Source organism: Streptococcus sp. 22.1 (assembly GCF_016648645.1).
In the GTDB taxonomy this organism is placed as follows: domain Bacteria; phylum Bacillota; class Bacilli; order Lactobacillales; family Streptococcaceae; genus Streptococcus.
In genome coordinates, this window is the sequence record NZ_JACLQK010000011.1 from 1 (window position 1) to 57,671 (window position 57,671).

Sequence of the window (57,671 nt, forward strand, 5' to 3'; positions counted from 1 at the left end):
TATCCGCCATAGCTCAGTTGGTAGTAGCGCATGACTGTTAATCATGATGTCGTAGGTTCGAGTCCTACTGGCGGAGTATAATTCTTATTACTAGACGCAGGTCTAGCTTTTTTTGTTGTCTCACGAAAACCACTAGCTGTGCTAGTGGTTCCGAAAAGCTTTTAGCGATGTATCAAAAAAGTCCCCCTAATTGGTGAGTATACCACCGAAACTAAGTATTTCCTCATTTATAGGATATTTAAAGGGCAAAAGTAGCTTAATGATATTTGATCGACACGCTAATTTAAAGTATAAATATGGAAATCGCAAATTTTGGTGTTGAGGATTTTATGTTGATACGGTTGGACGAAATCAGAAGCGAATTGAAGAATATATTCGTAATCAATTACAAGAAGACGTGATAGCAGATCAGCTAAGTCTATTTGAGGAGTATGATCCGTTTACAGGTGAGAAGAATAAGAGAAAGTAATCTTAAAGAGACCCGCTAGACGGGTCAGCTAGCAAAGGTGGTGCTGAAGGGAAACCATTCGGTAGGCCTTTAGGCCTCGGCCGGTAGCAGAGGCTTTCAGCCGAAGAGCAAGCCACCCGTTCTCATGGGTTGTTTTGACTGATCTGTTTGTCAACCGTAGTGAGTGACGAAAAGCTAATATCTAGAGAGGACATAGTGGTATAGGGTAATCAAGTTTTGCTTGAATCTCGATATGAGTGTTAGTTTCAAAAACAAGTGAAATCTTGATATTTTACTCTTTATTTCCGATTAATTCGGTGGTATTCTTAATAGGTCTTATAAGTTCTTCCTAATGATGGTTTGGTCGCTTTTCATTATAGTTCTTATGGGACTTTTTGTGTATACTCAAAAAGCTCTATAAGAACTACAGTGGTTTTTATCCGCTTCAGAAATTATAGAGCCTATCATTTTTATAGTGACATATATGTCTCTATTTTATTTCTTATGTATCTCTTATAATAGGTTTCGTAATTATTTTAATTGCAAATATTTTATCTATTTATAGGAGGTTTAATGGAACAAGAAGTTTTTGTTCATGCATATGAAGTTGTAAGGCCGATTGTACTTAAGGCTAGTAGACAATATTTCATCCAACTTTGGGACCAAGCTGATATGGAGCAAGAAGCTATGATGACGCTTTATCAGCTTTTAGAAAAGTTTCCTGAATTAAAGTCTGATGATGATAAGTTACGGCGATATTTTAAAACGAAATTTAGGAATAGACTTAATGATGAGGTTAGAAGGCAGGAGTCTGTAAAACGACAAGCTAATCGACAATGTTATATCGAAATTTCAGATATTGCTTTTTGTCTCCCAAATAAAGAGTTAGATGCTGTTGATAGGCTTGTTTATGACGAGCAGCTTAATGCTTTCCGTAATCAGTTGTCTTCGGAAGATTCTACTAAGTTAGACCGTTTGCTAGCTGGGGAGTGTTTTAGAGGTCGAAAAAAGATGATTCGAGAGTTAAAATTTTGGATGGTTGATTTTGATCCTTACAATGAAGATGATTAATTCTTAATATAGAACCTTGACTAGCATTATTGATTAATATGAATAAAAAACACTTCGAAAGTAGATTTATCTTATCTATCTTTTGAAGTGTTTTTAATGTAATGAATTTATTTTACTGATATAGGGTTCCCAATGAATCTTGGAAGTTCAATATTTTCTTTGGTTAGGGCTTCTTGGTAAAGTTTTAAGAAATCAGCATAGATATGAATTTGTTGTCCATTTTGTGTAAAAATATCAATACGAAATACTAGTTGTCCAGAAGGAGTTGTGCTTAATCCAATGATATTTGGAGCTCCACAGATTTGAGGATAGTTTTCAATGTTTTCTCGATTTACTTCTTGTATGATGCTTGTCACCTTATTGATATCGGTTGACGGATAGACTGGGATATCAATTTGAGCTCTCATGTCCCCTCGAGATTTGTTGGATACAATTGTGATATTTCTGTTAGGTATAAAATGGAGGGTTCCATCAAATCCTCGAATTTGAGTAGTTCGAATACCTACGGTTGAAACAAGGCCTGTAACGGCTCCTACTTCAACTGCGTCACCGACTTCAAATTGGTTTTCTAACAATATGAAAAAACCATTAACGACATCAGATAGGAAGCCCTGAGCTCCTAGACCAAGAGCAACCCCAGCAAGTCCTGCCCCAGCAAGGAGGCTAGATACTGGGACCCCAAGGATACTAAGAAGACAGTAAACAAGGAAGAAGTATAGCACGTAGTTCATGCAATTGTGTAGTAATCGTTCAATGGTTTTTTGTCGAGCAGGTGTTTGAATTGTCCAAGCTAGAGAGCGTCCCACTGTATGTTTAAAAAGGAAGTTGATAATCTTCTTACTAAGAAGAAAGATGATGAGGAGAATAAGGAGTTTAATCCCTTTCGTAATGAGTACCATTAGGGTCTCTTCAAAATTAAATTGTTGGATGTATCTTTGTAAAATATTCATAGCTCTAGTTTATCAAAATTTTGAAAAAGTAGCAGTTTCTAACGATTTTCTTGTGATTAAATTGGATAAAAAAACTTTTAAAAGGCTTTGAAATATGGTAAACTAAACTGTATCTATAAAAAATTTTAAGGAGAATGACTACATGTCTGTATCATTTGAAAACACAGCCACTAACCGTGGTGTGGTGACATTCACTATCGGTCAAGATAAAATTCAACCAGCTTTGGATCAAGCATTTAACAAGGTTAAAAAGAATTTGAACGCTCCAGGCTTCCGTAAAGGACACATGCCTCGTGCCGTATTTAACCAAAAATTTGGTGAAGAAGCTCTTTACGACGATGCTTTGAATGCAATTCTTCCAGCAGCTTATGAAGCAGCGATTGCTGAACTTGGTCTTGATGTTGTTGCACAACCAAAAATTGATGTAAAATCAATTGAAAAAGGTCAAGATTGGACACTTACTGCAGAAGTTGTTACAAAACCTGAAGTAAAACTTGGTGCATATAAAGATCTTGAAGTTTCAGTTGAAGCTTCTAAAGAAGTTACTGATGAAGAAGTTGATGCTAAGCTTGAAAACGAACGCAAAAACTTGGCTGAATTGGTTGTTAAAGAAGGTGCAGCCGAAAATGGCGACACTGTTGTTATCGACTTTGTTGGTTCAGTAGACGGTGTTGAATTTGATGGTGGTAAAGGTGAAAACCACTCTCTTGAACTTGGTTCAGGTCAATTTATCCCAGGTTTCGAGGACCAATTGGTTGGAGCAAAAGCTGGTGATGAAGTAGAAGTTAAAGTAACTTTCCCAGAAGACTATCAAGCTGCTGACCTTGCAGGTAAAGCTGCTGTATTTGTTACTAAAGTTAACGAAGTTAAAGCTAAAGAAGTTCCAGCTCTTGATGATGAGTTGGCTAAAGATCTTGACGATGAAGTCGAAACTCTTGACGAGTTGAAAGCTAAATACCGTAAAGAACTTGAAGCAGCTAAAGAAATTGCATTTGATGACGCTGTTGAAGGTGCTGCACTTGATTTGGCTGTTGAAAACGCTGAAATCGTTGAATTGCCAGCAGAAATGGTTGAAGACGAAGTTCACCGTGCTATGAACGAATTCATGGGCAACATGCAACGTCAAGGTATCTCTCCTGAAATGTACTTCCAAATCACTGGTACAACTCAAGAAGATCTTCACAAACAATATGAAGCTGACGCTGACAAACGTGTGAAAACTAACCTTGTTATCGAAGCTGTTGCTGCTGCTGAAGGATTCGACGCTACAGAAGAAGAAATCCAAAAAGAAATTAACGATCTTGCAGCTGAGTACAACATGGAAGTATCACAAGTTTCTGCACTTCTTTCACCTGAAATGCTTAAACACGATATCACTATGAAGAAAGCTGTTGAAGTTATCACAAGCACAGCAAAAGTTAAATAATATGACTAAAATCAAGTTTCTGTTGAGACTTGATTTTTTCTTCTATAAATGCTTTGACTATTGACTCTTTTTAGCGTAAAATAAAAGGTAGCGAAAAATTGATTGCTGAGCTATTTCTGATAGAAACTAGCTTGAGTAAGAATGAAGGAGAACCACTTTGGAACTAGACGTATTTGCTGGACAAGAAAAAAGTGAATTATCAATGATTGAAGTGGCCCGTGCTATCTTAGAAACACGTGGTCGTGATAATGAAATGTATTTCAATGATTTGGTCAATGAAATTCAAAATTACTTAGAAAAATCGGATGCTGATATCCGCAATGCTTTGCCATTCTTTTATTCAGATTTGAATACGGATGGAAGTTTCATTCCACTAGGTGATAACAAATGGGGCTTGCGTTCATGGTATGCAATTGATGAAATCGATGAAGAGGTCATCACATTGGAAGATACTGATGAAAATGCACCAAAACGTAAGAACAAGAAAGTTAATGCCTTCATGGATGGTGATGAAGATGCCATCGATTATAATGACGATGATCCAGAAGACGAGAACTTTACACCTGATTCTGATAGTCTTGAATATGACGACGATAGCGAAGATGATGAGAAAGCCGAAGTGGAATCTTATGACTCTGAGTTGAATGAAATTATTCCAGATGATGATTTGGATGATGTTGAGTTGTCAGAAGAAGATGATGACGATGACTATGAGGACGAGTCAAACGACTAAGTTTTCATTGACAAATGGTCTTGGATAGTTTAGACTATTTATCGGGCACCTCTTTTGAAGAGGTCATGATTAAGGCTCCCAGAGTAAAACTCTTGGGGGTCATTTTTGTTTTTAGTCATTTACTGGACTTGTCTAAGGTGAGGTACTTTGTACGGCACCCATCAGGTACTAGGAAAGGACTATCATGATTATCTGAGTGGGTAACCAATCTGCTATCTGTAGTTGTTTTGAATTATATTATAAGGAGTTAACATGACAAAATATATTTTCGTCACTGGTGGTGTGGTATCTTCAATTGGTAAAGGGATTGTAGCTGCAAGTCTTGGGCGTTTGCTTAAGAACCGTGGTCTTAAGGTTACGATTCAAAAATTTGATCCTTACATCAATATTGACCCAGGAACAATGAGTCCTTACCAACACGGTGAAGTTTATGTCACTGATGATGGTACTGAAACTGACCTTGACCTTGGTCACTACGAACGTTTTATTGATATCAATCTTAATAAATACTCTAACGTGACTACTGGTAAGATTTATAGCGAAGTTTTGCGTAAGGAACGTAAAGGAGAGTATCTTGGTGCGACTGTTCAGGTGATTCCGCATATCACAGATGCTTTGAAAGACAAGATTAAGCGCGCAGCGACAACAACTGATTCAGATGTCATTATCACTGAAGTTGGTGGTACGGTTGGTGATATTGAAAGTCTTCCATTCCTTGAAGCTCTTCGTCAAATGAAGGCTGATGTGGGCTCTGACAACGTTATGTATATCCACACAACGCTTCTTCCTTATTTGAAGGCTGCTGGTGAAATGAAGACAAAACCAACGCAACACTCTGTTAAGGAATTGCGTGGTTTGGGTATCCAACCAAATATGTTGGTTATTCGTACAGAACAACCTGCTGGTCAGGGAATCAAGAATAAATTAGCTCAATTCTGTGATGTTGCACCTGAGGCTGTTATCGAATCACTCGACGTGGAACATATCTATCAAGTGCCACTTAATATGCAGGCTCAAGGTATGGATCAAATCGTTTGTGATCATTTGAAACTGGATGCTCCAGCTGCAGATATGACAGAGTGGTCTGCTATGGTTGATAAGGTGCTTAACCTTAAGAAAACAACTAAAATTGCTCTTGTTGGTAAGTATGTGGAGCTTCACGATGCTTACTTGTCAGTAGTTGAGGCACTTAAACACTCAGGTTTGGCAAATGATACTGCCATTGATATTGACTGGGTCAATGCTAATGATTTGACTGCTGAAAATGTTGCTTCTCGTTTGGCTGATGCTGATGGTATTATTGTTCCTGGTGGTTTCGGTCAACGTGGTACTGAAGGTAAGATTCAAGCTATTCGTTATGCACGTGAAAATGATGTGCCAATGTTAGGTGTCTGTCTCGGTATGCAATTAACATGTATTGAGTTTGCTCGCCACGTTCTTCACTTGGATGGCGCTAATTCAGCTGAGCTTGATCCAAACACAAAATATCCAATTATAGATATTATGCGTGATCAAATTGACATTGAAGACATGGGTGGTACTCTTCGTCTTGGTCTTTACCCATGTAAGTTGAAACCAGGTTCTAAGGCAGCTGCAGCTTATGGCAACCAAGAAGTTGTTCAACGTCGTCACCGTCACCGTTATGAATTCAATACTAAATTCCGTGAACAGTTTGAGGCTGAAGGTTTTGTATTCTCAGGTGTGTCACCGGATAATCGTTTGATGGAAGTTGTAGAACTCCCAGACAAGAAATTCTTTGTGGCAGCGCAATACCACCCAGAATATCATAGCCGTCCAAACCATGCTGAAGAACTTTACAGTGCCTTTGTGACAGCAGCGGTTGAAAATGCTAAATAATTATCTAAGACAGAGTGGGATAGCCTACTCTGTTTTTTATTGGCTCCTTTTATGCTAAAATAAAGGGAATAATAAGAAAGAACGAGGAAAACAAATGGCTAAATTCGGCTTTTTGTCAGTATTAGAAGAAGAACTGGATAAGCACCTGGACTATGATTTTGCGATGGACTGGGATAAAAAGAATCATGCTGTGGAAGTAACGTTTATCTTGGAAGCGCAAAACAGTAGCAATGTGGAGACTATTGATGATAAGGGTGAAGTGTCTGATGAAGATGTCATTTTTGAAGACTACGTGCTCTTTTACAATCCAGCAAAATCACGTTTTGATGAAGAGGACTACCTAGTGACAATCCCATATGAACCTAAGAAAGGTCTATCTCGTGAGTTTTTGGCCTATTTTGCGGAGACCTTGAATGAGGTGGCGACAGAAGGATTGAGTGACTTGATGGATTTTCTATCTGATGATGGACCTGAGGAATTCGGTTTGGTTTGGGACAAAGATGCTTTCGAAAAAGGGAAAGCTCAACTTGAAGAGAAGGAATTTTTTGCTTATCCAAGGTATTAAAGGGAGCGAAAAGGGATGGATGCTTATTTAAAAAATCAGTTTGATTTTACAGGTGTTAAGGCTGCCTTACTCGTAGAGCAAAGTATTTTGGTCATTCTCAGAGATAATAAACCAGATATTCCTTGGCCAAATACATGGGAGTTGCCAGGTGGTGGAAGAGAAGGTCAAGAAACGCCTCTTGAATGTCTTCAACGTGAGGTCTGGGAGGAGCTGGGCTTGACTTTGACAGAGGAATCGATTATTTGGTCGAAAATCTATCCTAGTATGTTGGATAAAGATAGGTCAGCTGTCTTTGTGGTTGGCCGAATTAGCCAAGAGCAGTATCGTGAGATTCGTTTTGGTGACGAGGGGCAGGAATTTAAACTAATGCCTGTAGAGGATTTTATAAAAGCAGAAGGTGTCATTCCCCAGTTGCAGGAACGCTTTAAAGACTATTTATCAGAAAAGGACGAAAATAATATATGGACAAATGGCAAGAATTAACGATTGAGGTTAATCGTGAGGTCGAAGAGGCGGCTTCTAATATTTTAATTGAATCTGGTAGTCAAGGTGTGGCTATTGATGATAGTGCAGATTATTTGGAAAATGCGGACCGTTTTGGTGAGCTTTATCCTGAGGTTGAACAGGTTGAGACGGTTAAAATTACGGCTTATTATCCGGAGTCAGCAGATATCGAAGCTATTACTAAGCAGGTTAATGAGCGTTTGGCTGAGTTGACGGATTTTGGTCTTGAAACTGGAGATATTCACTTGGCTACTCAAGAATTGGTTGAAGAAGACTGGGCTGAGAATTGGAAGAAGTACTATGAACCAGCTCGCATTACCCACGATTTGACTATCGTACCGTCATGGACGGATTATGAGGCATCAGTAGGTGAGAAGATTATCAAGCTAGATCCTGGCATGGCCTTTGGGACAGGAACACACCCGACAACTAAGATGAGTCTTTTTGCACTCGAACAGGTGCTTCGTGGTGGCGAGACGGTGATTGATGTGGGAACTGGTTCGGGTGTCCTCTCGATTGCTAGCTCTCTTCTTGGAGCTAAGGAAATCTATGCCTATGACCTTGACGATGTGGCGGTTCGAGTGGCACAGGAAAACATTGATATGAATCCTGGCATGGAAAATATCCACGTTGCTGCAGGTGATCTTTTGAAGGGAGTAACTCAAGAAGCTGATGTTATCGTGGCTAATATTTTGGCGGATATTCTCATCCATCTGACGGAAGATGCCTACCGTTTGGTTAAAGATGAAGGTTATTTGATTATGTCAGGGATTATCTCTGAAAAATGGGATATGGTGCGTGAATCGGCTGAGAAAGCTGGTTTCTTCCTAGAAACTCACATGGTTCAGGGAGAGTGGAATGCTTGTGTCTTCAAGAAGACAGATGATATTTCAGGTGTGATCGGAGGCTAAATGCAACAGTATTTTATAAAGGGGCAAGTTGAAAATCCAGTAATCATCAAAGATAAGGATACTGTGAAGCATATGTTTAACGTTATGCGTTTAACAGAGGATGATCAGGTTGTCTTGGTTTTTGAAGACGGTATCAAGCGTCTTGCGCGTGTGACTGACCGTGAGAACCATGTCTTTGAAGTGATTGAAGACTTAAATGATAATGTTGAGATGCCTGTATCTGTAACCATTGCCTCTGGCTTTCCCAAGGGAGATAAGCTAGAGTTGGTGACACAAAAGGCAACAGAGCTTGGAGCTCAGGCTATTTGGTCCTTCCCTGCCGACTGGTCTGTGGTCAAGTGGGATGGTAAGAAGCTTGCCAAGAAGGAAGATAAACTTGCCAAGATTGCTCTAGGAGCTGCAGAACAATCCAAGCGTAATCGTGTTCCAGAAGTTAGATTGTTCGAGAAGAAGGGAGAATTTCTATCAGAATTAGATAATTTTGATAAGATTTTTATCGCCTATGAGGAAACCGCCAAAGCGGGCGAGTTGGCTACTCTAGCTCGTGAGTTGGCTCAGGTAGAGAGTGGTCAGAAAATTCTCTTTATCTTTGGACCAGAAGGTGGTATTTCTCCGTCTGAGATTGATGCTTTTGAGGAAGCTGGTGGCCTTAAAATTGGGCTTGGACCGCGTATTATGCGGACGGAAACGGCTCCTCTCTACGCTTTGAGTAGTGTCAGTTATGCCCTAGAATTGAATAAATAAGAGAAAGTTGGCCTTGTTCCAACTTTTTTTGTATTTGACACTTTTAAGCTAAGATTGCATCTTGCCATTGGTTTTGTATGACAAATCGAGTAATTCTAAAAAAGTTGATAATCTTATTTAGTTTTAATATAATTGTATTATCTTTATAAAAGGGGAAGATTTTTAATGAAAACGAATCGTTATGTGACTCAATCCGCTGTGGTTTTGGGCCTTTTTGCTCTCTTGACCGTGCCACAAGTCGTAGGGCAAGCTGATGAAGCAACGGCACCTGTATCAACTACTTCTACGGAAACTGTGGCAGATAGTGGTGCATCAGTAGTATCAGGACAAGGAACTTCTGGGACAGCTGTTCAAGGAGGAACAGAGACTGTCTCTGCTACACCAACAACAGTAGCGACAAATGCGTCTACAGAGACATCAGCTAATACCTCAACGACCCAAGCAAGTCAAGAAGCCAGTGCTGTTTTGACGAATGCCAATCAGGTGACACCAGCAGTGCCAGTACAGGCTGAAACTGTTACAGAGCCTGCTCATGAGGGGCAGACCGTTGATATGCAGATTTTGTCAACAACAGACCTTCATACCAACTTAGTTAACTATGATTATTATCAAGATAAGCCGTCTCAAACAGTTGGTTTGTCTAAAACTGCTGTCCTTATCAAAAAAGCCCGTGAAACCAATCCCAATACGGTTTTAGTGGACAGTGGGGATACGATTCAGGGAACTCCTTTTGGGACTTATAAGGCTTTGATTGATCCTGTTGCCCAAGGTGAGACTCACCCTATGTATAAGGCTTTTGAGATGCTTGGTTACGATGCCGAAACGCTTGGCAACCACGAGTTTAACTATGGCCTAGAATTTTTGGATCGTATGGTTAAGGCTGCTAAGATCAACATTATCAATGCCAATGTGCGTAATGCTCAGACTGGTGATTACTATTACAATCCATATAAGATTGTTAACAAGACCTTTACTGATACGGACGGCAAACAGGTAACACTAAAAATCGGTATTACTGGTGTCCTTCCAACACAGATTTTGGTTTGGGATAAGGCCAACCTTGAAGGTAAGGTAACCGTTGATGATCCAATGGAGGCTGTTAAGGCTATCGTTCCTAAGATGAAGGCTGCAGGAGCTGACTATATTCTTGTTGCTGCTCACTCTGGTATTGGTGATAATGAATACACTAAGAACGAAGAAAATGAAGGTTACCAAATTGCTGGTATCGAAGGCGTTGATGCTGTTGCGACAGGGCATTCTCACGCGGATTTCCCAAATGGAGACGGTACGAGTTTTTATGCGAAATACCCTGGTGTAGATGATGTCAATGGTCTCATCAATGGGAAACCTGTGGTTATGGCTGGTAAATTCGGGGATCATCTAGGTATCATGGATGTTAAATTGACTTACACGGACGGCAAATGGAAAGTTGTCAATAGTAAGGCCAAGCTTGAAAAGATTGATACTAAGTCAGATGTTGCGGACAAGGACTTAATTGACATGGCAGCTCATGACCATAATGGAACAATCAACTATGTTCGTAAGGAAGTTGGTGAGACTACTGCACCAATTACTAGCTACTTTGCTCAGGTTCAGGATGATCCATCTATTCAAATCGTTAATAATGCACAACTATGGTATGCTAAAAAACAAGTAGCGGGAACAGCAGATGAGAATCTTCCACTCCTCTCAGCTGCAGCACCTTTCAAGGCAGGGACTCGTGGGGATGCGACCTACTATACCGATATCCCAGCTGGCCCATTGGCCATTAAGAACGTCGCAGACCTCTACCTCTACGACAATGTTACTGCCCTACTCAAAGTGACTGGGGCACAAATTAAAGAATGGTTGGAAATGTCTGCAGGACAGTTCAATCAAATTGATCCTAACAGCAAAGAACCACAGCAACTCATTAACAGTAGCTATCGCTCATACAATTATGATGTGATTGATGGGTTGACTTATAAGTTTGATTTGACACAACCTAACAAATACGATCGCGAAGGTAAGTTGGTTAACCCAGACGCTAGCCGTGTTCGTGACTTGGCTTATCAAGGTAAACCTATTGATTTGAATCAGACTTTCCTTGTCGTGACTAACAACTATCGTGCGACTGGTAACTTCCCTGGTGTTAAAGATGCTGCCGAAAAACGCCTCCTCAATCTTGAGAATCGTCAGGCCATCATTGATTATATCGTTAGCGAGAAGACAATTAACCCAACTGCCGATGGAAATTGGAGTTTCGTTCCTAATATCACGAATGCAGATATCCGTTTTGCTTCATCTGACAATGCGCGTGCCCACCTTGCAGGTCAGGATGCCATTAGTTATGTAGGACCATCAACACAAGCAGGATTTGCAGAGTACCGCTTGATTGTTAAGGAAAAGGCAAATCAAGTTGAGGATACGACTAAGAAAGAATCTGAGAAGTCACCAAAAGGTTCTGAGACAGCGGATCAAACTAAGCGTGAGACACCAAAAGCTACTGTAGGTGCCAGCGTGGCTAAACCTGCCCCAGCTATCCAATTGTCAAATGCTCAAGTCGTTATCTTGCCTCAAGCTCAAGCACAAGAAGCTCAAGGTTCAAGTTCAGTTAAGGCCTTGCCAAACACTGGTTCAGACGAATCTGTGTCGGCAACTTTAGCTGGTCTGATTCTTATGACCTTGGTTGGATTCTTTGGAATCAAAAAACACGAAAAAAATTAAGCAAAGGAAAAAGCCCCTATCAGGGCTTTTTTGCTCTAGTTTTAGCGTTGGTTAAAGTTCTTTTGGGCTTCTAGGATAATAGGTGCCAGACGTTCGATATCAGACTGTGTGCCGCGTAGCTCGAAGTCTCCCAACATTGGGAAGCCAAAACGTTGACTGTACTGTTTGGCGGTTAGGCAGTACTGGTTATTGAAGTTACGGTTACCAGAACCGATGATACCAAAACAACGTTCGTGATTGCCATGGGCCGCGATAAAGTCACCCAGTGGATTGGTTAGGATCTCAACATCTCCATTGTCAACGCCATTTCCTCCTTCAAGGTAGGTTGGTAAGAGTGCGACAAAGGGTTCATCTACTTGGAAGGTTTCATGATTAAGCTCTTTAATATTGATTTGGCGACATTCAATCCCGTGGTTGAGGGACAGATAGTCAGACATACGTTTGACAAAGCTTTGGGTATTGCCACTTAGACTAATATAAACGAGGGTAAGTTGAGACATAAGCGTCCTCTTTCTATCTATATCTTGTGTTTGTTCAATCATTCTAACACAAGATATTGTGCTTTTCAAGTTAGCTCCTTGTACTTAAGAATTGCCTATCTAGCTCTTTTTCTTTACTTGTAAAAGTGATAAAATAAAGGTTATTAAAAGAAGCGAAGGAAGAAATCATGGCTAAAGATAAAAATGTAACAGGAGAAGAAATTTTAGACATTTGTTCGGCCTACATGTCAGCAAATGATTTGAAATTAGTTGAAAAAGCCTGGCATTATGCGACAGATGCTCATAGTGGGCAATCTCGACAGTCAGGAGAACCTTATATTATTCACCCTATTCAAGTGGCAGGTATCCTGGCAGATCTCCATCTTGATGCAGTGACAGTAGCCTGTGGTTTCTTACACGATGTCGTTGAAGACACCGAAAAAACACTCGATGATTTGGAAGCGGATTTTGGTACAGATGTACGAAATATCGTGGATGGTGTTACTAAGCTTGGTAAGGTTGAGTACAAGTCCCATGAGGAGCAGTTGGCTGAAAACCACCGTAAGATGCTTATGGCCATGTCTAAGGATATCCGTGTCATCTTGGTTAAATTGGCCGACCGTTTGCACAATATGCGTACCCTTAAGCATCTTCGTAAGGATAAGCAAGAGCGCATTTCTCGCGAAACTATGGAAATCTATGCTCCTTTGGCCCACCGTTTAGGTATTAGTCGTATCAAATGGGAATTGGAAGATATGTCCTTCCGTTACCTTAATGAGGTGGAATTTTACAAGATTTCTCACATGATGAAGGAAAAACGTCGTGAGCGTGAGGAACTCGTGGACGAGATTGTCGATAAAATTAAGACTTACACAGCTGAACAAGGACTTGTTGGTGATGTTTATGGTCGTCCAAAGCATATCTACTCTATTTATCGTAAGATGCGCGACAAGAAAAAGCGCTTTGATCAAATCTATGATTTGATTGCCATCCGTTGTGTTATGGAGACGCATAGTGATGTTTACGCCATGTTGGGATACATCCATGAACTCTGGCGTCCGATGCCTGGCCGTTTTAAAGACTATATTGCCAATCCTAAATCCAATGGTTACCAGTCTATCCATACAACGGTTTATGGGCCAAAAGGGCCTATTGAAATTCAAATCCGTACCAAGGAAATGCACCAAGTTGCCGAATACGGGGTTGCAGCTCACTGGGCTTACAAGAAAGGTATCAAGGGCAAGGTAGATTCGAATGAGTCTGCTTTGGGAATGAACTGGATTAAAGATCTTGTTGAACTTCAAGACGCCTCAAATGGTGATGCTATGGGGTTTGTGGACTCTGTTAAAGAGGATATCTTCTCAGAGCGTATTTATGTCTTTACGCCAAATGGTGCTGTTCAGGAATTGCCTAAAGATTCAGGACCTATTGACTTTGCCTATGCCATCCATACCCAAGTTGGTGAGAAGGCCACAGGTGCTAAGGTTAATGGTCGTATGGTGCCCTTGACTGCTAAACTCAAGACAGGTGATGTGGTTGAGATTGTCACCAATGCCAATTCCTTTGGTCCTAGCCGTGACTGGATTAAGATGGTTAAGACCACTAAGGCCAGAAATAAAATTCGTCAATTCTTTAAAAATCAGGACAAGGAAGCTTCCATCACCAAGGGTCGTGAGCTTTTGATTGCCTACTTCCAAGAGCATGGCTATATTGCCAATAAGTACCTAGACAAGAAACATATTGAGGAAATTCTCCCTCGTATGAGTGTGCGTAGTGAAGAAGCTCTCTATGCCGCTGTTGGCTTTGGCGAAATTAGTGCTGCTGCTGTTTTCAATCGTCTGACAGAAAAAGAACGCCGCGAGGAAGAGCGTGCTAAGGCAAAAGCTGAAGCTGAAGAGCTAATGAACGGTGGCGAAGTTAAGACTGAGAAGAAAGAGGTTCTTAAGGTTAAGAGTGAAAATGGCGTCATCATTCAAGGTGCGTCAGGTCTCCTCATGCGTATCGCTAAGTGCTGTAACCCAGTACCTGGAGATGAGATTGAAGGTTATATCACCAAGGGCCGTGGTATCGCTATTCACCGTTCAGATTGTAATAATATCAAGAATCAAGAAGGTTATGAACAACGTTTAATCGAAGTAGAGTGGGATGAACGTAATGCCAATAAATCTTATTTGGCAGAGATTGACATCTATGGCCTTAACCGTTCTGGTCTGTTGAATGATGTTCTTCAAATCTTGTCAAATACGACCAAGAGCATTGCTACGGTCAATGCGCAACCGACTAAGGACATGAAGTTTGCCAATATTCACGTTAGCTTTGAAATTGCAAACCTTATTGAATTGACTGGTCTTGTGGATAAGATTAAAATTATCCCTGATGTTTACAGTGTTAAACGTACGAATGGTTAAGGAGTTACTGCGATGAAGATTGTAATTCAGCGTGTGCAAAGTGCCTCTGTGGTTATTGAGGATTGTACAGTTGGCGCTATTAAGCAGGGACTCTTACTCTTGGTTGGAGTTGGTCCCGAGGACACCAAAGAGGACCTAGAGTATGCAGTTCGTAAGATTGTCAATATGCGCATTTTTTCAGATGAAGATGGCAAGATGAATCTTTCTGTTAAGGATATTGGCGGCCAGATTTTGTCGATTTCTCAGTTTACGCTTTTTGCAGATACGAAAAAGGGGAATCGACCAGCATTTACAGGTGCTGCAAAGCCCGACATGGCTAGCCAGTTATATGACGATTTCAACCATTCCTTGTCAACTCATGTTCCTGTAGAAAGAGGACGCTTTGGCGCAGATATGCAGGTTAGCCTGGTTAATGACGGACCTGTGACCATTATTTTAGATACCAAAAATCGATAAACAAACCATTTCTCGCCTTGTGTGAGAGGTGGTTTTTTTATTCTCTCACATGAACTATTTAGGTGATGGATTTTCATTATTTGGGATTTATTTTTGTCATTTAAAGTAGACTGAATCAAGTGAATATTTAATGAAATTAGAAAATGTTGTTCTCAAATTTCTGAAAAAACCTGACCATTCATGATGAAAAAATTACCGTTTACGAGGATTACCGGAAATTCCCTTGTCTTACAAAAAAGATTAAGTTAACATTAGTTTCATAAGAAACACCAAGCGATTTTTATGAAACTAAAAATAACTCGAGTTTACAGCATGCAAATACAAATAGTGATAATTTGAAACGCCGAGGTGATTTAAACTTTTTTAGAGGGATAGAGAGATATGTCAAAGAAAGTAGCGTCAACTAAATTATTATCAGGTTTGTTTGTAGCCGGTGGTGTCCTAGGGATGAATCAGGTTGCCAAGGCAGATAACGTGGTCAGTTCAGAAGCAACAAAACCAGTTATTACAACTGAAGCAGATAACTTGGTGGTGGTACCAACTGAGGCCGTTGCTCCAGTAGCGACAACAGAAGTAGGTCCATCATCTGCTGCTGTTGCGACAGATACTGCAACAACAGCGACAGCTTCTACAATCTTTTCACAAGCTGTGCCAGCAGAGAGTGCTAGCTCAGAAACGCTTGTAGCCAGTGAAGCACTAGCTCCTGAGTCAGCTGCTGTGGAAACCATCACGTCATCATTTGATAATGCTACTGAAGCAGGACGCCATTCAACTGCTCAAGTAACACCAGTTACAGAAGTGACAGAGCAAAACTTGAATGGTGATGCCTACTTGACAGATCCAGAAACAACAAAAGCAGCCTATAGCAAGACAGATGGTGATATTAATTATTCCGTTGTTGTATCTAATCCAACAGCAGAAACTAAGACGATGACTGTCAACTTGACACTTCAACATGCTTCAGAAATCATTGGTCAAGATAACGTTGACCTCACGCTAGCGGCAGGAGCTTCAGCTAAGGTTTCAAACTTGACAGTAGCGTCAGAGTGGTTGACAAACAATACAGGTTACTTGGTGACAATCAGTGTCAACGATAAATCAGGTAGTACTTTGTCAAGCAAGCGTGCTGGCTTGTCTGTTGAAGATGATTGGACAGTTTTCCCACGTTACGGTATTGTAGCAGGTTCGCCAACTGATCAAAACAGTATTCTTGTTAAAAATCTTGAAGCCTACCGTAAAGAGCTTGAGCTCATGAAATCTATGAATATCAATTCATATTTCTTCTATGATGCTTATAATGAAGCTACAGATCCTTTCCCAGAAGGTATCGATAGCTTTGTTCAAAAATGGAATACCTGGAGTCACACTCAGGTTGATACTAAGGCTGTTAAAGAATTGGTTGACCAAGTTCATAAGTCAGGTGCTGTTGCCATGCTTTATAACATGATTTCAGCAGATTCAAATCCAAAGAATCCAGCACTTCCACTTGTTGCTTTGGCTTATAACTTCTACGATAGCTTTGGTAAAAAGGGTGAACCGATGACTTACACTATCGGTGATAACCCAACTCAAGTTTACTATGATCCAGCGAATCCAGATTGGCAAAAATACATCGCAGGTGTCATGAAATCAGCTATGGATCGTATGGGATTCGATGGTTGGCAAGGTGATACAATTGGTGACAACCGTGTGACTGATTATGAGCACCGTAACAGCACAGACGAGGCTGACTCACACATGATGTCTGATTCATATGCATCATTTATTAATGCCATGAAGGACCTCATCGGTGAAAAGTACTACATCACAATCAATGATGTTAATGGTGGTAATGATGATAAACTAGCCAAGGCACGTCAAGATGTTGTTTATAATGAGCTTTGGACAAATGGTGGTTCAGTTATTCCAGGACGTATGCAGGTTGCCTATGGTGATTTGAAAGCACGTATCGATATGGTACGCAATAAAACTGGTAAATCACTTATCGTTGGTGCCTACATGGAAGAACCAGGTATTGACTATACTGTTCCTGGTGGAAAAGCAACTAACGGTGCAGGTAAAGATGCCCTTGCTGGTAAGCCATTGCAAGCTGATGCGACTCTTCTCGTAGATGCGACAGTAGCTGCAGCCGGTGGTTATCACATGTCCATTGCAGCCCTTGCCAATGCTAATGCAGCCCTTAACGTTCTTCAAAGTGCCTATTACCCAACTCAATACCTCAGTGTGGCTAAGGACACTATTCGTAAGCTTTACAATTACCAACAGTTCATCACTGCTTATGAAAATCTTCTCCGTGGTGAGGGTGTGACTAACAGCACTCAGTCTGTATCTACCAAGAATGCTTCTGGTGAAATCCTTTCTAAAGATGCTCTTGGTGTGACAGGAAATCAAGTTTGGACATTTGCTAAATCAGGAAAAGGTTTCTCAACTGTTCAAATGATTAACATGATGGGCATCAATGCGGGCTGGCATAATGAAGAGGGTTATGCGGACAATAAAACACCGGACGCACAAGAAAATCTCACAGTTCGTCTTAGTCTAGCAGGTAAAACAGCTCAAGAAGCAGCTAAAATTGCTGATCAAGTCTATGTGACATCACCAGATGATTGGGCAACTTCAAGCATGAAGAAGGCACAAGCAAGCCTTGAAACAGATGAAAATGGTCAACCAGTGCTTGTCATTTCAGTTCCTAAACTAACTCTTTGGAACATGCTCTATATCAAGGAAGACACAACAGCAACACCGGTAGAACCAGTTATCTTGAAACCAGTTACTAACCAAGCTGGTAAGAAAGTAGATAATACAGTAACATCTGAAGCAAGCTCAGAAACAGCTAAATCAGAAAATACAACAGTAAATAAAGGTTCAGAGGCTCCAACTGATACGAAACCATCTGTTGAAGCTCCTAAACTAGATGAAACAACTAAACCAGCACCATCAGTTGACGAGTTAGTAAACTCAGCAGCTGTTCCAGTGGCGATAGCTGTGTCAGAGACCGCACATGATAAGAAAGATGACAACTCAGTATCTAATACGGATCAAGGTACAGTAGCATCAGATTCAATCACTACACCAGCTTCAGAGGCTGCAAGCACAGCTGCCTCAACAGTCTCATCAGAAGTATCAGAAAGTGTAACAGTATCATCGGAAGCATCAGAAACTGAAAATAGTTCAGTAGCATCAACTTCAGAGTCAGCAATTTCAACGACGACAGCAATTTCAGAATCACATACAGTAGTTGAACCAGTGGCTTCTTTGACAGAATCAGAGAGTCGGGCAAGCACTAGCCTTGTTTCAGAAACTACTAGCACAATTGTCTCAGTTGCTCCGTCAGAAGTATCAGAAAGCACAACAGTATCATCGAAGGTCTCAGAAACTGATATTATCTCAGCAGCATCAACTTCAGAGACTTCAGCATCTGAATCAGAGAATTCAATCAGCACAGTCGTTTCAGAATCAGAAGTAGTTGAAGAACCAGCTGTTTCATTGACAGAATCAGAAAGTCAAGTGAGCACTTCAGAAGTGACTTCGGCGATTTCAGAAACAGTAAGCACATCAGAGGAAGTCATCCTTGATGGACTATCAGAAAACATCAATAGTTGGAATAGACTCTCTGTAGCTCCTCGCGTCTCAGAAACCTTACCAAGTACTTCTGAAACGATTACAGAAGCAGCATCACTCTTTAGCAACTATGCAAGATATTCAGAAACAGCAAGCTCAGAATCTCACTCTATGGTAGCAGCTTCTTCAGAAGTTTCTATTGAAAAATTAGCAGTATCTATCTTGAAAGATACTGAGGGTGGCTTGTACGATGCTACAACAATCAGAAATATTGTTGAGATGATTGATAGCATTACAACAAATGTCAGCTATACTCGCAGTAGCCGTCAAGACCTTGTCAATACAGCTTCGTCAGATAATACTTACAATGGTAGTCAAGATCTTAACCTTGCAAGTAAGACAACGACGCAAGCAGGTGAAAAAGGAACAACTGAAGATCTTAAGGCTACAATTGCTAAAACAGCAAAATCTCACAAGTGGGGAGAACATGCTGTAGCTATCCTTACAGCTATTGTCCTTGCAGGTGCGGCAACCCTTGCAGCTCTTCGTAACTTCTTGATGTCAAAAAAAGTTGATAAATAATAAGTAGAACTCTTTGTGTAAACAAGGAGTTTTCTTTATACTGGCTGCTATTTTTTCTGAAAATTGTGATACAATAGAAATAGTTTGAATATTGTGTCAAAGGAGAGCCAATGATTACTGCAAATGATATCGTAAAGGCTAATGAAGTCTTAAAAAACGTGGTGGAACGCACACCACTAGATTTTGATCGCTACCTATCTGAAAAATACGGGGCGACCATTTATATTAAAAAAGAAAATATGCAAAAGGTACGCTCTTTCAAATTGCGTGGAGCCTACTATGCTATCCATCAATTGAGTGATGAGGATAAGGCGCGTGGTGTGGTTTGTGCATCAGCCGGAAACCATGCTCAGGGGGTTGCCTACACTTGTAACGAGATGAAGATTCCGGCAACCATCTTTATGCCAGTAACAACACCTCTCCAAAAAATTGGTCAAGTCCGTTTCTTTGGTGGCAAGTTTGTAACAATCAAATTGGTGGGAGATACCTTTGATGCTTCTGCCCAAGCAGCGCAGGAATATACCAAGTCTGAAGGGATGACTTTCATTGATCCATTCGACGATTATAATGTCCAAGCGGGGCAAGGAACTGTTGCTTATGAAATTTATGAGCAGGCTCAAGAGGAAGGTGTTTCCTTCGATAGTATCTTGGTTCCAGTAGGTGGTGGCGGCCTTATCTCTGGTGTAGCTACCTATATCAAGGATGTAGCACCGTCTATGGAGGTTATTGGTGTTGAGGCTAGTGGTGCTCGTAGTATGCGTGCTGCCTTTGACCGTGGTTATCCTGTAAAACTCGAAGAAATTGATAAGTTTGCGGACGGGATTGCTGTTCAAAAGGTAGGTGTCAAGACCTATGAAGTCGCACGTAAATATGTTGACCGCCTCTTGGGAGTTGATGAAGGATTGATTTCAGAAACCCTAATTGATATGTACTCTAAGGTTGGTACCATTGCAGAACCCGCAGGTGCGGCATCAGTGGCAGCTTTGGAAGTGATCAAAGATGAGATTAAAGGAAAAACCATCGTCTGCATCATTTCAGGTGGTAACAATGACATCAACCGTATGCCAGAGATGGAAGAACGTGCGCTTATCTACGATGGTATCAAGCATTACTTTGTGGTTAACTTCCCACAACGTCCTGGTGCCCTTCGTGAATTTGTAAATGATATCTTGGGACCAAATGATGATATCACTCGTTTTGAGTACATCAAACGTGCTAATAAAGGAAAAGGTCCGGTTCTCATTGGTATAGCTCTTAGTGATAAGAACGACTATGATGGACTTCTCGAGCGTCTTTCGGCCTTTGACCCAAGTTATATCAACCTTCACGGTAACGAAACACTATACAATATGCTTGTCTGAGGACAGGTTCAGACAATGAAAAAAGAATCGACGAAGTCGGTTCTTTTCTACTTTGACTTAGCTATAAAGTGGTACTAATGCCTTATCTTCAAACTAAAACCCCAGTATTTCTACTGAGGTTTTCTTTATTCGATAATTAAGAGTCCATCTTTAATAGCGAATGGATTGTCTTTATTGATGCGGTCGTAGAACATGATACCGTTAGTATGGTCGATTTCATGTTGAACAACGATTGAGTTGTAACCACGGAGTTTAACACGTTGCTTTTCGCCCTCTTTGTTGAAGTATTCAACAGTTACACGAGCATGACGAACCACGTAACCAGGAACGTCGCGGTCAACTGAGAGGCATCCTTCGCCATCGCCCAAAGCAGCATCCTGAACAGAATGGGCAACTACTTTAGGGTTGTACATGATTTCTTGAAGGCTATATGCTTCTTTTGGTGGATTACCTTCAGCGTCTTCAGGGTTTGGAACGAGAACAGCGATAATGCGTTTTGAAATATCTAATTGAGGGGCTGCAAGACCGACTCCCCCACGAAGCCCCATTTTTTCGGCAATAACAGGATCTTGTGAGTTACGAAGAAACTGCATCATTTTTTCACCTAGGATAATGTCTTCGTCTGATAGTGGGAAGGTTACATCTTCAGCGACAGCACGCAAGGTTGGATTTCCTTCGCGAATGATATCATTCATATCAATCATATGGCTGGCGCGGATAATTTTGGTTTGAGCGTCCATTTGTTTACCTCTATTTTCTTTGATTTACTTGTTTATAACTATAGCACAAAAGGGTTGAAAATTAAACCATCAAGGATTAAAGTGAGGCTTTTTCTAATCGATAAAAGCCAGTTTTTCCAAGGTTTGTCTCTCTAAAATACGATAGGTTTTAAAGGCCTCTTTTTCGATAATTCCCTGGTCGATAAATTGTTTGATGACTCGCTGTACATGACGATAGCTAGTTCCAAAACGGGAAGCTAAAATAGATGGCGATAATTGAAAGATATTCTCTTCTTCACTATTCAAAATATGGGTGGCCAGACGCTCTTTGACAGAGTAGCTCGCATTCGTTGAAGCAGTGATACCTTGCTTATGCAGTGCCATAGCCAGGTTACGTCCAATTTGGTAGAGAAAAACAGGGTCTTTGAGGAGTTCTTCTTTATTATTTAATGGGAGCTGAACTGCTTGAACCTCTTCTAAAGCAATGACTGATGATCCTGCTGGTTGGTTGGTCATGAGTTCTACATCTCCCAATATCTGAGGCTGATTGAGCGTTTCTAGGATATGTTCTTTACCATTGAAGAGAGAACGAACAATTTTTACCTTTCCTGATAAAATGTAGGTCAGCTCAGTGATAGCTTGCCCTTGGGTACAAATATAATCGTTCTTTTGAAAGGTGACTTTCTGTAATTGGTTGAGGTAGGGGGGTGGAAAGACCTGGTCAAGTTGAGGTCTTATGGTATGATTACGCATACATCTCCTTTTTTAGGACCTAGGTCCTATTTTTTAAAGTCTCCTTAGATTATAATGAAAAAATAACTATTAGACAAGTAAGGAAAGGATGTTCTTATCCCTATATTATGACACGAATTTTAGAAAAAATGAGCCTGCTTGGGCTATCCTTGCTCTTGATTTCGGCCTTTTCGATTTCAACAGCGTTACCACCTATGTTGGACTACTATAGCCCAACCTTTTCTGCCGCGCAAGTGGAGCTTTTAGTATCTGTCCCTTCATTTTCCGTAGTCGCGATGCTCTTACTTAATTCATTTATTGACAAATGGCTAAGTGATAGACAGCTAATTGTGACTGGGCTGCTCTTACTTAGTAGTGCTGGGATTTTTCCTTTTTTTGTACAAGCCTATCCTCTTGTCTTACTGTCACGTATTGCTTTTGGAATGGGGATTGGTCTTATCAATGCTAAGGCGATTGCCATCATCAGTCAACGTTATCAAGGTAAAGAGCGAGTTCAGATGTTAGGTATTCGTGGCTCCATGGAGTTGATTGGTGGAGCTTCTTGTTCTCTTTTAGTTGGACAATTACTGAAAATTCATTGGACCTTTGCCTTTCTTATCTATGGTTTTGGTTTTGTGATTTTGATTATGTACCTCCTTTTTGTGCCATCGATGGAGCAGGTGGAGAAGAAGCAGATTACAAAAAGAAAACAAGTTCTGAACAAAAAAGACCTTGGTATGATTCTTGGCATGGCTCTTTTAGCAGGTTTTGTCATCTGTATCAATTCTTCGATTAGTTTGCGCGTGCCTCTGTTTCAAGTTGCTGGTAAGACTATTGAGAGTGGTCAATCAGCCTTAGTACTGAGTTTAGAGCAGGGAATTGGAATTGTAGCTGGACTGAGTTTCGCCTCGCTTATAGGACATTTTAAAAATCGTCTTTTGCTTATAGTGATGTTCTTGTTAGCGGTTTGTCTCTTTGGGATGTCAGTGGCTAGTAACTTACCGATTTTGATTTTATCTTCAGTTGGTGTTGGTTTCTTTTATAGTATTATTTTGACAATTATCTTTAACCGACTTTCTGAGTCTATTGCTAGAAGTCTGTTGAACAAGGCGACAGCCTATGTCCTCTTAGGCTGTAACCTAGGGTCAGCCATTTCCCCTTATGTTTTGAAATTGTTAGCACTCATATCTCCAAGTTTTAGTTGGATTTTTCTAGCTTATGCTATCGTAAGTTTCCTACTTTTCCTTGGATTCTTTCTGAATGCAAAAATGGCCAAAAAAGTCTAAGCTTCAAAAACTTAATCAGTGAAATCTTGCGATTGACAAAGATTAGTAGATGAGCTAAAATAGAGAGGTCGTAAAGACAAACCAACTCTTTCTTGGTTTTAGGAGAGCCAATCCTAAGACTCGGATGGAGCAAAAAAAGGAGAAAAAACATGGCAATCTCAAAAGAGAAAAAAAATGAAATCATTGCTCAATACGCACGTCACGAAGGTGACACTGGTTCAGTAGAGGTTCAAGTTGCTGTCCTTACTTGGGAAATCAACCACCTTAACGAACACATTAAACAACACAAAAAAGACCACGCTACTTACCGTGGTTTGATGAAAAAAATCGGTCACCGTCGTAACTTGTTGGCATACCTTCGCCGCACAGACGTTAACCGTTACCGTGAGTTGATCAGCTCACTCGGACTTCGTCGTTAATTCAAGATACAAGTGTCTAGGCCTTGTTCAATTGAATACACGAAAATGGAACTGCTCTATGATGGGGCAGTTTTTTTATTCGCTAGGATTTTAGCCTGAGTTCAAAACAGCTCTCTAGATGTAGAGGGCTGTTTTTCTGCATTCCTCTAAAAATTTCTTACGATGATTAATCTATAGAACAAAAAAAAACTCCAAAATTAATTCTGGAAGTTTTTTAACTTAAAATCTTTTTGATAACTGTTTGAAATTGAGGGAGTTGATGGATAGCAGTTCCGACAAGGATACCTAACATATTTAAGGTGATATCTCCCAAATCAAAGACTCCCAAATGTCCGAAGTACTGAATGGATTCGACGGAGAAAAGGGTAAGGAGACAAAGTAGGAGATTACTCAATCGTGAAGAAAAGAGGAGTCCCAGAGGAATGAACATTAACAGGTTCATGATGGGAACGAAGTGGCTACCCCAGTATAATTCCCGAGCAAAGGAAAGGGGGTTAAGTGAGAGACCTTGGGTACCAATGTTTTTCAAGAAAAGTAGGTAGAAGAGAGCAAGAAAGTAAATGAAGTAGAGTAGGAGTAGTGTCTGTTTTTTCAGCTTTCTAGTAAGAAGTAGTTTCAAAAAAGCGTAGACAAAGTAACTCAGTAGGACAATAATGACTAGGTTGAGTAAGACTTGAAAGTAGGAGCCATAATGGGCGATGTAATGAACGTACTGTTCGAGATGCCCCCTATAAAACCAATAAGACAAGGCCAGTGAGAGGATTCCTAGTAAGATGTTACTCAATGTTTTTAATGTTTTTGCCACTTTGCTCCTCCATTTGCATATGATGAGTACACATTATATCAAAAAAACGTTTAAAGAAAGTTAAGAAACTGTAACGAAGTTTTGATAGAATAAAAGGATAAGGCAGAATCAAAGACTAAAAAAGGACTTTGAAACAGCAACTCTACTTTTGACTAACAATTTAATGATTTTTGTAAACAGGCTATGAAAGCTTATAAAATAATTAAATTTTAAAAATTAGGAGTCAGCACCTTGTTTCGAGATTATTAAAATGTTATTATATAGTAGTGAATTTTTAACATAAAAAGGAGTTCGTCTTATGAATAAAAAGGTTTTGGCGACAGCTGGAATTGCAGCACTTGCAGTTTCTGCTACAGTTGCTAAAGCTGATGAGGTAACGACAAACGATCAAGCCTCAACAACAGCATCAGTATCATCGACAGCTACACAAGCTGTCCCAACTCAAGCCCAAGTCGAAGCGGCTAGAGAAGAAGCCAGCGCTGCAAATCAAGCAGTATCGCAACAAGAGTCAGTTGTTGCTAATCATGAAGTAGCTGCAAACCAGGCTCAAGCAAACCTAGCGACAGCAGATTCTAACTTGCAAAAGGCACAAACAGCAGCCGATGAAGCAAGTCCAGAAACTATTGCTGCCGCTCAAGGTCAAGTAACTACTGCTGAAAATGCAGCTAAGGAAGCTAAGTCAGCAGTCGAAACAGCTCAATCAGCAGAAAAAACTGCTAAAGATGCAGCAGACAAACAGCAAGCTGTCGTTAATACAGATCAAGCTAATGTCAATGCTAAAGCTACTGAAGTGGCTAATGCTCAAAAATCAGTAGATGCCGCTAAAGCAGCTCTTAATGGTTCTAGTGCTTCTGAGGCAGCTTCTAACCAAGCTAAAGCGCAATCAGCTTTTGATGCTGCAACAGCAGCTGAGAAAAAAGCTCAAGAAGAATTGGCAGCCGCTCAGGCAGCTGATAAAGAAAAAGCTACTGCTATTTCAGCTAAAGAAGGGCAATTGACTGCAGACCAAAATGCAGCAAACCAAGCTAAAGCAGCTTATGAGACTGCTCAAACAGTAGCTAATGAAAAGGCAGCCGCACTTGCAGCCGCTGAAGCAGCTAAGAAAAAAGCAGAATCTTCAACAACTTCAACAGCTAATGTTCGTCAAAAATTCTCAGTGTCACAAGAGTATGTCAATGCTCTTAAGATTCATGAGTCTAAAACAGCGACCGCAGCAGAAAAAGCTCAAGCTGAACAAGTCTTGAAGAACGTTAATAAACGTGATCGTGGTAACAATAGTTATCAAGATAATGAAGCGGATAAAAATGTTAAAATTAGTGATTTGAATAATCTTAGTGAAGCTCAAATTACAGATTTGTCATTGTATGCTTCAAGTTTGATTAACCAAATTCGTACAGCCTTTGGTACAACTCAAACATCTGTTTCAAAAGGTAGTGTTCTTGCGGCTGACCGTGTTTCAGATGGTTATGTAGCAGATAACTGGGGTTGGGAAGCTATTACCCATCAACGACATGATAGTGCCGCCCTTGACCGTGCTGGTAAGTCATTTAATAGTGTAAGTATTGGTGAAAACCTTAATACATGGCAAGGTTTGACAGGACCATTTACCCTTAACGACATTAAGAAATATGTCTATGAAGCTATGCTTGACTTCATGTTTAACGGTAATGAGTGGAACCATGCTCGTTCTATCTCTGGACTTACAGCAGATGGTGGTGAGTCTTACATTGGAACAGACATCAGTGTTGTTGCCGGTGCCTTTAACGTTCACGTAAACAATGTCAATAAAAATTCTATCGCTTCTGATAGTAGCTTTGACACAACTAAGATTGCTAACCCATATGAAGGTAACCAATCTCAATCATCTTCAAATGCAAATCTTGCTGCTGCAAAAGCAGCTTATGAAGCTGCTAAGCAAGCTAACGATCAAGCTCAAAGTGACTTGGCTAGCAAGAAAGCGGCTTCTGAGTCAGCAACTCTTAAGCTTAAGAATACTCAGTCAGAACTTGCAGCTCTTAAAGCGACTGCAAGCAAGTTGGCAACTGCTCAGAATAACCTTTCTGAAAAACAAGCAGCCCTTGCAACTGCTAAATCAGAATTGGAAAAAGCTAACGCTGCAGTTGAAAACCTTAATGCTAACGCACAAGAAAAAGCAGCAGCCCTTAGCAAAGCTCAAGCAACTCTTGATGAAAAACAAGCAGAGCTTAAAACAGCTAAAGATAAACTTGCGACAAGTTCTGCAACCTTGCAACGTTTGACAAATGCCTACAACGCTGCTAAGCAAGATACTGCTAAGAAACAAGTAGCATTGACACAAGCTAACCAAGCCTTGACTGCTGCTAAGAACCGTGTAGCAGCCCTTACAAATGCTTCAGCTAACCTAGCTAAGGCTAAAGCAGAACGTGCAACAGCCTTTGCCAAACTTACTGCGGCGAAAGCAGCTCTTTCAACTGAACGTGCGAAACTTGTTGAATTGTCAGCTAAGCGTGATAAATTAACGAGCGAATACACGACTGTTCAAACAGCCTTCGATAACTACATGAAAGCTAAGGCAGACAAAGAGCTTCAAACACAATTGGCTAAAGAGTTCGCTAACATTACATCTAAAGGTCTTACACCAGTACCTGTTTACGATGTAGATGGGAAAGTTATTGCTTTCACAACACAAGAACAGGCAGCTCAAACTGTAGCGCAAGTTCCTGTAAATTATGGTCAAACAAAAGCTGAGAAACAAGCTCCTGTACAAGAAGCAGACAGCTTGCCAGAAACAGGTGAGTCAACTGCAGCAGGATTCAGTCTTGTAGGTCTCTTCATGACACTATTGGCCTTCCTTGGTTTCGTTGACAGACGTACACGTCGTAACTAATCATTATAGACAAAAAAACGGCAACTGCCGTTTTTTTTATATGTCTGAGAATCTAAAAAAGTTAAGGCCGAAACCTTAACTTTTTTGTTTTTAACCCAAGAAACGTTTGAGGAATTCCTTGGTACGTTCTTCTTTAGGATTTTCAAAGATTTGTTCTGGGCTACCTTGTTCAGCGATTACCCCTTTATCCATGAAGATGACACGGTCTGAAACGTCACGTGCGAACTCCATTTCATGGGTAACGATAATCATGGTCAAACCAGTTCCAGATAGCTCCTGCATAGTCTTGAGTACTTCCCCTACCATTTCTGGGTCAAGGGCTGAAGTTGGTTCGTCAAAGAGGATGGCTTCTGGATCAACAGAGAGGGCACGAGCAATTGCTACACGTTGTTTTTGTCCCCCTGAAAGTTGTTTTGGTTTAGCTTTCCAGTATTGTTCCCCCATACCAACTTTCTCCAAGTTAGCTTTGGCGATGCTTTCAGCTTCTTTACGGTCACGTTTTAGAACGGTTGTTTGAGCTACGATAGCATTTTCCAAGACATTAAGGTTTTCAAAGAGGTTGAATGATTGGAAAACCATACCGAGTTTTTCACGATAGGTAGTGAGGTCGTAACCTTTTTCAAGGACGTTGTCCCCATGATAGAGGATTTCACCACCTGAAGGTGATTCGAGTAGGTTAATAGAGCGAAGGAAGGTTGATTTCCCTGAACCTGAAGAACCAATAATTGAGATAACCTCACCCTTTTTGACGCTGAGGGAGATATCTTTGAGGACTTCATTTTTTCCGTATGATTTTTTGAGGTTTTTAATTTCTAAAATCGTCTCAGTCATTAGTGAACCCCTCCTTGTGTGTAAGTATCTTGATCCAAACGGCGTTCTACATAACGCAAGATGCGTGTCACTGTGAAGGTAAGGACAAAGTAGATTGCTGCGATAACAAAGAATGTTTGGAAGTATTGATAAGTTTGGCTTGCGACAGTGTTACCTGCGAAGTAAAGTTCCACAACAGAGATAACGTTCAAAACAGAGGTATCCTTGATATTGATAACGAACTCATTACCAGTAGCTGGCAAGATATTACGGATAACCTGTGGAAGAACAATCTTACGCATGGTTTGACCATGGGTAAATCCAAGAGCAGTTGCAGCTTCGAATTGTCCTTTATCAACAGCGAAGATACCACCACGAACGATTTCACTCATGTAGGCTCCGGTGTTGATAGAAACGATGAAGACAGCTGCTAGGGTACGGTCAATGTTGATACCAAAGGCCTGGGCAGTACCGTAGTAGATAACCATAGATTGTACAATCATTGGCGTACCGCGGAAAACTTCGATATAGACATTAAGAACCCAACCAAAGAGTTTTTGGAGCAAAGCTACAAATTTATTAGCAGCTTTAGGAGCTGTACGGTAAACACCAATCATAAGACCGATAAAAGTACCCACAACTGTACCAATAATTGAGATAAGAAGGGTAATTCCTGTACCACGTAAGAATTGTGGCCAGTTCTTAGCGATGATAGCGCTCATCTGACTAAAGAAGTTTCCTTTTTTAGCCTCATCAGTCTTATCTGCAGGTTGGATGGCAATGATGTGATCCATCAGTTTGACACGTTCCTCTTGGCTGATTCCAGCAAGGACCTTATTGACTTGTTCCATTTGCTGGCTGTCTCCTTTACGAAGACCGACGGCCAAGGACACGTCATCGTCTGAAACCTGGAAACCACCATCTTTAAGCGTAATCATCTTATATTTTGAGCTAGCTTCTTCGGCAGTTTTGGCTTCAGGACGCTCTGAAACATAGCCATCGATGATACCAGACGCAAGGGCTTGGCGCATAGCACCGAAGTCTCCCATAGCGGTTTGTTTGCTGACACCTGGGATTTGGTCAATCAAATTATAGAGATAAACCCCTTGTTGAGCTGTGATTTTAGCATCCTTGAAGTCTTTGAGGCTCTTAGCGTTGGCATAATCACCGTCTGAGCTGACAACCATGACAGGTTCGCTTCGGTAGTAGCTGTCTGAAAAGTCGATTTCTTGACGACGTTCAGCTGTTGGACTCATACCTGCGATGATCATATCGATCTTGCCGGAAGTGAGGGCAGGAATCAAACCTGTCCAAGCGGTTTTGACCACCAAGGGTTTCTTCCCTTGAGCTTCAGCGATTTTTTTAGCGATTTGCACGTCATAACCGTTGGCATACTGTTTAGTACCTTCGATTGGAACGGCTCCGTTTGAGTCATCGTCCTGCGTCCAGTTGAAAGGTGCATAGGCAGCCTCCATACCGACACGGAGATACTCGTCTGCTTGAGCGCTTGATACTCCGCCAAAAACGAGGAGGAGCGCTGCAAAGCAGGCTACAATAATTCTTTTCATTGAAACAATGTCTCCTATAAAAATGTCATACCTTACTATTTTACAGGAAATTAGGATTAATGACAATAAGTTGGGATTAGAAAAACAATCTCTATACCAAGATTGTCTTCAAATACAAGTTGTAATTTGATATAATGGGAAGGACGATTTGGAGCCTTGATCATTTTTGGTGTGATGAGGCTAGCATTTTAAAACGGAGATAATTATGCAAACGGCACAATTTATTATTGAATTACTAAAAGCAGTCTTTCTTGGGATTGTCGAAGGTATCACTGAGTGGCTACCGATTTCATCTACAGGTCACTTGATTTTGGTGAATGAATTCTTGAACTTGAGACAAAGTAAAGATTTCATCGATATGTTTAATATCGTTATCCAACTTGGTGCTATTCTGGCGGTTATGGTCATTTACTTTAAACGTTTGAATCCCTTCCAACCTGGTAAGACAGCACGTGAAGTGCAATTGACTTGGCAACTTTGGCTCAAGGTGGTCATTGCCTGTATTCCTTCAGCCTTCTTTGGTCTACTTTTAGATGACTGGATGGAGGCCCATCTCAGTAATTTCTTTGTAGTAGCTATCATGTTGGTGGTCTACGGGATTGCCTTTATTTGGATTGAGGACCGCAATCGACGTGTAGAACCTAAGGTAACGGATTTGGCACGTATGTCTTACAAGACAGCTTTCTATATTGGTCTTTTCCAAGTCTTGAGTATCATTCCAGGGACAAGCCGTTCAGGTGCTACTATTCTTGGGGGTATCATCGTTGGTACTAGTCGTAGCGTAGCTGCTGACTTTACCTTCTTCCTTGGTATTCCAACCATGTTTGGTTATAGTGGCCTTAAGGCGGTTAAGTATTTCATTGACGGGAATACCTTGACAGGTGGACAAGTGGCTATTCTCTTGGTAGCTAGTGTGACAGCCTTTGTTGTCAGCTTGTTCGTGATTCGCTTCTTGATGAATTACATTAAGAAACATGATTTCACAGTTTTCGGAAAATACCGTATCGTACTTGGTATTATTGTGCTTCTTTATGGAGCTGTCAAACTTATTTTCGGATAATTACTTTTAAGTAAACTGAAAAGGACTTCGATTGAAGTCCTTTTTATCTGGTTTAGAGATTAATTGTGGAGAAGTTTTCCAAAGATAAGGTAAGCTAGCAACCATAGGACCAGTCCACAAGTTAAGAAACTAGCTAGGATTTTCAAGAAGTCCACGATATTATGCAAGGGATACCATCCGGACAAACAGAGAATTGGAAGGATGGTAACACACATGATAGAGAAGTGCAGAAGTGATTGCTGTTTGAGCGATAAACGGTTATCGTCGTAAATGGGTGCAGTTGCTAGTATGATGGCGACGATTAGCCCTGTAAGAAAAGTAGATTTGTTTACTTGATAAGGTTGCCCCGATAAGTAGAGAAAGAGCGTCAATAAACTCGTTATTCCTCCAGCAATGCTAGCTCGTAGCCACCCTTTTTTATAGGCAGTCATGGTCATCACCTCCATGTATATCTTCACTTTTATTATACTCCAATCTAGGATAGATGACAGGTATAAATGGGGAAATACAAGGTTTTGTTAGTATTAAGAAGTTTGTAGAAATCCTTTCCAAAATAAGACTCAAACTTGCTCAGAAATTGCTATCTCTTGGCTTTTCTAGTATAATGAAATAACTACTCGTGCGAGGTTTTTTACATATGGAAATGAAACAAATAAGCGAGACAACTCTAAAAATCATGATTACCATGGAAGATCTTGAAGAACATGGTATGGAATTGAAGGATTTCTTGATTCCCCAGGAAAAAACAGAGGAATTTTTCTATACTGTCATGGATGAGTTGGACTTGCCTGATAACTTTAAAAATAGTGGAATGCTGAGCTTCCGTGTCACGCCACGCAAGGATCGTGTGGATGTCTTTGTGACTAAATCAGATCTTAAGGAAGACCTTGATTTCAACGATTTGTCAGATATGGATGACTATTCAGGGCTTTCTCCAGAAGAGTTTCTAAAGGCCCTTGAGGGTAACTTTATGGACAAGGGTGACATCGAAGCACACCATAAGCTCGAAGAGCTTGAAAAGACCTTGGAAGAGGTTGATAAGGCTATGACAGAGCCTACCAAGGAAGTGGCTGAAGAAAATATTCGTGAAGACTATACCCACTATGTCTTGGCCTTCTCTGACTTTGATCAAGTGGTGACTTTTACGCAAGGTTTGAAGGATATACCTGTTGAAGGTTCTGAGCTTTATAAACTTGGGGATGTCTACTACATGACGATCCTTCTTTACTTGGCTGATGAGCCTGATTATTACGCGAACAATATGTATGCGCGTTTTCTTGAATATGCGAATGTAGCAGACCGAACACGTGCCTACCTACAAGAGCATGCAACAATCTTGATGGAAGAGGACGCCTTACCGGTACTACAAGCAACGAAATGGAGCTAAGACATGCCTTGGACCATTAACTATATATTCGTTTTGATTGGGACCTTTTTGATTGCCATTGTGACGACCCCATTGGTACGCTCTTTGGCCTTACGTGTCGGAGCTGTTGACAATCCCAATGCAAGACGTATCAATAAAAAGCCCATGCCTAGTGCTGGCGGTCTAGCTATTTTGTTGGCCTTTGTACTAGCGACCTTGGTCTTTATGCCTATGATTATCCATAAGGATATCTGGCATGTTTCTTACATTAGGTACATCTTGCCGGTTGTTGTGGGGGGATCTGTCGTAGCTCTGACGGGCTTCATTGATGATATCTTGGAATTAAAGCCTCTACCTAAGATGCTTGGTATTGTTATTGGAGCTGTTATCGTTTGGGCTTTTACAGACTTCCGATTTGATAGCTTTAAGATTCCATTTGGTGGTCCCATGATTCATTTTGGGCCAGTCCTGACCTTGATTTTAACGGTGTTATGGATTGCGGCCATCACCAATGCCATTAATCTGATTGATGGTTTGGATGGCTTGGTTGGAGGAGTTTCTATCATTTCCCTTATGACTATGGGGGTGATTTCTTATTTCTTCCTCTATGATACTGATATTTTCTTGACCATGACCATCTTTGTCTTGGTGGCTGCCATTATGGGCTTCTTCCCTTACAATTATCATCCAGCGATTATCTATCTAGGTGATACGGGGGCGCTTTTTATTGGCTTTATGATTGGTGTCTTGTCATTGCAAGGATTGAAAAATGCAACTGCAGTGGCTATTTTGTCACCTGTTATTATCCTTGGAGTGCCTATTGTTGACACAGTGGTAGCCATTGTCCGCCGTAAGTTGTCAGGGCGCCCAGCCATGGAGGCTGACAAGATGCACTTACATCATCGCCTTCTAGCCATGGGCTTCACTCATCGAGGAGCGGTTCTGGTGGTTTATGCCATCGCTATTCTCTTTTCATTGATTGCCCTCTTGTTAAATGTTTCCAGTCGTCTCGGTGGTATTCTCTTGCTCTTGAGTTTACTTTTGGGAATGGAAATTCTGATTGAAGGGCTTGAGATTTGGGGCGTTGGTCGAACACCTCTCTTCAATTTCCTAAAATTTATCGGGAATAGTGATTATCGCCAAGCAACCATGTTAAAATGGAAGCAAGGGCGAAAAAATTAAACATTTGAAAAGCCAAGTAATGGCTTTTTTGTTATAATGATTCTAATTAAGGAAAATGGAAGTTCTCTTTTTATTTTCCAGAAAATAGCAAGACTATTTTCAAAAAAATAATGCAAATTAGCGAGCAAGTGCTCGCTGTATATATGAAAAAGGAGTATACAATGTCTGTACTTGAAATCAAAAATCTTCATGTTTCTGTTGAAGATAAAGAAATCTTGAAGGGTCTTAATTTGACTCTTAAAACTGGTGAGATTGCTGCTATCATGGGTCCTAACGGAACTGGTAAATCTACCCTTTCAGCTGCTATCATGGGTAACCCAAACTATGAAATCACAGAAGGGGACATCCTTTTTGATGGCGAAAGCATCCTTGATTTGGAAGTTGACGAACGTGCACGCCTAGGTCTTTTCCTTGCTATGCAATACCCAGCTGAAATCCCAGGAATCACAAATGCTGAGTTCATCCGTGCGGCTATGAACGCTGGTAAAGAAGATGACGAAAAGATTTCTGTTCTTGATTTCATCACTAAATTGGATGAAAAGATGGAATTGCTTGGTATGCGTGAAGAAATGGCTGAGCGTTACCTTAATGAAGGTTTCTCAGGTGGTGAGAAAAAGCGTAACGAAATCCTTCAATTGCTCATGTTGGAACCTAAGTTTGCTCTTCTCGATGAGATTGACTCAGGTCTTGATATCGATGCCCTTAAAGTGGTTTCAAAAGGGGTTAACGCTATGCGTGGCGAAGGCTTCGGTGCTATGATTATCACTCACTACCAACGTCTTTTGAACTACATCACTCCAGATGTTGTACACGTAATGATGGAAGGTAAAGTGGTTCTTTCAGGCGGTCCTGAATTGGCTGCTCGTCTTGAGCAAGAAGGTTATGCGAAAATCGCTGAAGAGCTCGGTTACGAGTACCACGAAGAAGCGTAAGTCTGTTACTCGAAATAACTAGAAAAGGAGTAACCTATGTCAAAAGAATCTATTATCGCTTTTTCACAAGCAAAAGCAGAGCCACTTTGGTTGCAAGACCTTCGTCAAGCAGCCTTTGATAAGCTTGAAAGTTTGGCTCTTCCAAAAATTGAGCGTGTTAAATTCCACCGTTGGAATCTCGGTGATGGAACGATTACTGAAAATGAACCATCAGCAAATGTGCCTGATTTTACAGCGCTTGGAAACAACCCTAAATTGGTCCAAGTAGGAACAAATACTGTACTTGAACAATTGCCAGCCGACTTGATTAGCCAAGGTGTGGTCTTTACAGACCTTACGACTGCTCTTGAGGAAATCCCAGAAGTCGTTGAAGCCTTCTTTGGTAAGGCTGTAGCCTATGATGAGGACAAATTGGCAGCTTATAACTATGCCTACTTCAATAGTGCAGCAGTCCTTTATGTACCAGATAATGTTGAAATTGACTTGCCAGTTGAAAGCTATTTTTACCAAGATGGAACTTCAAATGTTCCATTTAACAAACACGTTTTGATCGTGGCGGGTAAAAACAGTAAATTGACTTACCTTGAGCGTTTTGAAACGCTAGGTGAAGCGACTGAAAAAGCTAGTGCCAACATTTCGGTTGAAGTCATTGCTCAAGACGGTGCACAAGTTAAGTTTGCGGCTATTGACCGTTTGGGTGAAAATGTCACAACTTATATTAGTCGTCGTGGTCGTATCGGTCGTGATGCCAGCATTGACTGGGCTCTCGGGATTATGAACGAGGGCAATGTTATTGCTGACTTTGATAGTGACTTGATTGGTAATGGAAGTCATGCCAACCTTAAAGTTATTGGTCTTTCATCAGGTCGTCAGGTTCAAGGGATTGATACTCGTGTGACTAACTATGGTAACAACTCTGTGGGACATATCCTCCAACACGGTGTTATCTTGGAACGTGGTACTTTGACTTTCAATGGTATTGGTCACATTGTCAAAGGTGCTAAGGGTGCTGATGCACAACAAGAAAGCCGTGTGCTTATGCTTTCTGACAAGGCACGTTCAGATGCGAACCCAATCCTCTTGATTGACGAAAATGAAGTTACAGCAGGACATGCTGCTTCAATCGGTCAGGTAGATCCAGAGGATATGTATTACCTCATGAGTCGTGGACTTGATCAAGACACTGCAGAACGTTTGGTTATTCGCGGTTTCTTAGGAGCAGTTATTACTGAAATCCCAGTTAAAGAAGTGCGCGATGAAATGATTTCTGTAACTGATACAAAACTAAACAAACGTTAGGAACTATCGACGCAGATAGTCTAACCTATGATATATCTAGATAGGGAGATAAGATGTCAGCTTTAGATGCCTATAAGATTCGACAAGATTTTGCCATTTTAGATCAGGTAGTTAATGATGAACCTTTGGTATACTTGGATAATGCAGCAACGACCCAGAAGCCCCAAGTAGTTTTGGACACTCTCATGGCCTACTATCATGAGGACAATGCCAATGTTCACCGTGGTGTGCATACTTTGGCTGAGCGTGCAACAGCTGCTTACGAAGCTAGTCGTGAAAAGCTTCGTCAGTTTATCAATGCTAAATCAACCAAAGAGGTCCTCTTTACACGTGGAACGACAACTGGTCTTAACTGGATTGGTCGTTTTGCAGAGCAGGTTCTTGAGCCAGGAGATGAGGTGGTTATTTCAATTATGGAACACCACTCAAATATCATTCCTTGGCAGGAAGCTTGTAAGAAGACGGGGGCAAAACTTGTTTATGCCTACTTGAAAGATGGCCAATTGGATATGGAAGATTTGGCTAACAAGATTACTGAAAAGACAAAATTTGTCAGTCTAGCTCAGGTCTCTAACGTTTTAGGCTGCATCAATCCTGTCAAAGAAATTGCCAAGCTCGCCCACCAAGTTGGTGCCTATATGGTGGTGGATGGTGCCCAATCGGCGCCCCACATGGCCATTGATGTTCAGGATTTGGATTGTGATTTCTTCACCCTTTCTGGACATAAGATGTTAGGTCCAACAGGGATTGGGGTTCTTTATGGCAAGGAAGAGATTCTTAACCAGATGAATCCTATTGAATTCGGTGGTGAGATGATTGATTTTGTTTACGAACAGGAAGCCACTTGGAAGGAATTGCCTTGGAAATTTGAGGCTGGTACACCTAACATTGCGGGGGCTATTGCTCTTGGTGCTGCTGTGGACTACCTCTCTGCTTTAGGTATGGAAAATATTCATGCTTACGAGCAAGAATTAGTAGACTATGTTTTGCCTAAGCTTCAGGCGATTGATGGTCTGACAGTCTACGGTCCAGAAGATCCTAGTCGGCATGCAGGTGTTGTTGCCTTTAATATTGATGGGCTTCACCCTCATGATGTGGCGACCGCTCTTGACTATGAAGGAGTGGCAGTGCGTGCGGGTCACCACTGTGCTCAGCCTTTAATTAATCATTTAGGAATCTCATCAGCTGCCCGAGCTAGCTTCTATATTTATAATACTAAAGAGGATTGCGACAAACTTGTAGAGGCAATTCTTGCGACGAAGGAGTTTTTCAATGGCACTCTCTAGACTAGATAGTTTATATATGGCTGTTGTGGCCGATCACTCTAAGAGCCCTCACCATCATGGTGTCCTACCTGATGTGGAGCAACTTCAACTGAATAATCCGACTTGTGGAGATGTTATCAATCTGTCAGTTAAATTTGATGGTGACGTGATTGAAGACATTGCCTTTGCTGGTGATGGTTGTACCATTTCTACAGCTTCATCAAGTATGATGACGGATGCAGTTATTGGAAAAACCAAGGCCGAGGCTTTGGAACTAGCGGAGATTTTCTCTCTTATGATTCAAGGAGATCATAAAGATGAAGATAAGCTGGGCGAAGCCAAGCTCTTGGCGGGGGTTTCTAAATTTCCACAACGTATCAAATGTGCAACACTCTCTTGGAATGCGCTCAAAAAAGCCATAGAGAGAAGCGAGCTTTAGGAAGTCAGGGAGCAGTTAGTCTCCTTGCCCAAGCAAAAAGGAAAACGAATCAAACCTTTAATAAAGGAAAATACTATGACTGAAACAAATGAAAAAGTAGAACCAAAACCCATTGATTTGGGAGAATATAAATATGGTTTCCATGACGATGTGACACCAGTCTTTTCAACAGGAAAAGGGATCAGTGAGGACGTGGTCCGTGCCATGTCTGCTGAAAAGGGGGAACCTGAGTGGATGCTTGAATTCCGCTTAAAATCATTGGAAACCTTTAACAAAATGGCTATGCAAGAGTGGGGACCAGACCTTTCTGGTATTAACTTTGATGACCTGACTTATTTCCAAAAGGCATCAGACAAACCTGCTCGTGACTGGGAAGATGTTCCTGAGAAAATTAAGGAAACTTTTGAACGTATTGGTATCCCAGAAGCAGAGCGTGCTTATCTTGCTGGAGCCTCAGCTCAGTATGAATCAGAAGTGGTTTACCACAATATGAAAGAAGAGTACGACAAGTTGGGGATTATCTTTACAGATACGGATTCAGCTCTTAAAGAGCATCCAGAACTCTTCAAGAAGTACTTCTCAAAACTGGTTCCGCCAACAGATAATAAATTTGCAGCCCTTAACTCAGCCTTCTGGTCAGGTGGTACCTTTATCTATGTACCTAAAGGCGTTAAGGTGGATATTCCGCTTCAAACCTACTTCCGTATCAATAACGAAGCAACTGCTCAGTTTGAACGTACTCTTATCATCGTTGATGAAGGTGCCAGCGTTCACTATGTTGAAGGATGTACAGCGCCAACTTACACAACTGCCAGCCTTCATGCGGCTATCGTTGAAATCTTTGCACTTGATGGTGCCTACATGCGCTACTCAACTATCCAAAACTGGTCAGATAGCGTCTACAACTTGGTAACTAAACGTGCTACGGCTAAGAAAAACGCAACTGTTGAGTGGATTGATGGTAACCTGGGTGCTGAAGTAACCATGAAGTACCCTTCTGTTTACCTTGATGGCGAAGGTGCACGTGGTACTATGCTTTCAATTGCCTTTGCCAATGCTGGTCAACACCAAGATACAGGGGCTAAGATGATTCACAATGCACCGCATACATCATCATCTATTGTCTCTAAATCAATTGCTCGTAATGGTGGTAAGGTTGACTACCGTGGACAAGTCACATTCAACAAGGATTCTAAGAAATCGGTATCTCACATCGAATGTGATACCATCTTGATGGATGACTTGTCTAAATCAGACACTATCCCATTCAACGAAATCCACAACTCACAAGTTGCCCTTGAACACGAAGCTAAAGTTTCTAAGATTTCTGAAGAGCAACTCTACTACCTCATGAGTCGTGGACTTTCAGAACAAGAAGCAACAGAGATGATTGTTATGGGATTTGTGGAACCATTCACCAAAGAACTTCCAATGGAATATGCCGTTGAGCTTAACCGCTTGATTAGTTATGAAATGGAAGGATCAGTTGGGTAAAAACTCTGATAATCTAAAGGGACCAGATGGTCCTTTTTGTCTTGCCTGAAAAATCAGGAGATGGGCTATAGATAACTGTTAGGAACAGAGTAATTGCAAAGTGTAGAAAGCGTTTACAACTTTTATTTAAAAAGATATAATAGATTTGAATAGCAAGTAATGGAGGGGACTAATATGGGAGTGTATAACAGTGACTGGCTACTCAATCAAATTCGAGGAACAGCTAATGTGGTCAGTAAGGCTTTTAAATTTGAGACTTTAGACATTGATTTAGGTCAGGTGGAGGACGAGCAAGGTCACACTATTGATGGTAATGACTATATTGACGACTTGTTGATCCATGAACAGTATGATCAGGCGACAGCCTTCATTCATAGTCAACTCAAACGTTTGACGACTAATGACTATAATCTCCTTGTCAGCATCTATATTGAGTATTTGGAGAATTTGCCGCCATTAATAAAAGAAAAACATCAGCTTGATAATCGCCAAATAATGGACTGGAAAGCTAAACTGTCCGAGTTTTCATGGTAATTTGCTAGAGAGAGTGGGAGAGGAAACGCCAAGCGTTTACGACTTTTCCACCCTCTTTTTTGTGTTATAATAGAGACACTATGGATAAATTAATTAAAACAATTTCAGAATCAGGTTCTTTCCGTGCTTATGTTCTTGATAGCACTGAAACAGTTAGAACCGCACAAGAAAAACACAATACATTATCATCATCAACAGTTGCTTTGGGGCGTACTCTTATTGCCAATCAAATCTTGGCTGCTAACCAAAAGGGTGAAAGCAAAATTACAGTTAAGGTTATCGGAAACAGCTCTTTTGGTCATATCATCTCTGTAGCTGATACCAAAGGACATGTTAAGGGCTACATCCAAAATCCAGGTGTGGACATCAAGAAAACAGCGACTGGTGAAGTTTTGGTGGGTCCTTTCATGGGTCAAGGGCAGTTTGTCTCAATCATCGATTATGGAACTGGTAATCCTTACACGTCATCAACACCACTTATTTCTGGTGAAATCGGTGAAGACTTTGCCTACTATTTGACAGAATCTGAGCAAACACCATCTGCTGTTGGTCTTAATGTACTTCTTGACGAAGAGGATAAGGTTAAGGTTGCTGGTGGTTTCATGCTTCAGGTCTTGCCAGGGGCTAGCGAGGAAGAAGTCGCTCGTTACGAAAAACGCATCCAAGAGATGCCAGCCATTTCAACGCTTTTGGAGTCTGATGACCATATCGAAGCTCTCTTGAATGCTATTTATGGGGATGAGCCTTTCAAACGTTTGTCTGAAGAGGAGCTGAGTTTTGACTGTGATTGCTCACGTGAACGCTTTGAAAATGCCCTCTTGACGCTTGGTAAGGATGAACTTCAAGCTATTAAAGATGAAGATCACGGTGCTGAAATCATCTGCCAATTCTGCCAAAACAAGTATGAATTTTCAGAAGCTGACTTGGAGGAACTCATCAATGACTAAACTTAATTCGTCCTTCATGATTGGAAATGTAGAGATCCCTCACCGAACAGTCCTAGCTCCTATGGCAGGCGTGACCAACTCTGCCTTTCGTACCATTGCAAAAGAGTTTGGTGCTGGTCTTGTGGTGATGGAGATGATTTCTGAAAAAGGTCTCCTCTACAATAATGAGAAAACTCTTCACATGCTTCACATCGATGAGAATGAACATCCAATGTCTATCCAGCTTTTCGGTGGTGATGCTGAAGGCTTGAAGCGAGCAGCCGACTTTATCCAGACCAATACGAAGGCTGATATCGTTGATATCAACATGGGTTGTCCGGTCAATAAGGTAGTCAAAAATGAAGCTGGTGCCAAGTGGCTCAAGGATCCAGATAAGATTTACCACATTGTCAAGGAAGTAACGTCAGTACTTGATATTCCTTTGACTGTTAAGATGCGTACGGGTTGGTCAGACAGTGATTTGGCTGTGGAAAACGCTCTTGCAGCTGAGTCTGCAGGTGTTTCTGCTCTTGCTATGCACGGTCGTACCCGTGAACAAATGTATACTGGTCACTGTGACCATGAGACGCTGGCTCGTGTTGCTAAAGCTATTACTAAGATTCCATTTATCGGAAATGGTGATGTTCGTAGCGTTCAAGACGCTAAACTCATGATTGAAGAACTTGGTGTAGATGCGGTTATGGTGGGGCGTGCAGCTATGAACAACCCATACATCTTCACGCAAATCAATCACTTCTTCGAAACGGGAGAGGAATTGCCAGAGCTTCCATTTGATAAGAAGCTGGACATCGCTGAAGACCACCTCAAACGTTTGGTGGACCTTAAAGGTGAAAAGATTGCTGTTCGTGAATTCCGTGGTCTGGCACCACACTATCTTCGTGGAACAGCAGGAGCAGCTAAGGTTCGTGGCGAAGTCTCACGTGCCGAGTCTGTTGCTCAGGTCGAAGAAATATTTGCGACTTTGCGATAAATGTATATACATAATGAAAACTTGACCAACTTGGTTAGGTTTTTATTTTACTCTTATTCTTCCCTGATATTGATGACAGCGAACTGCTAATCTTTTTCTAGGTCTTCCCTTGCAAAACCTCTGTGTTTTCGATATAATTAACTGGTTAAGTAAATGGAGAAAGAAATGCTAGAACTAGAAGAACAAGTCAATCAATTGATTAACCAAATTTTGCTTAAGGCTGAGAATCAGCATGAGCTCCTTATTGGTCAGTGCCGTAGTCAGGTTAAGTTGACCAACACCCAGGAGCATATTCTCATGCTTTTGTCTGAGGGGCGAAAGACTAATTCTGAGTTGGCTAAGACTCTCAATGTCAGTCAGGCTGCTGTTACCAAGGCGGTAAAAACCTTGGTCAAAGAGGGCATGTTGGAGGCTAAGAAAGACAAGGATGATGGGCGCGTGACCTACTTTGTCTTGACACAAGAAGCTCAACCCATAGCCCGAGAGCATGAGGAACACCACCAAGAGACCTTGGGGGTTTATCGGTCTGTATTGGATCAGTTCGATAATCAAGAGCGTCAGGTTATTGGACGTTTCTTGACAACATTAGCAGAAAAAATCGAGGAATAAGATGCGTTATATTACAGTTGAAGGACTGAGCTTCCAGTATGATGCGGAGCCCGTTCTGGACAATATTCACTATCATTTGGATTCTGGGGAGTTTGTGACCCTGACTGGGGAAAATGGAGCTGCCAAGTCAACGCTTATTAAGGCTACCCTAGGAATTCTCAAGCCTAAGAAAGGGACTGTGACGATTTCTGATATTAACAAAGATGGTAAAAAGCTTCGTATGGCCTATCTTCCACAGCAGATTGCCAGCTTTAATGCAGGTTTTCCAAGCACGGTATACGAGTTTGTTAAGTCTGGCCGTTATCCTCGTCAGGGCTGGTTCCGTCGTTTGACGAAACACGACTTGGAGCATGTTCAACGTGCCCTAGAGTCTGTTGGTATGTGGGAAAATCGTCACAAGCAGATTGGACATCTCTCAGGTGGCCAAAAGCAGCGTGCTGTTATTGCGCGTATCTTTGCTTCAGATCCTGATATCTTTGTTTTGGATGAACCAACGACAGGGATGGATGCAGGAACAGCCAATACCTTCTATGAACTCATGCACCACTCTGCCCATAAGCATGGCAAGTCTGTCTTGATGATTACCCACGACCCAGAGGAAGTCAAGGAGTACACAGACCGTAATATTCATCTGGTTCGTAACCAGAAATTGCCTTGGCGTTGTTTCAACGTCCATGAAAAGGATGGAGAGGAGCACAAACATGATTAGTGAATTATTAGCCTATGATTTTATGCAACGTGCTATTCTCGCCGTGATTGCTATTAGTATCTTTTCGCCAATTTTGGGGCTCTTCTTAATTCTTCGTCGTCAGAGCTTGATGAGTGATACGTTGAGTCACGTGTCCCTAGCTGGGGTGGCTGTTGGGATTTTCTTGGGACAATCAACCACTTGGATGACCCTTGTGGTTGTGGTTATTGCCGCTTTGGTCTTGGAATATCTCAGGGTCAGTTACAAGCATTATATGGAGATTTCAACGGCTATCCTCATGTCAATGGGATTGGCAGTGGCTCTTATTCTTAGTAACAAGGCGGGTAGCAGTAGCATGAGTCTGGATAGCTATCTTTTTGGTTCTATCATCACGATTAGCTCTGAGCAGGTTCATGCCCTCTTTGTGATTGCGGCTATTGTACTGGTCTTGACGCTACTATTTATTCGTCCTATGTATCTTTTGACCTTTGACGAGGACACTGCTCATGTAGATGGCTTGCCAGTACGTCTCATGTCGCTTCTCTTCAATATTGTGACAGGTATAGCGATTGCTCTGATGATTCCAGCAGCAGGATCACTTTTAGTTTCTACCATCATGATTCTTCCAGCAGCTATTGGTATGAAAATAGGTCAAACCTTTAAATCTGTCATTTTTTGGGCTATTGGTATTGGTTTGGTTGGCATGCTCTCTGGTATTTTTATTTCCTATTATTGGGAAACACCTGCTAGTGCCACTATTACCCTTATCTTCATCGCCTTCTTTGGTCTGGTATCAATCTTTGAACCTCTCTTAAAAGCAGAGTAAGTATATAGAAGAAAAGAGCTTGAGAAATCGAGCTCTTTTTGTGATATACTAAAGTGGTTTTTGAGAGAAGTTAAAATAAGAATGGTAGCTTTCTAGGCAGAAATGATGATTATATTTCTCTGGTATCCACTATCATTTGTAATAGTAACAAAAAAGGAGAAAACATGGAAATCTTTCTAACGAGTATATCGGGAATCCTAGTCATTTTGGGTATGATTTTAGTGGGATTCGTAATGGGTGAAAAAGGCTGGTTTGACGACAAGTCACGTGGTCTTATAGCTAAGCTAGTCACTCAAATTGCCCTTCCTTGTTATATGCTCTATACGATTACACAGCGTTTCACAGCGGCAGACCTACTTAAAATGTTGCCGGAATTGCGTTTTCCTACACTTTCTATGGTGATTTTACTCGGGATTGCGACAGCGGTGGCTAGAATTTTTGCAGTGAAAAAGGAGCGTCGTGGTCTCTTTATTTCCATGTTTTTTAATTCGAATACCATTTTTGTGGGGCTCCCTATCAATCAAGCCCTCTTTGGCGACGCTAGTATCCCCTATGTTCTTATCTATTATATGTGCAATACGACCTTTTTCTGGACCTTGGGGACCTACCTCATCCAACGTGATGGGGAAGGAGACGCTGAATTTGATTTAAGAACAAGTCTGAAAAAAATCTTTTCCCCCCCTCTAATGGGCTTCATGTTAGGCCTTCTTATTGTTATCCTCCATATTAAATTACCAAGCTTTTTAGCCAGTGACTTGCAGTATTTAGGTAGTTTGACGACTCCTTTATCTATGATTTTCATCGGTTTGTCAGTATCCAATGCAGGTGTCAAGCAGTTGGTTCTTAAAAAGGACCAGTTACTGATTTTGCTGGGACGCTTTGTGGTTGCTCCTCTCTTAATGGCTACCATCGTATATTGGGCGCCCCTCCCAACTTTGATGAAGCAAGTTTTTATCATCCAGTCGGCTATGCCTGTCATGACCAATGCTCCAGTCGTTGCTAAACTATATGGGGCTGATAGTGATTACGCTGCTGTCATGGTTACTGAGACTACCCTTGCTACCATGATTGTAATTCCAATTTTGATGGTCCTTATGGCTTAAAAATAATCAAGTAACCCCGGTTTTTCTGGGGTTTTTTAAATTTGTAAAAAAATTCAAAAAAAGTTTACGAAAACGCTTTACAAATTGTAAAAAGATGCTATAATAATTACATAAGTTATGCAAACGTTTGCATCAAAACGTAGGAGGAAATGAAATGAATAAGCTAAAAGAAAAATTTGGCTTTGAGTTCTGGCAAAAATTCGGTAAAGCCCTCATGGTTGTTATCGCGGTTATGCCAGCAGCAGGTCTCATGATTTCTATCGGTAAAACGATTGCCATGATTAATCCAAACATGGCACCACTCGTTATTACTGGTGGATTTCTTGAGCAGATTGGTTGGGGGGTTATCGGTAACCTTCACATCTTGTTCGCCCTTGCCATTGGTGGTAGCTGGGCTAAGGAACGTGCAGGCGGTGCCTTTGCGGCAGGTCTTGCCTTTATCTTGATTAACCGTTTGACTGGTTCAATCTTTGGTGTTACTTCAGATATTCTTGCTGATAAGGCTGCTACAGTCCACACCATTTTTGGTCAATCAATCAAGGTATCTGATTACTTCATCAGTGTTTTGGAAGCTCCAGCCCTCAACATGGGTGTGTTCGTAGGTATCATCTCTGGTTTCATCGGAGCTACTGCCTTCAACAAATACTATAACTTCCGTAAATTGCCAGAAGCTTTGTCATTCTTCAATGGTAAACGCTTCGTACCATTCGTAGTTATTCTTCGTTCAGCTATCGCAGCTATCGTCCTTGCTATCGTATGGCCAGTTATCCAATCAGGAATCAACGGCTTCGGTATGTGGATTGCCAACTCAAAAGAAACTGCTCCAATCTTGGCACCGTTCTTGTTCGGTACTTTGGAACGTCTTCTCTTGCCATTTGGTCTCCACCACATGTTGACTATCCCAATTAACTACACTCAATTGGGTGGTACTTACCACGTATTGACTGGTGCCGCTAAAGGTACTGAAGTATTGGGTCAAGACCCACTCTGGCTTGCTTGGGTTACTGACCTTGCAAACCTTAAAGGTGCACACCCAGAACAATACAAACACCTTCTTGAATCTGTTACACCAGCCCGCTTTAAAGTTGGTCAAATGATCGGTTCATTCGGTATCTTGATGGGTATCGTCGTAGCCATCTACCGTAACGTCGATGATGATAAAAAACATCAATACAAAGGGATGTTGACTGCAACTGCACTTGCAACATTCTTGACAGGGGTAACAGAGCCAATCGAGTACATGTTCATGTTCGTGGCTACTCCACTTTACATCGTTTATGCTTTGGTACAAGGATGTGCCTTTGCCATGGCTGATATCGTTAACCTTCGTGTTCACTCATTCGGTTCTATCGAGTTCTTGACACGTACACCACTTGCTATTAACGCTGGTTTGGCGATGGATATCGTTAACTTCATTTGGGTAACTGTACTCTTTGGTGTTATCATGTTCTTCATCGCGAACTTCATGATTAAGAAATTTGACTACGCTACACCAGGACGTAACGGTAACTATGAGCAAGGTGATGATGCTCCATCAGAATCTGCTGGATCAGCAAGTGCTGGAACAAGCTCAGCAAGCTCACAAGTTATCAACATCATCAACCTTCTTGGTGGACGTGCTAACATCGTCGACGTTGACGCATGTATGACTCGTCTCCGTGTTACTGTTAAAGATGCTGATAAAGTCGGAACTGAAGAACAATGGAAAGCTGAAGGAGCTATGGGTCTTGTCATGAAAGGACAAGGGGTTCAAGCTATCTATGGTCCTAAAGCAGACGTATTGAAATCTGATATTCAAGACGTTCTTGATTCAGGTGAAGTTATTCCTGAAACACTTCCAAGTCAAATGACTGCTGTTCAAAAAGCAGAAGCTACCTTCAAAGGTGTGACTGACGAAGTACATTCAGTTGCTGATGGTCAAGTTATCAACATCGAAGATGTTAAAGACCCAGTATTCTCACAAAAAATGATGGGTGACGGTTTCGCTGTAGAACCAGAAAACGGTAAAATCGTTTCACCAGTAGCTGGTAAAGTGACAAGCATCTTCCCAACTAAACACGCTCTTGGTTTGGTAACAGACAATGGTCTTGAAGTTTTGGTTCACATCGGACTTGACACTGTTAGTCTTGAAGGTAAACCATTCGACGTTAAAGTTACTGAAGGTCAAACAGTTGCTGCAGGTGATCTCTTGGTTGAAGCGAACCTTGATGCTATCCGTGAAGCAGGTCGTGAAACATCTACAGTTGTTGTCTTTACAAATGTAGATGCAATCAAATCAGTTAAAGTAGAACATACAGGTAAATTGGCTGCTAACGCTCCAGTTGCAAAAGTAGAACTTTAATTTGCTAAACGATAAACAAGCAGACAGCCCTTGGGCTGTTTTGTTTGTAAATGACCCTATGTCATTTCTAGATGCAAGTCAGAAGAGGGATAAACTTATGAAATTTCTAACTTTAAATACCCACAGTTGGATGGAAGAAGATGCAGAAGGGAAATTCCAAACCTTAAAGGAACAGATTCTTAAAGCTCAGTATGATATTATTTGCTTCCAAGAAGTTAACCAAGAAATAGAGACTTCTGTTGTAGACACGGATGATTACTATCATGCACTTCCATCAGCAACACCAATCCACCAAGATCACTTTGTCCGTCTTCTTGTGGAAAAGTTGGCTGAAGAAGGTCTTCAATACCATTGGACTTGGGCTTATAATCACATTGGTTATGATCACCTTAATGAAGGGGTTGCCGTCTTGTCACGTCAACCATTGACAGCTAGCGAAATCTTGGTTTCAGATGTTGATGATCCAACTGACTACCATACACGCCGTGTAGCAGTTGCTGAAACCACTGTAGATGGCCGAGAAGTGGCTGTTGCTAGTGTTCACCTTTCATGGTGGGACAAAGGTTTCCAAGAAGAGTGGGTACGTATTGAGGAACGTTTCAAAGCTATTGGAAAACCACTCATCCTAGCAGGTGACTTTAACAACCCAGCAGGTCGCGAAGGTTATCAAGCCATTTTGGCTAGCCCACTCAATCTTCAAGATAGTTTTGAAGTAGCTAAAGAAACAACTGGTAGCTATACAGTTGGACCTGGTATCGATGGCTGGAAGGGCAATGAAGAGCCTTTACGTATCGATTATGTCTTTGCAAGCCAAGAGTGGACAGTAAATCGCCTTAGTGTCATTTTTGATGGAAACAATCAACCTCTAGTAAGTGATCACTATGGCCTTGAAGCAGACCTTGCATTTAGATAGTAACTGTAGCCTATCTTGACCTAATAAGGGTAAAAAGTATTGTCAAAAGATAAATAAAAGAGTAGAATAAAGGGTAGAATTGATTTTTTTAAAGGAGAAACTAATGGCTCATATTACATTTGATTATTCAAAAGTATTAGACAAATTTGTTGCACCACATGAAGTGGAATACATGCAAGCACAAGTTACAGCAGCAGATAATGCTCTACGAAACGGAACAGGTCCCGGAGCAGAAATGACAGGCTGGTTGAATCTGCCTGAAGAATATGATAAAGATGAATTTGCTCGTATTCAAAAGGCGGCTGCTAAAATCCAATCTGATAGTGAAGTGTTAATCGTCATCGGTATTGGAGGATCTTATTTAGGGGCACGTGCAGCGATTGATTTCTTGAATAATTCTTTTGTAAATCTACAAAGCAAGGAAGAACGTAAGGCACCTCAAATCCTCTATGCTGGAAACTCTATCTCATCAAGCTATTTGGCTGATTTGGTAGACTATGTATCAGACAAAGATTTCTCTGTCAACGTTATTTCTAAGTCAGGAACAACTACAGAGCCTGCTATTGCTTTCCGTGTCTTCAAAGAACTCTTGGTTAAGAAGTATGGTCAGGAAGAAGCAAATAAACGGATTTATGCAACTACAGACCGCGCTAAAGGTGCAGTTAAGGTTGAAGCAGATGCTAATGGCTGGGATACTTTTGTAGTGCCTGATAGTGTTGGTGGTCGTTTTACAGTATTGACAGCAGTGGGACTCTTGCCAATCGCAGCTGCAGGGGCTGATATCAGCAAGTTGATGGAAGGAGCAAATGCTGCTCGCAAGGCTTATGCTTCTGATAAGTTGGCTGAAAATGAAGCATATCAATATGCAGTTGTACGCAATATCTTGTACCGTAAAGGTTATCTGACAGAAGTTCTAGCTAACTACGAACCATCATTGCAATACTTCTCAGAATGGTGGAAGCAATTGGCTGGTGAGTCAGAAGGTAAAGACCAAAAAGGTATTTACCCAACTTCAGCGAACTTCTCAACAGACCTGCACTCTTTGGGGCAATTTATTCAAGAAGGAACTCGTATCCTCTTTGAAACAGTTATTCGTGTAGATAAGCCTCGCAAAAATGTGTTGATTCCTGAATTAGCAGAAGACTTGGATGGCCTTGGCTATCTGCAAGGAAAAGATGTTGACTTTGTCAATAAGAAAGCAACAGATGGAGTGCTGTTAGCTCATACAGACGGCGGAGTGCCAAATATGTTTGTGACCCTGCCTGAGCAAGATGAGTTCACTTTGGGCTATACTATTTACTTCTTTGAGTTAGCTATTGCTCTTTCTGGCTACCTGAATGGTATCAATCCATTTGACCAACCAGGTGTGGAAGCATACAAGAAGAATATGTTTGCCTTGCTTGGTAAACCAGGCTTTGAAGAGCTTGGTGCTGAGTTGAATGCACGTCTTTGATTCTCATATGCTTTGAGTTCATTTAGAATATAAAAAGATCCACAAGTTCATTTCTAGTGGATTTTTTAGTACAAGCCTCTTAATTAGTTTATTAATTTTTTGAACAGTGTAAAAAAGAGTGTCTTAATTCTTTTATGAAAGCGCTGTATAATTGCCTTGTAAATAAAATTTGAGAGGTATCAAAATGAATGATTGGTTAGACATTAAAGGCAAAACAGTTCTTGTGACGGGTGCGTCATCTGGGATTGGTAAGGCAATAGTCGAAGAATTGTTGGAATTAGGAGTCAATGTAGCGAATTTTGATCTTAGCGACAACGATTTGCGTCACCCGAATCTATTATTTGTAAAAGTTGATGTAACTTCTCGCTCTGAAGTAGAAGCAGGAGTCGCTAAAATAGTTGAAAGATTTGGCAATATTGATGCGGTAGTCAATAATGCGGGGATTAATGTACCTAGATTATTAATCGATGCAGAAAATCCTAAAGGTCCTTACGAGTTGGACGATGAGACGTTCGAAAAAATAACAATGATTAATCAAAAAGGTTTGTATTTGGTTAGTCAGGCAGTAGGACGTATTTTAGTGAAAAATGGAAAAGGTGTAATTGTGAACATGGCTTCAGAAGCAGGCTTGGAAGGTTCTGAAGGACAAAGTGCCTATGCTGCAACAAAAGCAGCAGTCTATAGTTACACTCGTTCATGGGCGAAAGAGCTTGGTAAGCATGGTGTACGTGTGGTTGGAATTGCTCCAGGAATTATGGAAGCTACGGGACTTCGAACTCTTTCTTATGAGGAAGCTCTTGCTTATACCCGTGGAAAGACGGTAGAAGATATTCGAGCTGGTTATGCTTCAACCTCAACGACTCCATTGGGACGGAGTGGGAAACTACGTGAAGTAGCTGATCTTGTAGCGTTCTATATTTCAGACCGTTCTAGCTATATAACAGGTGTCACTACAAATATTGCCGGAGGTAAAACTCGCGGATAAAACAATGAAGGTGGGGAAGAGAGTTGACCTTAGTAAATCGATGGTATAATATTTTAGACAAAATGGTTTCGCAGCCAACTTATTCCTTGGTAGATATGCGCTCAGAACTGGATATTAGTTTGCAAACCTTGCAAAAGAGTATCCAACAATTAAATGATGTTTTGGCTCCTAATATCCAGATTATCTCACAAGATGATCTGTTAATGTTGGAAGTGTATGACTATACAGAGTTGGAAAGGATTTTATCTGGTAGTTTAAAACAGGAGAGTGACTTCAATTCTTCCAGTAAAAGAATTGCCTATTTGCTAAAACGTTTAATTGAGTCAACCTCCCCTCTTCTTATTGACGACTTGGCTGAGGAAGTAGGTGTTAGTAGAAGTACCCTTAATAAGGATTTAAAACAAGTAAAATCTTTGGCAGAGAGTTACTCTATTACTATTTCAGGAAAGCCCAACCGTGGGCTGGAGGTCTTGGGGAGCGAGCTGAATTTGCGCTTGCTCTATATTCACCAAGTGGCTCCTTACTTTGAAGAAAGGACACTCACTGAGGCAACCTCTTCTTTTCTGGAGACGCTAGTCCAGGACTATAAAATCCCTAAAGAAACACAGGAACTCCTTCGAAAGACCATTTCAATTATGGTGGAACGTATTCATACATCTAAGGTGTTGAATTGTCCTATTCCTTATTATAAGAATGATTTAACAGAGACACCTTTGGCTGAGAAATTAATCTATCATATTGAGATGACTTATAAGATTTCCCTCAGTCAGTTTGAAATAGACTTTTTGTGTTTTCCGTTTAATGTCCGTTTTATTGACACTTTAAGCAAGCCGTCTTATCAATCTGAACAGGTTGCAAACATTTTTCAAGGGATTGTCAAGAAAGTCAAAGAAACAATGTTGGTTCACTTTGATGATGAAGAATTATTTGAAGAAATAAAGTCTCATCTAGGCGCTTTAATCAATCGACTGATTTTCCATGTGCAAGCTAATGATATATTTCATGGCGAGGTTCAAACTCAATATCCTTTTGCTTTTGAAATGGCGAAAATTGCTGGAGAAGAACTATCTGCAATTTTGGGTTCAGAATTGGAATTATCTGAAATCGGATATCTGGCTTTGTATTTTGAAATGATTTTAAGAAAGCAAAATTCTGCTGTTAAGGGTTCTCGCAAGCAGATAGCTGTAGTTTGCACAACAGGAAGAGGAACCGCTGCGATGATTATTCAGCAACTCAGACGAGTCCTTGGAAATGATGTAGACATTACTCAGTATTCTGAAGAGGATTTTAATGTGGAATTGAATCAGGACTATTTCGCGATTTTTACGACAGTTCCTCTAAAATATAAAGATTCTAAATCTCCAGTCATTCAAGTTAATCATCTTTTTGATGATCAATGGCTGCAGGAAGAATGGCAGAAAGCCAATGCTTTTCATCAAAAAAATCTAGAAACAGTTAGCTTACGCTTTCTTCGATTAAGCCCCCAAAAAACCTATCAGCAATACTTGCTAAATATGGTTGCAGAGTTAGGGAAACTTCAGATGATTGATAAAGGTTTTATAGAACGGATAATTGATAGGGAGAAAAAGCAATCAACCATTTTTGGTGGAGGAATTGCCTTCCCCCATACAATTAACCAGGGTTATGCAAAGACTATTTTAATGTTTGGAAAACTAGAAGAGCCTTATCAAAAAGGAGATGAATGGATTGAATTTATCTTTCTAGTCGCCATTCCCTCAGAAATTGAAACAAAAATGGAAAGTGAATTACTGGAATTGTATGATGATATTTTTAGAATTGCAGGAGAGCCTTCTCTGAAAGAGGCATTGAGATCGGTAGAAACAGAGACAGAGTTTCTATCATTTTCTAAGAGCAAAGGAGTATTTTAATGAATTCGCTAATAATTTTCGCCGTATTTGTAATGGCAGCTTATATATTTCAAATGTTCCTCGGCTGGCAGCAACTCAAAGACTTCAATAAGACCTATACGATGCTCCGAAAACTGGGTCGCGTAGCGATTGGCAGGAAGTCCGGAAGAATCAAATCCGGTACGATTGTCATGTTCGCGGTTGATGAAAACGGTCGGGTTCTTAAAGCTAGCAAAATGCAAGGAGTCACAATCTTAGCGCGTTTTCAAAATATGGACGATTATGTTGGAGAAGACATCCATTATTTTGACAAGTATAATCCTCTTGTGAGAAAAGAAAATAAGTTGATGCAATCAGCCATAGAAGATGCTAGAAAAGTCTATCTTTTGCATGAGGCAGGTATTGAGAAAGAGACAAGTTCATCTGATTCTTTTTTGGGATTTGGCTTTTATGCGAATTACTTACAATTATCTATTAAACAGTTATTAAAAAAAAATAAGAAAAGGGGTTCCTTATGAATCACATTACAAAATTTGCAGAGAATTTTATGAAACTCTTCCAATTAGGTGGAGAAACCTTTATTAGCTGGATGACAAATATTGTACCGCTTGTCCTAATGCTATTGATTGCAATGAATACCCTTATCGCTTTCTTGGGAGAAGAGAAGGTCAATTCCCTGGCTAAGATTTCTGCCAAAAATCCTGTTAGCCGGTATATGATTTTACCTTTCATTTCAGCCTTTATGCTGGGGAACCCGATGTCAATCAGTATGGGACGTTTTTTACCAGAATATTATAAACCTAGTTTTGTAGCAGCTCAGATGCAGTTCTGCCACACTTCAAATGGTGTATTTCCGCATATCAATCCTGGGGAATTGTTTGTATGGATGGGAATCGCGACAGGGATTCAAACTTTAGGCTTGAGTCAAATGGACTTAGCCATTCGTTACATGCTTGTTGGGATTGTCATGAACTTTGTAGGTGGCTGGGTAACAGATTTTACAACTGCTTATGTTGCGAAACAGCAAGGGGTTACCTTGAGTAAAACATTTGATTGATAGAAAGAGTGAATTTATGTCATATAAGAGTATAAAAGTTGTTAAAGGAAATGGCGGTTTCGGAGGACCTTTGGTCATTACTCCTAGTGAGGCAAAGCATAAATTTATCTATATCACTGGCGGCGGAGAAAAGCCAGATATTGTGGATAAAATTGCTGATTTGACAGGTATGGAAGCTGTTAATGGATTTAAAACATCTATTCCTGATGAGGAAATTGCTTTGGCAATTGTAGATTGTGGCGGAACTCTTCGCTGTGGAATCTATCCTAAGAAGGGGATTCCGACGATCAATATTGTCGCTACAGGTAAAAGCGGACCTCTAGCTCAGTATATTACAGAGGAAATCTATGTATCAGCAGTTGGTCTTGATCAAATTTCCGCTGCTAATGAAGATGAAAAAGCGACAACGGTGGTTACTGAAAAACCAACTTACGATACTAGTAAAAAAATCACAGAACAAAAAGCAGAAACAAGTATTGTAGCAAGAATTGGGATGGGGGCTGGTAAGGTTGTTGCGACTTTCAACCAGGCTGCTCGTGAAGCCATCCAAACAATGCTCAATACTATTATTCCTTTCATGGCCTTTGTTTCTTTACTAATTGGGGTTATTCAGGGTTCTGGTGTTGGAAATTGGCTGGCAAAACTAATGGTTCCTCTAGCTGGGAACATTTGGGGACTCATTTTGATTGGCTTTATCTGTTCCTTGCCATTCTTATCTCCTTTGTTGGGCCCTGGAGCTGTTATCAGTCAGATTATCGGAACCTTAATTGGAGTCGAAATCGGAAAAGGAAATATTCCGCCTCAAATGGCTCTGCCAGCTATATTTGCTATCAACACTCAAAATGGCTGTGATTTCATTCCTGTAGCACTTGGGCTATCTGAGGCGAAAGCTGAAACTGTTGAGGTTGGTGTCCCTTCTGTTCTCTATTCACGTTTTCTCAATGGTGTTCCTCGGGTCTTAGTAGCTTGGGTCGCTAGTATTGGTCTTTATCAGTAGAGCATGGTTAGGTTGTGCACACATATAAAAAATAGTATCTTAAACTTATCTATTAGGAACATGAAAGATTAGAGAAAGGATGGATCGGAATTAGATGAAGAAAATTTTTGAAGCTAAAGTAATTCAAGTGGGACCTGAAGCTCAGAATATGATTCAAGACGCTAATATGCTCATTTTATTTGGAGAAGAAGCTCCGGGAGACTTAGCAGAGTATTGTTTTAAGATTGATAACAAAAATCTGCTAGGTTCAATACTAGAAGGCGGCAAGCTGGTGGTAGATAATCAGGAATATTCGATTACTGCCGTGGGAAATGTAGTAGAAAAAAATTTAACTGGACTGGGCCATATCACTATTTCTTTTGATGGTTCAAAAGAGGGCAGTCTGCCGGGCACTCTCCATGTTGCAGCAGACCAAGCAGTAGTAATTGAGAAAGGTTCTACCATTCAGATTTTCTAAGTAGCTCAAGTAGGATAGAAAATCAAATCCTGTAAACTATCAAAGCAGCAGCCTAAAACTAAACGCAGCCTCCCTTAGGGGAGGTTCGGATTGAAGACAAAGTCCTTAGAAGACACTTTTCTAAGGGCTTTTCTTTTTGTAAAGTTGTATAATAGAGGTAAGAAAAGTTGTGAGGTGCTAGCTATGTTTCACAAAGAAAAACCTGATTATCATCGCTGCCAATATGGCTTCTATACGATAGACGAATTGGTCCCAGAAGATCACTTTCTTCGCCAATTGGAATCAGAGGTTGATTTCGACTTTATGATACTGTCAATAATTTTGTGTAAACACTCAAGTAGAGTTATAGAGTGCTAATCAAATAAGCTTTCAAGTGTGTCAGAACATTGTCCAAACCCTTTATGGATTCGTTGACTTTGCTTGAAATTATAATCTTCAAACAAAGTAACTAAGTAACGTTCCAGAGCCTCCTCGTTAGGAAAAAGAACCTTCTTTTTCGTTTGACGTTTGATTTCTTTGTTAAGAGACTCAATGAGGTTTGTCGAATAAATGCTGTGCCAAATTTGATAGGGAAACTGAAAAAAAGTTAAAAGATTATCCGTTTTCTCCAGGCTTTCCGTGACTTTCCTATACTTTGGTTTCCATTCGGCGATAAAGTCCTCTAAAGCTTGTACTGCCATTTCTAAATTTTCAGCACGATAAATCATTTTAAATTACCCCAGAATAACCGCTCGATCAGATCGTTTCACCCTACTAGCCAGATTTCGACTAATATGAATCAAGCAACGTTGTTGTTTAGCTAATGGGTAAGCCTGACTGATAATCTGCTCAAGCCCTTAGAATCACAAAAACAACTAGATAGCTTACGAGTACGTAAAACAGATAAGATTGACGCTGAAAAACTAGCTACGTCTCAGTTCATCCTCAATCGTAAACCAAGCTATGTCCAAGAAGTGCTTTATCAAGAATTACGCGACCTCAGCCATTTCTATCAGAATCTTACTGGGGATATTTTCTGCGCTAAAAATCGTCTGCACAAGGTTCTACAGGTCTCTTTTCCTGAATTGTAAAACATCTTATCTTCACCAACTGTGGGAACAATATTGGAACTTGGTCATGACTTTTCCATGTAATAGTTTTGTACTGGAGTTAGATGACGCCGAATTAACAGCTATCATCCGTCAGTCTACGGCAAAACGCATCTCTGAAAAACGTGTGACTTACTTAGTAGATAAGCTTACAAAACTAGCTAATCAGTCTTATTGTGAGGTCAAGAAAACCTCTCCAATGATGGAAGAGATCAAATACTATGCAGGGGAGTTACTTAGGCTTTCTGAATATAGACAAGGCGTTTTAGAGGAGATGGTAACTTTGGCTCAACCTTTGCCAGAATACGAGATTCTTCTCTCTATTCCTGGAATCACTGAAACCACAGCGACAAGTATTATTGGCGAACTTGGTGACATTCGTCAATTTCATTCTGCCAATCAAATCAATGCTTTGATCAGCATTGACCTCAGCCACTATGAATCTGGGGACTTTCTAGCAAAGGAACATATCACCAAACGTGGGAATCCCTATGCCATAAAGGTTCTCTTTAAGTGCATTCATAACATAGCTTCAGCTGGCTACACCAATCCTTGTCATATAGCAGACTTCTATGAGAAACGGAAAAGACAATCGCAAGTGACTTCAACCAAACCACACACGATTGCCTCTACACATCGTCTCATTAGAACAATGTATTACCTCATAACACATAACAAGCTTTACGATTATACTTCTACCCAAAATCGGTAAAATTGTTTATGCCATATGATTGTAACACCTTATCAAAAAACCACTAGGTAAGGTGTTGTTTTTGCGTGCACTTTTTACACTAAACTTTAGTTCAAAAATAGACAAACTCCTTAGTTTGACTATGTAATTCAATCTATTTTTTTATCAAATGCCTTGATATGCTTGACAAATGGTAGAAAAGGACTCAGTCCTGTGCAATACAGAACTAAATCCTTTGGATAAATTAATTGTCTAACTTTTTGGGGTCAGTACAATTTTTATGGGACTTTTTGTGTATACTCAAAAAGCTCTATAATCTCTACAGTGGTTTTACAAATCACAGAAATAAAAAAATCTGAATTATTAGCGAAATTTTGTTCTTTAAAGGAAAATAGAGTTTAATTGGAAGTGGTATAACAAATTTCGTTTTTATTCATTTAAATAGTTGTTAAGAAAAATTGATTTAGATTATCTGATAATAAGTTTTTACTTGACAAATTGAAGATAGTCATCTTTTATGACTATACCAATTTAATTGTTGACAACTAATAAAACTAGGTATATAATGACTTTGTTCGGTTCAATAATAGGATATTGAACTATACCAATTTGTAGGAAAGGGATAGTAATTTAAAAGTTGCTACAGGTAATAATTAATGTGTGGAATTGTTGGAGTTGTTGGAAATAGTAATGCAGTGGATATCTTAATACAGGGTCTCGAAAAGTTAGAGTATCGCGGTTATGACTCAGCAGGTATTTATGTGACTGATGCCCCAGATAAAGGTTGTCTAGTTAAATCAGTTGGTCGTATTGCAGATCTTCGTGCTAAAATTAGCTCCGATGTTAAGGGATCAACTGGTATTGGTCACACGCGTTGGGCAACACATGGTCAAGCAACTGAGGATAATGCTCACCCACATACTTCGGAAACAGGGCGCTTCGTTTTAGTTCATAACGGAGTTATTGAAAACTATCTCCAAATTAAAGAAGAATACTTGCAAGGACACAAATTTAAAGGTCAGACAGATACTGAGATTGCAGTTCACTTGATTGGTAAATTCGTTGACGAAGATGGATTATCAGTTCTTGAAGCCTTAAAAAAATCTCTTCATATTATCCAAGGGTCATATGCGTTTGCTC

At 40.7% G+C, this 57,671-nt stretch carries 49 protein-coding genes, 1 tRNA gene and 4 pseudogenes (1 of these 54 running past the window's edge); 44 read left to right on the forward strand and 10 right to left on the reverse strand.

Annotation, left to right across the window (positions count from 1 at the left end; translation table 11 throughout):
• The first annotated feature begins 2 nt into the window (after positions 1-2).
• Together H7U04_RS06675 and tnpA are read left to right on the forward strand one after the other, a co-directional pair.
• A tRNA-Asn gene (locus H7U04_RS06675) sits at positions 3-76 on the forward strand.
• 114 nt (positions 77-190) lie between these two features.
• A pseudogene (gene tnpA / locus H7U04_RS06680) lies at positions 191-469 on the forward strand (IS200/IS605 family transposase); the annotation flags it as partial.
• 187 nt (positions 470-656) lie between these two features.
• Here the strand turns inward: tnpA and H7U04_RS06685 are convergent.
• Positions 657-788: pseudogene (locus H7U04_RS06685) on the reverse strand (ISL3 family transposase); the annotation flags it as partial.
• Between the two features lie 233 nt (positions 789-1,021).
• On the opposite strand from H7U04_RS06685, the gene H7U04_RS06690 reads away from it, so the two are divergent.
• Positions 1,022-1,519 carry a sigma factor gene (locus H7U04_RS06690; protein ID WP_060973245.1) on the forward strand — a complete coding sequence of 166 codons (498 nt, stop codon included), beginning with the start codon at positions 1,022-1,024 and terminating at the stop codon, positions 1,517-1,519.
• A 107-nt stretch (positions 1,520-1,626) separates the two neighbouring features.
• On the opposite strand, the gene H7U04_RS06695 is transcribed toward H7U04_RS06690, so the two are convergent.
• The gene (locus tag H7U04_RS06695; RefSeq protein ID WP_110980928.1) at positions 1,627-2,469 is read right to left on the reverse strand and encodes a mechanosensitive ion channel family protein; all 843 of its coding nucleotides are present in this window, start codon (positions 2,467-2,469) and stop codon (positions 1,627-1,629) included.
• Positions 2,470-2,611: 142 nt separating this feature from the next.
• On the opposite strand from H7U04_RS06695, the gene tig reads away from it, so the two are divergent.
• The 8 genes from tig to H7U04_RS06735 all read left to right on the forward strand — a co-directional run bounded on the left by tig (position 2,612) and on the right by H7U04_RS06735 (position 11,915).
• Positions 2,612-3,895, forward strand: coding sequence for a trigger factor (tig, locus tag H7U04_RS06700; RefSeq protein WP_002889721.1), 1,284 nt, complete (start codon positions 2,612-2,614; stop codon positions 3,893-3,895).
• A 157-nt stretch (positions 3,896-4,052) separates the two neighbouring features.
• On the forward strand, positions 4,053-4,628 hold the full coding sequence (gene rpoE, locus H7U04_RS06705; RefSeq protein ID WP_002885605.1) for a DNA-directed RNA polymerase subunit delta: 576 nt from the start codon (positions 4,053-4,055) through the stop codon (positions 4,626-4,628).
• 252 nt (positions 4,629-4,880) lie between these two features.
• Entirely contained in the window at positions 4,881-6,485 is a 1,605-nt protein-coding gene (locus H7U04_RS06710; RefSeq protein WP_049545134.1) for a CTP synthase, read from the forward strand.
• A 94-nt stretch (positions 6,486-6,579) separates the two neighbouring features.
• Complete coding sequence (locus H7U04_RS06715; protein ID WP_013989957.1) at positions 6,580-7,050, forward strand: DUF3013 family protein; 471 nt, start codon at positions 6,580-6,582, stop codon at positions 7,048-7,050.
• Between the two features lie 15 nt (positions 7,051-7,065).
• On the forward strand, positions 7,066-7,533 hold the full coding sequence (locus tag H7U04_RS06720; protein WP_110980927.1) for an NUDIX hydrolase: 468 nt from the start codon (positions 7,066-7,068) through the stop codon (positions 7,531-7,533).
• Positions 7,512-8,465: a 50S ribosomal protein L11 methyltransferase gene (prmA, locus tag H7U04_RS06725; protein ID WP_013989960.1), complete on the forward strand. Its 954-nt coding sequence runs from the start codon at positions 7,512-7,514 to the stop codon at positions 8,463-8,465. Before H7U04_RS06720 ends, prmA begins: the two co-directional genes overlap by 22 nt.
• Complete coding sequence (locus tag H7U04_RS06730) at positions 8,466-9,209, forward strand: 16S rRNA (uracil(1498)-N(3))-methyltransferase (protein ID WP_073689496.1); 744 nt, start codon at positions 8,466-8,468, stop codon at positions 9,207-9,209. It abuts the gene before it with no gap.
• A gap of 165 nt (positions 9,210-9,374) precedes the next feature.
• Positions 9,375-11,915 carry a bifunctional 2',3'-cyclic-nucleotide 2'-phosphodiesterase/3'-nucleotidase gene (locus H7U04_RS06735; RefSeq protein ID WP_073689495.1) on the forward strand — a complete coding sequence of 847 codons (2,541 nt, stop codon included), beginning with the start codon at positions 9,375-9,377 and terminating at the stop codon, positions 11,913-11,915.
• A 41-nt stretch (positions 11,916-11,956) separates the two neighbouring features.
• Here H7U04_RS06735 and nrdI read toward each other — a convergent pair whose 3' ends face one another.
• Positions 11,957-12,415: a class Ib ribonucleoside-diphosphate reductase assembly flavoprotein NrdI gene (nrdI, locus tag H7U04_RS06740; protein WP_002883589.1), complete on the reverse strand. Its 459-nt coding sequence runs from the start codon at positions 12,413-12,415 to the stop codon at positions 11,957-11,959.
• Between the two features lie 167 nt (positions 12,416-12,582).
• On the opposite strand from nrdI, the gene H7U04_RS06745 reads away from it, so the two are divergent.
• The 4 genes from H7U04_RS06745 to ilvA all read left to right on the forward strand — a co-directional run bounded on the left by H7U04_RS06745 (position 12,583) and on the right by ilvA (position 20,762).
• Positions 12,583-14,802, forward strand: coding sequence for a RelA/SpoT family protein (locus tag H7U04_RS06745; RefSeq protein ID WP_201059450.1), 2,220 nt, complete (start codon positions 12,583-12,585; stop codon positions 14,800-14,802).
• 12 nt (positions 14,803-14,814) lie between these two features.
• Positions 14,815-15,258 carry a D-aminoacyl-tRNA deacylase gene (dtd, locus tag H7U04_RS06750; protein WP_014633809.1) on the forward strand — a complete coding sequence of 148 codons (444 nt, stop codon included), beginning with the start codon at positions 14,815-14,817 and terminating at the stop codon, positions 15,256-15,258.
• 381 nt (positions 15,259-15,639) lie between these two features.
• Positions 15,640-19,401 carry a glycoside hydrolase family 66 protein gene (locus H7U04_RS06755; protein ID WP_073689436.1) on the forward strand — a complete coding sequence of 1,254 codons (3,762 nt, stop codon included), beginning with the start codon at positions 15,640-15,642 and terminating at the stop codon, positions 19,399-19,401.
• A gap of 110 nt (positions 19,402-19,511) precedes the next feature.
• Positions 19,512-20,762 (forward strand): threonine ammonia-lyase IlvA, encoded by a 1,251-nt coding sequence (gene ilvA / locus H7U04_RS06760; RefSeq protein ID WP_002883616.1) that lies wholly within the window; start codon positions 19,512-19,514, stop codon positions 20,760-20,762.
• A gap of 125 nt (positions 20,763-20,887) precedes the next feature.
• On the opposite strand, the gene def is transcribed toward ilvA, so the two are convergent.
• The gene (def, locus tag H7U04_RS06765) at positions 20,888-21,502 is read right to left on the reverse strand and encodes a peptide deformylase (RefSeq protein WP_002883663.1); all 615 of its coding nucleotides are present in this window, start codon (positions 21,500-21,502) and stop codon (positions 20,888-20,890) included.
• A 93-nt stretch (positions 21,503-21,595) separates the two neighbouring features.
• Complete coding sequence (locus H7U04_RS06770; RefSeq protein ID WP_002883647.1) at positions 21,596-22,234, reverse strand: Crp/Fnr family transcriptional regulator; 639 nt, start codon at positions 22,232-22,234, stop codon at positions 21,596-21,598.
• Between the two features lie 107 nt (positions 22,235-22,341).
• Here H7U04_RS06770 and H7U04_RS06775 point away from each other — a divergent pair, with 107 nt between their 5' ends.
• Positions 22,342-23,499, forward strand: a complete 1,158-nt coding sequence (locus tag H7U04_RS06775; RefSeq protein WP_110980925.1) for an MFS transporter — start codon at positions 22,342-22,344, stop codon at positions 23,497-23,499.
• A 149-nt stretch (positions 23,500-23,648) separates the two neighbouring features.
• Positions 23,649-23,918, forward strand: a complete 270-nt coding sequence (gene rpsO / locus H7U04_RS06780) for a 30S ribosomal protein S15 (protein ID WP_002883618.1) — start codon at positions 23,649-23,651, stop codon at positions 23,916-23,918.
• A gap of 214 nt (positions 23,919-24,132) precedes the next feature.
• Here rpsO and H7U04_RS06785 read toward each other — a convergent pair whose 3' ends face one another.
• The gene (locus tag H7U04_RS06785; protein ID WP_049529346.1) at positions 24,133-24,723 is read right to left on the reverse strand and encodes a VanZ family protein; all 591 of its coding nucleotides are present in this window, start codon (positions 24,721-24,723) and stop codon (positions 24,133-24,135) included.
• A gap of 298 nt (positions 24,724-25,021) precedes the next feature.
• Here H7U04_RS06785 and H7U04_RS06790 point away from each other — a divergent pair, with 298 nt between their 5' ends.
• Positions 25,022-27,589, forward strand: coding sequence for an SEC10/PgrA surface exclusion domain-containing protein (locus H7U04_RS06790; protein ID WP_073689730.1), 2,568 nt, complete (start codon positions 25,022-25,024; stop codon positions 27,587-27,589).
• 90 nt (positions 27,590-27,679) lie between these two features.
• Here the strand turns inward: H7U04_RS06790 and H7U04_RS06795 are convergent, their stop codons facing one another.
• Together H7U04_RS06795 and H7U04_RS06800 are read right to left on the reverse strand one after the other, a co-directional pair.
• Entirely contained in the window at positions 27,680-28,420 is a 741-nt protein-coding gene (locus tag H7U04_RS06795) for an amino acid ABC transporter ATP-binding protein (protein WP_073689731.1), read from the reverse strand.
• Positions 28,420-29,967: an ABC transporter substrate-binding protein/permease gene (locus tag H7U04_RS06800; protein WP_156685181.1), complete on the reverse strand. Its 1,548-nt coding sequence runs from the start codon at positions 29,965-29,967 to the stop codon at positions 28,420-28,422. Before H7U04_RS06800 ends, H7U04_RS06795 begins: the two co-directional genes overlap by 1 nt.
• Before the next feature lie 205 nt (positions 29,968-30,172).
• Here H7U04_RS06800 and H7U04_RS06805 point away from each other — a divergent pair, with 205 nt between their 5' ends.
• The gene (locus tag H7U04_RS06805) at positions 30,173-31,027 is read left to right on the forward strand and encodes an undecaprenyl-diphosphate phosphatase (RefSeq protein WP_002883622.1); all 855 of its coding nucleotides are present in this window, start codon (positions 30,173-30,175) and stop codon (positions 31,025-31,027) included.
• A 59-nt stretch (positions 31,028-31,086) separates the two neighbouring features.
• On the opposite strand, the gene H7U04_RS06810 is transcribed toward H7U04_RS06805, so the two are convergent.
• Complete coding sequence (locus H7U04_RS06810) at positions 31,087-31,458, reverse strand: DUF3021 family protein (protein WP_073689825.1); 372 nt, start codon at positions 31,456-31,458, stop codon at positions 31,087-31,089.
• Positions 31,459-31,664: 206 nt separating this feature from the next.
• Here H7U04_RS06810 and mecA point away from each other — a divergent pair, with 206 nt between their 5' ends.
• From mecA to H7U04_RS06925, 23 genes are all read left to right on the forward strand, one after another.
• Positions 31,665-32,414, forward strand: a complete 750-nt coding sequence (gene mecA / locus H7U04_RS06815) for an adaptor protein MecA (protein WP_014633817.1) — start codon at positions 31,665-31,667, stop codon at positions 32,412-32,414.
• A gap of 3 nt (positions 32,415-32,417) precedes the next feature.
• Positions 32,418-33,575 carry a glycosyltransferase family 4 protein gene (locus H7U04_RS06820; protein ID WP_061652476.1) on the forward strand — a complete coding sequence of 386 codons (1,158 nt, stop codon included), beginning with the start codon at positions 32,418-32,420 and terminating at the stop codon, positions 33,573-33,575.
• A 161-nt stretch (positions 33,576-33,736) separates the two neighbouring features.
• On the forward strand, positions 33,737-34,507 hold the full coding sequence (gene sufC, locus H7U04_RS06825) for a Fe-S cluster assembly ATPase SufC (protein WP_002883600.1): 771 nt from the start codon (positions 33,737-33,739) through the stop codon (positions 34,505-34,507).
• A 36-nt stretch (positions 34,508-34,543) separates the two neighbouring features.
• Positions 34,544-35,806: a Fe-S cluster assembly protein SufD gene (sufD, locus tag H7U04_RS06830; RefSeq protein WP_048790376.1), complete on the forward strand. Its 1,263-nt coding sequence runs from the start codon at positions 34,544-34,546 to the stop codon at positions 35,804-35,806.
• Positions 35,807-35,859: 53 nt separating this feature from the next.
• Positions 35,860-37,092, forward strand: a complete 1,233-nt coding sequence (locus H7U04_RS06835; protein WP_201059452.1) for a cysteine desulfurase — start codon at positions 35,860-35,862, stop codon at positions 37,090-37,092.
• Positions 37,079-37,510: a Fe-S cluster assembly sulfur transfer protein SufU gene (gene sufU / locus H7U04_RS06840; protein ID WP_002883658.1), complete on the forward strand. Its 432-nt coding sequence runs from the start codon at positions 37,079-37,081 to the stop codon at positions 37,508-37,510. The genes H7U04_RS06835 and sufU overlap by 14 nt, the downstream gene beginning before the upstream one ends.
• Positions 37,511-37,585: 75 nt before the next feature.
• Positions 37,586-39,004: a Fe-S cluster assembly protein SufB gene (sufB, locus tag H7U04_RS06845; protein ID WP_002883666.1), complete on the forward strand. Its 1,419-nt coding sequence runs from the start codon at positions 37,586-37,588 to the stop codon at positions 39,002-39,004.
• Positions 39,005-39,178: 174 nt separating this feature from the next.
• The gene (locus tag H7U04_RS06850; protein WP_201059455.1) at positions 39,179-39,538 is read left to right on the forward strand and encodes a hypothetical protein; all 360 of its coding nucleotides are present in this window, start codon (positions 39,179-39,181) and stop codon (positions 39,536-39,538) included.
• Positions 39,539-39,618: 80 nt separating this feature from the next.
• A complete protein-coding gene (gene hslO, locus H7U04_RS06855) occupies positions 39,619-40,485 on the forward strand; it encodes an Hsp33 family molecular chaperone HslO (protein ID WP_037600144.1) in 867 nt (288 codons plus the stop codon).
• Positions 40,478-41,455, forward strand: a complete 978-nt coding sequence (gene dusB, locus H7U04_RS06860) for a tRNA dihydrouridine synthase DusB (RefSeq protein WP_002883588.1) — start codon at positions 40,478-40,480, stop codon at positions 41,453-41,455. Before hslO ends, dusB begins: the two co-directional genes overlap by 8 nt.
• 165 nt (positions 41,456-41,620) lie before the next feature.
• Positions 41,621-42,064, forward strand: coding sequence for a zinc-dependent MarR family transcriptional regulator (locus H7U04_RS06865; protein ID WP_037600147.1), 444 nt, complete (start codon positions 41,621-41,623; stop codon positions 42,062-42,064).
• A 1-nt stretch (position 42,065) separates the two neighbouring features.
• A complete protein-coding gene (locus H7U04_RS06870; RefSeq protein WP_037600153.1) occupies positions 42,066-42,773 on the forward strand; it encodes a metal ABC transporter ATP-binding protein in 708 nt (235 codons plus the stop codon).
• Complete coding sequence (locus H7U04_RS06875) at positions 42,766-43,578, forward strand: metal ABC transporter permease (protein WP_037600154.1); 813 nt, start codon at positions 42,766-42,768, stop codon at positions 43,576-43,578. Before H7U04_RS06870 ends, H7U04_RS06875 begins: the two co-directional genes overlap by 8 nt.
• A 164-nt stretch (positions 43,579-43,742) precedes the next feature.
• Complete coding sequence (locus H7U04_RS06880; RefSeq protein ID WP_037600155.1) at positions 43,743-44,681, forward strand: AEC family transporter; 939 nt, start codon at positions 43,743-43,745, stop codon at positions 44,679-44,681.
• Positions 44,682-44,835: 154 nt separating this feature from the next.
• A complete protein-coding gene (locus H7U04_RS06885; protein ID WP_037600157.1) occupies positions 44,836-47,022 on the forward strand; it encodes a PTS transporter subunit IIBC in 2,187 nt (728 codons plus the stop codon).
• A 97-nt stretch (positions 47,023-47,119) separates the two neighbouring features.
• Positions 47,120-47,935, forward strand: coding sequence for an endonuclease/exonuclease/phosphatase family protein (locus H7U04_RS06890; protein WP_037600399.1), 816 nt, complete (start codon positions 47,120-47,122; stop codon positions 47,933-47,935).
• 103 nt (positions 47,936-48,038) lie between these two features.
• Positions 48,039-49,388, forward strand: coding sequence for a glucose-6-phosphate isomerase (locus H7U04_RS06895; protein ID WP_022496539.1), 1,350 nt, complete (start codon positions 48,039-48,041; stop codon positions 49,386-49,388).
• Positions 49,389-49,572: 184 nt separating this feature from the next.
• Positions 49,573-50,373: an SDR family oxidoreductase gene (locus H7U04_RS06900; protein ID WP_022496540.1), complete on the forward strand. Its 801-nt coding sequence runs from the start codon at positions 49,573-49,575 to the stop codon at positions 50,371-50,373.
• A gap of 62 nt (positions 50,374-50,435) precedes the next feature.
• A complete protein-coding gene (locus H7U04_RS06905; RefSeq protein WP_079119902.1) occupies positions 50,436-52,262 on the forward strand; it encodes a BglG family transcription antiterminator in 1,827 nt (608 codons plus the stop codon).
• Positions 52,262-52,759, forward strand: a complete 498-nt coding sequence (locus tag H7U04_RS06910; RefSeq protein WP_022496542.1) for a transcriptional regulator GutM — start codon at positions 52,262-52,264, stop codon at positions 52,757-52,759. Before H7U04_RS06905 ends, H7U04_RS06910 begins: the two co-directional genes overlap by 1 nt.
• Positions 52,756-53,298: a PTS glucitol/sorbitol transporter subunit IIC gene (locus H7U04_RS06915; protein ID WP_022496543.1), complete on the forward strand. Its 543-nt coding sequence runs from the start codon at positions 52,756-52,758 to the stop codon at positions 53,296-53,298. Before H7U04_RS06910 ends, H7U04_RS06915 begins: the two co-directional genes overlap by 4 nt.
• Before the next feature lie 16 nt (positions 53,299-53,314).
• On the forward strand, positions 53,315-54,295 hold the full coding sequence (locus H7U04_RS06920; RefSeq protein WP_022496544.1) for a PTS glucitol/sorbitol transporter subunit IIB: 981 nt from the start codon (positions 53,315-53,317) through the stop codon (positions 54,293-54,295).
• A gap of 94 nt (positions 54,296-54,389) precedes the next feature.
• Positions 54,390-54,752, forward strand: coding sequence for a PTS glucitol/sorbitol transporter subunit IIA (locus tag H7U04_RS06925; protein WP_022496545.1), 363 nt, complete (start codon positions 54,390-54,392; stop codon positions 54,750-54,752).
• 353 nt (positions 54,753-55,105) lie between these two features.
• Here H7U04_RS06925 and H7U04_RS06930 read toward each other — a convergent pair.
• A pseudogene (locus H7U04_RS06930) lies at positions 55,106-55,588 on the reverse strand (transposase); the annotation flags it as partial.
• Here H7U04_RS06930 and H7U04_RS06940 point away from each other — a divergent pair.
• Together H7U04_RS06940 and glmS are read left to right on the forward strand one after the other, a co-directional pair.
• Positions 55,580-56,552, forward strand: a pseudogene (locus tag H7U04_RS06940) (transposase); the annotation flags it as partial. The pseudogenes H7U04_RS06930 and H7U04_RS06940 overlap by 9 nt on opposite strands.
• Before the next feature lie 635 nt (positions 56,553-57,187).
• Positions 57,188-57,671: the start of a glutamine--fructose-6-phosphate transaminase (isomerizing) gene (gene glmS, locus H7U04_RS06945; protein WP_022496548.1), read on the forward strand. 1,334 nt of this gene lie beyond the right edge of the window; only the first 484 of its 1,818 coding nucleotides appear in the window; its start codon is at positions 57,188-57,190; its stop codon lies off the right edge, out of view.

Bases quoted from the DNA above. Each gene is read 5' to 3' on its own strand.
- H7U04_RS06690 (WP_060973245.1), top strand. From the start codon at position 1,022: ATGGAACAAGAAGTTTTTGTTCATGCATATGAAGTTGTAAGGCCGATT.
- H7U04_RS06695 (WP_110980928.1), bottom strand. From the start codon at position 2,469: ATGAATATTTTACAAAGATACATCCAACAATTTAATTTTGAAGAGACC.
- tig (WP_002889721.1), top strand. From the start codon at position 2,612: ATGTCTGTATCATTTGAAAACACAGCCACTAACCGTGGTGTGGTGACA.
- H7U04_RS06710 (WP_049545134.1), top strand. From the start codon at position 4,881: ATGACAAAATATATTTTCGTCACTGGTGGTGTGGTATCTTCAATTGGT.
- H7U04_RS06715 (WP_013989957.1), top strand. From the start codon at position 6,580: ATGGCTAAATTCGGCTTTTTGTCAGTATTAGAAGAAGAACTGGATAAG.
- H7U04_RS06720 (WP_110980927.1), top strand. From the start codon at position 7,066: ATGGATGCTTATTTAAAAAATCAGTTTGATTTTACAGGTGTTAAGGCT.
- prmA (WP_013989960.1), top strand. From the start codon at position 7,512: ATGGACAAATGGCAAGAATTAACGATTGAGGTTAATCGTGAGGTCGAA.
- H7U04_RS06730 (WP_073689496.1), top strand. From the start codon at position 8,466: ATGCAACAGTATTTTATAAAGGGGCAAGTTGAAAATCCAGTAATCATC.
- H7U04_RS06735 (WP_073689495.1), top strand. From the start codon at position 9,375: ATGAAAACGAATCGTTATGTGACTCAATCCGCTGTGGTTTTGGGCCTT.
- nrdI (WP_002883589.1), bottom strand. From the start codon at position 12,415: ATGTCTCAACTTACCCTCGTTTATATTAGTCTAAGTGGCAATACCCAA.
- H7U04_RS06745 (WP_201059450.1), top strand. From the start codon at position 12,583: ATGGCTAAAGATAAAAATGTAACAGGAGAAGAAATTTTAGACATTTGT.
- dtd (WP_014633809.1), top strand. From the start codon at position 14,815: ATGAAGATTGTAATTCAGCGTGTGCAAAGTGCCTCTGTGGTTATTGAG.
- H7U04_RS06755 (WP_073689436.1), top strand. From the start codon at position 15,640: ATGTCAAAGAAAGTAGCGTCAACTAAATTATTATCAGGTTTGTTTGTA.
- ilvA (WP_002883616.1), top strand. From the start codon at position 19,512: ATGATTACTGCAAATGATATCGTAAAGGCTAATGAAGTCTTAAAAAAC.
- def (WP_002883663.1), bottom strand. From the start codon at position 21,502: ATGGACGCTCAAACCAAAATTATCCGCGCCAGCCATATGATTGATATG.
- H7U04_RS06770 (WP_002883647.1), bottom strand. From the start codon at position 22,234: ATGCGTAATCATACCATAAGACCTCAACTTGACCAGGTCTTTCCACCC.
- H7U04_RS06775 (WP_110980925.1), top strand. From the start codon at position 22,342: ATGACACGAATTTTAGAAAAAATGAGCCTGCTTGGGCTATCCTTGCTC.
- rpsO (WP_002883618.1), top strand. From the start codon at position 23,649: ATGGCAATCTCAAAAGAGAAAAAAAATGAAATCATTGCTCAATACGCA.
- H7U04_RS06790 (WP_073689730.1), top strand. From the start codon at position 25,022: ATGAATAAAAAGGTTTTGGCGACAGCTGGAATTGCAGCACTTGCAGTT.
- H7U04_RS06795 (WP_073689731.1), bottom strand. From the start codon at position 28,420: ATGACTGAGACGATTTTAGAAATTAAAAACCTCAAAAAATCATACGGA.
- H7U04_RS06800 (WP_156685181.1), bottom strand. From the start codon at position 29,967: ATGAAAAGAATTATTGTAGCCTGCTTTGCAGCGCTCCTCCTCGTTTTT.
- H7U04_RS06805 (WP_002883622.1), top strand. From the start codon at position 30,173: ATGCAAACGGCACAATTTATTATTGAATTACTAAAAGCAGTCTTTCTT.
- H7U04_RS06810 (WP_073689825.1), bottom strand. From the start codon at position 31,458: ATGACTGCCTATAAAAAAGGGTGGCTACGAGCTAGCATTGCTGGAGGA.
- mecA (WP_014633817.1), top strand. From the start codon at position 31,665: ATGGAAATGAAACAAATAAGCGAGACAACTCTAAAAATCATGATTACC.
- H7U04_RS06820 (WP_061652476.1), top strand. From the start codon at position 32,418: ATGCCTTGGACCATTAACTATATATTCGTTTTGATTGGGACCTTTTTG.
- sufC (WP_002883600.1), top strand. From the start codon at position 33,737: ATGTCTGTACTTGAAATCAAAAATCTTCATGTTTCTGTTGAAGATAAA.
- sufD (WP_048790376.1), top strand. From the start codon at position 34,544: ATGTCAAAAGAATCTATTATCGCTTTTTCACAAGCAAAAGCAGAGCCA.
- H7U04_RS06835 (WP_201059452.1), top strand. From the start codon at position 35,860: ATGTCAGCTTTAGATGCCTATAAGATTCGACAAGATTTTGCCATTTTA.
- sufU (WP_002883658.1), top strand. From the start codon at position 37,079: ATGGCACTCTCTAGACTAGATAGTTTATATATGGCTGTTGTGGCCGAT.
- sufB (WP_002883666.1), top strand. From the start codon at position 37,586: ATGACTGAAACAAATGAAAAAGTAGAACCAAAACCCATTGATTTGGGA.
- H7U04_RS06850 (WP_201059455.1), top strand. From the start codon at position 39,179: ATGGGAGTGTATAACAGTGACTGGCTACTCAATCAAATTCGAGGAACA.
- hslO (WP_037600144.1), top strand. From the start codon at position 39,619: ATGGATAAATTAATTAAAACAATTTCAGAATCAGGTTCTTTCCGTGCT.
- dusB (WP_002883588.1), top strand. From the start codon at position 40,478: ATGACTAAACTTAATTCGTCCTTCATGATTGGAAATGTAGAGATCCCT.
- H7U04_RS06865 (WP_037600147.1), top strand. From the start codon at position 41,621: ATGCTAGAACTAGAAGAACAAGTCAATCAATTGATTAACCAAATTTTG.
- H7U04_RS06870 (WP_037600153.1), top strand. From the start codon at position 42,066: ATGCGTTATATTACAGTTGAAGGACTGAGCTTCCAGTATGATGCGGAG.
- H7U04_RS06875 (WP_037600154.1), top strand. From the start codon at position 42,766: ATGATTAGTGAATTATTAGCCTATGATTTTATGCAACGTGCTATTCTC.
- H7U04_RS06880 (WP_037600155.1), top strand. From the start codon at position 43,743: ATGGAAATCTTTCTAACGAGTATATCGGGAATCCTAGTCATTTTGGGT.
- H7U04_RS06885 (WP_037600157.1), top strand. From the start codon at position 44,836: ATGAATAAGCTAAAAGAAAAATTTGGCTTTGAGTTCTGGCAAAAATTC.
- H7U04_RS06890 (WP_037600399.1), top strand. From the start codon at position 47,120: ATGAAATTTCTAACTTTAAATACCCACAGTTGGATGGAAGAAGATGCA.
- H7U04_RS06895 (WP_022496539.1), top strand. From the start codon at position 48,039: ATGGCTCATATTACATTTGATTATTCAAAAGTATTAGACAAATTTGTT.
- H7U04_RS06900 (WP_022496540.1), top strand. From the start codon at position 49,573: ATGAATGATTGGTTAGACATTAAAGGCAAAACAGTTCTTGTGACGGGT.
- H7U04_RS06905 (WP_079119902.1), top strand. From the start codon at position 50,436: ATGGTTTCGCAGCCAACTTATTCCTTGGTAGATATGCGCTCAGAACTG.
- H7U04_RS06910 (WP_022496542.1), top strand. From the start codon at position 52,262: ATGAATTCGCTAATAATTTTCGCCGTATTTGTAATGGCAGCTTATATA.
- H7U04_RS06915 (WP_022496543.1), top strand. From the start codon at position 52,756: ATGAATCACATTACAAAATTTGCAGAGAATTTTATGAAACTCTTCCAA.
- H7U04_RS06920 (WP_022496544.1), top strand. From the start codon at position 53,315: ATGTCATATAAGAGTATAAAAGTTGTTAAAGGAAATGGCGGTTTCGGA.
- H7U04_RS06925 (WP_022496545.1), top strand. From the start codon at position 54,390: ATGAAGAAAATTTTTGAAGCTAAAGTAATTCAAGTGGGACCTGAAGCT.